The sequence below is a fragment of the Candidatus Soleaferrea massiliensis AP7 genome, from assembly GCF_000820765.1.
Classification (GTDB): Bacteria; Bacillota; Clostridia; order Oscillospirales; family Ruminococcaceae; genus Soleaferrea; species Soleaferrea massiliensis.
This window is the reverse complement of sequence record NZ_CCYH01000005.1, coordinates 1-57,671: the sequence shown is the minus strand read 5'-3', so window position 1 is coordinate 57,671 and position 57,671 is coordinate 1. Positions and strand designations below refer to the sequence as shown.

The 57,671-nt window shown below is 53.9% G+C and carries 44 protein-coding genes and 1 pseudogene (1 of these 45 running past the window's edge); 21 read left to right on the top strand and 24 right to left on the bottom strand.

The features are described from left to right. From BN348_RS01110 to hcp, 3 genes are all read right to left on the bottom strand, one after another. Positions 1-692, bottom strand: partial view of an alcohol dehydrogenase catalytic domain-containing protein gene (locus BN348_RS01110; RefSeq protein WP_040195661.1) — the 5' portion only. Its footprint begins 322 nt before the window's first position; 692 of the gene's 1,014 nt are visible here — the first part of the coding sequence; its start codon is at positions 690-692; its stop codon lies beyond the left edge, outside the window. Next, on the bottom strand, positions 689-1,396 hold the full coding sequence (locus tag BN348_RS01105; RefSeq protein WP_040195698.1) for an IspD/TarI family cytidylyltransferase: 708 nt from the start codon (positions 1,394-1,396) through the stop codon (positions 689-691). Before BN348_RS01105 ends, BN348_RS01110 begins: the two co-directional genes overlap by 4 nt. A gap of 1,069 nt (positions 1,397-2,465) precedes the next feature. Continuing rightward, positions 2,466-4,058 carry a hydroxylamine reductase gene (gene hcp, locus BN348_RS01095; RefSeq protein WP_040195658.1) on the bottom strand — a complete coding sequence of 531 codons (1,593 nt, stop codon included), beginning with the start codon at positions 4,056-4,058 and terminating at the stop codon, positions 2,466-2,468. Positions 4,059-4,186: 128 nt separating this feature from the next. On the opposite strand from hcp, the gene BN348_RS01090 reads away from it, so the two are divergent. From BN348_RS01090 to BN348_RS01075, 4 genes are all read left to right on the top strand, one after another. Next, entirely contained in the window at positions 4,187-4,864 is a 678-nt protein-coding gene (locus BN348_RS01090) for a Crp/Fnr family transcriptional regulator (protein ID WP_040195657.1), read from the top strand. A 205-nt stretch (positions 4,865-5,069) separates the two neighbouring features. After that, a complete protein-coding gene (locus tag BN348_RS01085) occupies positions 5,070-5,597 on the top strand; it encodes a cysteine hydrolase family protein (protein ID WP_040195656.1) in 528 nt (175 codons plus the stop codon). Positions 5,598-5,601: 4 nt separating this feature from the next. Next, positions 5,602-6,252, top strand: coding sequence for an NUDIX domain-containing protein (locus BN348_RS01080; protein WP_052446597.1), 651 nt, complete (start codon positions 5,602-5,604; stop codon positions 6,250-6,252). Positions 6,253-6,505: 253 nt separating this feature from the next. After that, positions 6,506-7,951 carry a nicotinate phosphoribosyltransferase gene (locus tag BN348_RS01075; protein ID WP_040195696.1) on the top strand — a complete coding sequence of 482 codons (1,446 nt, stop codon included), beginning with the start codon at positions 6,506-6,508 and terminating at the stop codon, positions 7,949-7,951. Positions 7,952-8,122: 171 nt separating this feature from the next. On the opposite strand, the gene BN348_RS01070 is transcribed toward BN348_RS01075, so the two are convergent. From BN348_RS01070 to BN348_RS01055, 4 genes are all read right to left on the bottom strand, one after another. Beyond that, the gene (locus BN348_RS01070) at positions 8,123-11,608 is read right to left on the bottom strand and encodes a glycoside hydrolase family 3 protein (RefSeq protein ID WP_052446596.1); all 3,486 of its coding nucleotides are present in this window, start codon (positions 11,606-11,608) and stop codon (positions 8,123-8,125) included. Positions 11,609-11,772: 164 nt separating this feature from the next. Further along, entirely contained in the window at positions 11,773-12,870 is a 1,098-nt protein-coding gene (locus BN348_RS01065) for a hypothetical protein (RefSeq protein WP_040195655.1), read from the bottom strand. Further along, positions 12,857-14,635, bottom strand: coding sequence for a sensor histidine kinase (locus tag BN348_RS01060; RefSeq protein WP_040195654.1), 1,779 nt, complete (start codon positions 14,633-14,635; stop codon positions 12,857-12,859). The genes BN348_RS01065 and BN348_RS01060 overlap by 14 nt, the downstream gene beginning before the upstream one ends. Next, entirely contained in the window at positions 14,632-16,161 is a 1,530-nt protein-coding gene (locus BN348_RS01055; protein WP_040195653.1) for a response regulator transcription factor, read from the bottom strand. Before BN348_RS01055 ends, BN348_RS01060 begins: the two co-directional genes overlap by 4 nt. Positions 16,162-16,686: 525 nt before the next feature. Between BN348_RS01055 and BN348_RS01050 the strand changes: the two genes are divergently transcribed. The 5 genes from BN348_RS01050 to BN348_RS01030 all read left to right on the top strand — a co-directional run bounded on the left by BN348_RS01050 (position 16,687) and on the right by BN348_RS01030 (position 23,413). Beyond that, positions 16,687-19,503 (top strand): glycosyl hydrolase family 28-related protein, encoded by a 2,817-nt coding sequence (locus tag BN348_RS01050; protein WP_040195652.1) that lies wholly within the window; start codon positions 16,687-16,689, stop codon positions 19,501-19,503. Positions 19,504-20,232: 729 nt separating this feature from the next. Beyond that, complete coding sequence (locus BN348_RS01045; RefSeq protein WP_197068249.1) at positions 20,233-20,661, top strand: DUF2871 domain-containing protein; 429 nt, start codon at positions 20,233-20,235, stop codon at positions 20,659-20,661. Between the two features lie 163 nt (positions 20,662-20,824). Then, complete coding sequence (locus BN348_RS01040) at positions 20,825-21,004, top strand: DUF6440 family protein (RefSeq protein ID WP_040195650.1); 180 nt, start codon at positions 20,825-20,827, stop codon at positions 21,002-21,004. Positions 21,005-21,375: 371 nt separating this feature from the next. Then, the gene (mgtE, locus tag BN348_RS01035) at positions 21,376-22,725 is read left to right on the top strand and encodes a magnesium transporter (protein ID WP_040195649.1); all 1,350 of its coding nucleotides are present in this window, start codon (positions 21,376-21,378) and stop codon (positions 22,723-22,725) included. Between the two features lie 91 nt (positions 22,726-22,816). After that, positions 22,817-23,413, top strand: coding sequence for a nitroreductase family protein (locus tag BN348_RS01030; RefSeq protein WP_040195648.1), 597 nt, complete (start codon positions 22,817-22,819; stop codon positions 23,411-23,413). A gap of 128 nt (positions 23,414-23,541) precedes the next feature. Here the strand turns inward: BN348_RS01030 and BN348_RS01025 are convergent, their stop codons facing one another. The 4 genes from BN348_RS01025 to BN348_RS01005 form a co-directional block, all read right to left on the bottom strand. Beyond that, the gene (locus BN348_RS01025) at positions 23,542-23,895 is read right to left on the bottom strand and encodes a hypothetical protein (protein ID WP_040195647.1); all 354 of its coding nucleotides are present in this window, start codon (positions 23,893-23,895) and stop codon (positions 23,542-23,544) included. Positions 23,896-24,820: 925 nt separating this feature from the next. After that, entirely contained in the window at positions 24,821-25,540 is a 720-nt protein-coding gene (locus BN348_RS01015; RefSeq protein ID WP_040195644.1) for an ABC transporter permease, read from the bottom strand. Next, the gene (locus BN348_RS01010; protein ID WP_040195642.1) at positions 25,537-26,352 is read right to left on the bottom strand and encodes an ABC transporter ATP-binding protein; all 816 of its coding nucleotides are present in this window, start codon (positions 26,350-26,352) and stop codon (positions 25,537-25,539) included. The genes BN348_RS01015 and BN348_RS01010 overlap by 4 nt, the downstream gene beginning before the upstream one ends. After that, complete coding sequence (locus BN348_RS01005) at positions 26,349-27,149, bottom strand: MerR family transcriptional regulator (RefSeq protein ID WP_040195641.1); 801 nt, start codon at positions 27,147-27,149, stop codon at positions 26,349-26,351. Before BN348_RS01005 ends, BN348_RS01010 begins: the two co-directional genes overlap by 4 nt. A 336-nt stretch (positions 27,150-27,485) precedes the next feature. On the opposite strand from BN348_RS01005, the gene BN348_RS01000 reads away from it, so the two are divergent. Both BN348_RS01000 and BN348_RS00995 read left to right on the top strand, forming a co-directional pair. Continuing rightward, positions 27,486-28,865, top strand: a complete 1,380-nt coding sequence (locus BN348_RS01000) for a glycine--tRNA ligase (protein WP_040195640.1) — start codon at positions 27,486-27,488, stop codon at positions 28,863-28,865. A gap of 677 nt (positions 28,866-29,542) precedes the next feature. Further along, a complete protein-coding gene (locus BN348_RS00995) occupies positions 29,543-34,528 on the top strand; it encodes a discoidin domain-containing protein (RefSeq protein WP_040195638.1) in 4,986 nt (1,661 codons plus the stop codon). A gap of 189 nt (positions 34,529-34,717) precedes the next feature. Here the strand turns inward: BN348_RS00995 and BN348_RS12800 are convergent, their stop codons facing one another. Then, complete coding sequence (locus BN348_RS12800) at positions 34,718-35,050, bottom strand: helix-turn-helix domain-containing protein (RefSeq protein ID WP_052446595.1); 333 nt, start codon at positions 35,048-35,050, stop codon at positions 34,718-34,720. Between the two features lie 565 nt (positions 35,051-35,615). Between BN348_RS12800 and BN348_RS00985 the strand changes: the two genes are divergently transcribed. The 3 genes and pseudogenes from BN348_RS00985 to BN348_RS14390 all read left to right on the top strand — a co-directional run bounded on the left by BN348_RS00985 (position 35,616) and on the right by BN348_RS14390 (position 40,963). Further along, entirely contained in the window at positions 35,616-36,212 is a 597-nt protein-coding gene (locus BN348_RS00985) for a TetR/AcrR family transcriptional regulator (RefSeq protein WP_040195637.1), read from the top strand. A 29-nt stretch (positions 36,213-36,241) separates the two neighbouring features. Beyond that, positions 36,242-38,299: pseudogene (locus BN348_RS14395) on the top strand (efflux RND transporter permease subunit); the annotation flags it as partial. 3 nt (positions 38,300-38,302) lie between these two features. Continuing rightward, on the top strand, positions 38,303-40,963 hold the full coding sequence (locus BN348_RS14390) for a coiled-coil domain-containing protein (RefSeq protein WP_420885247.1): 2,661 nt from the start codon (positions 38,303-38,305) through the stop codon (positions 40,961-40,963). A 466-nt stretch (positions 40,964-41,429) separates the two neighbouring features. Here the strand turns inward: BN348_RS14390 and BN348_RS00975 are convergent, their stop codons facing one another. Together BN348_RS00975 and BN348_RS00970 are read right to left on the bottom strand one after the other, a co-directional pair. After that, on the bottom strand, positions 41,430-43,403 hold the full coding sequence (locus tag BN348_RS00975; protein WP_040195636.1) for a SipW-dependent-type signal peptide-containing protein: 1,974 nt from the start codon (positions 43,401-43,403) through the stop codon (positions 41,430-41,432). Between the two features lie 531 nt (positions 43,404-43,934). Beyond that, complete coding sequence (locus BN348_RS00970; RefSeq protein WP_197068248.1) at positions 43,935-46,742, bottom strand: carbon-nitrogen hydrolase family protein; 2,808 nt, start codon at positions 46,740-46,742, stop codon at positions 43,935-43,937. 423 nt (positions 46,743-47,165) lie between these two features. Between BN348_RS00970 and BN348_RS00960 the strand changes: the two genes are divergently transcribed. Genes BN348_RS00960 through BN348_RS00945 form a run of 4 tightly spaced genes read left to right on the top strand, consistent with a single transcriptional unit; the run spans position 47,166 to position 50,041 of the window. Beyond that, positions 47,166-47,510 (top strand): sigma factor, encoded by a 345-nt coding sequence (locus tag BN348_RS00960; protein WP_040195691.1) that lies wholly within the window; start codon positions 47,166-47,168, stop codon positions 47,508-47,510. Continuing rightward, positions 47,483-48,142, top strand: a complete 660-nt coding sequence (locus BN348_RS14345) for a helix-turn-helix domain-containing protein (RefSeq protein WP_040195631.1) — start codon at positions 47,483-47,485, stop codon at positions 48,140-48,142. The genes BN348_RS00960 and BN348_RS14345 overlap by 28 nt, the downstream gene beginning before the upstream one ends. Positions 48,143-48,173: 31 nt before the next feature. Next, a complete protein-coding gene (locus tag BN348_RS00950) occupies positions 48,174-49,169 on the top strand; it encodes a ParA family protein (protein WP_040195630.1) in 996 nt (331 codons plus the stop codon). A 2-nt stretch (positions 49,170-49,171) separates the two neighbouring features. After that, positions 49,172-50,041, top strand: coding sequence for an SIR2 family protein (locus BN348_RS00945; RefSeq protein ID WP_040195629.1), 870 nt, complete (start codon positions 49,172-49,174; stop codon positions 50,039-50,041). A 44-nt stretch (positions 50,042-50,085) separates the two neighbouring features. On the opposite strand, the gene BN348_RS00940 is transcribed toward BN348_RS00945, so the two are convergent. The 10 genes from BN348_RS00940 to BN348_RS00900 all read right to left on the bottom strand — a co-directional run bounded on the left by BN348_RS00940 (position 50,086) and on the right by BN348_RS00900 (position 54,831). Next, entirely contained in the window at positions 50,086-50,685 is a 600-nt protein-coding gene (locus tag BN348_RS00940) for a Fic/DOC family protein (RefSeq protein WP_040195628.1), read from the bottom strand. Next, the gene (locus BN348_RS00935; protein ID WP_040195627.1) at positions 50,675-50,860 is read right to left on the bottom strand and encodes an antitoxin VbhA family protein; all 186 of its coding nucleotides are present in this window, start codon (positions 50,858-50,860) and stop codon (positions 50,675-50,677) included. The genes BN348_RS00940 and BN348_RS00935 overlap by 11 nt, the downstream gene beginning before the upstream one ends. A gap of 88 nt (positions 50,861-50,948) precedes the next feature. Next, entirely contained in the window at positions 50,949-51,122 is a 174-nt protein-coding gene (locus BN348_RS13745; RefSeq protein WP_156136360.1) for a hypothetical protein, read from the bottom strand. A 65-nt stretch (positions 51,123-51,187) separates the two neighbouring features. Then, positions 51,188-51,400: a hypothetical protein gene (locus BN348_RS00930; protein WP_040195626.1), complete on the bottom strand. Its 213-nt coding sequence runs from the start codon at positions 51,398-51,400 to the stop codon at positions 51,188-51,190. 113 nt (positions 51,401-51,513) lie between these two features. Then, entirely contained in the window at positions 51,514-51,804 is a 291-nt protein-coding gene (locus tag BN348_RS00925; RefSeq protein WP_040195624.1) for a hypothetical protein, read from the bottom strand. 12 nt (positions 51,805-51,816) lie between these two features. Beyond that, positions 51,817-52,683: a rolling circle replication-associated protein gene (locus BN348_RS00920; protein WP_040195623.1), complete on the bottom strand. Its 867-nt coding sequence runs from the start codon at positions 52,681-52,683 to the stop codon at positions 51,817-51,819. 378 nt (positions 52,684-53,061) lie between these two features. Continuing rightward, complete coding sequence (locus BN348_RS00915; protein WP_040195621.1) at positions 53,062-53,478, bottom strand: hypothetical protein; 417 nt, start codon at positions 53,476-53,478, stop codon at positions 53,062-53,064. Between the two features lie 254 nt (positions 53,479-53,732). Continuing rightward, the gene (locus BN348_RS00910) at positions 53,733-54,176 is read right to left on the bottom strand and encodes a hypothetical protein (protein ID WP_040195620.1); all 444 of its coding nucleotides are present in this window, start codon (positions 54,174-54,176) and stop codon (positions 53,733-53,735) included. Beyond that, positions 54,173-54,436, bottom strand: a complete 264-nt coding sequence (locus BN348_RS00905; RefSeq protein WP_040195619.1) for a hypothetical protein — start codon at positions 54,434-54,436, stop codon at positions 54,173-54,175. The genes BN348_RS00910 and BN348_RS00905 overlap by 4 nt, the downstream gene beginning before the upstream one ends. A 17-nt stretch (positions 54,437-54,453) precedes the next feature. Next, positions 54,454-54,831 carry a PH domain-containing protein gene (locus BN348_RS00900; RefSeq protein ID WP_040195617.1) on the bottom strand — a complete coding sequence of 126 codons (378 nt, stop codon included), beginning with the start codon at positions 54,829-54,831 and terminating at the stop codon, positions 54,454-54,456. Between the two features lie 132 nt (positions 54,832-54,963). On the opposite strand from BN348_RS00900, the gene BN348_RS12795 reads away from it, so the two are divergent. From BN348_RS12795 to BN348_RS00885, 3 genes are all read left to right on the top strand, one after another. Then, complete coding sequence (locus BN348_RS12795) at positions 54,964-55,311, top strand: helix-turn-helix domain-containing protein (protein WP_052446592.1); 348 nt, start codon at positions 54,964-54,966, stop codon at positions 55,309-55,311. 166 nt (positions 55,312-55,477) lie between these two features. Next, positions 55,478-57,259, top strand: a complete 1,782-nt coding sequence (locus BN348_RS00890; RefSeq protein ID WP_082020711.1) for a recombinase family protein — start codon at positions 55,478-55,480, stop codon at positions 57,257-57,259. After that, entirely contained in the window at positions 57,195-57,629 is a 435-nt protein-coding gene (locus tag BN348_RS00885) for a sigma-70 family RNA polymerase sigma factor (protein ID WP_320408655.1), read from the top strand. Before BN348_RS00890 ends, BN348_RS00885 begins: the two co-directional genes overlap by 65 nt. The last annotated feature ends 42 nt before the right edge of the window (positions 57,630-57,671 follow it).

Sequence of the window (57,671 nt, the reverse complement as noted above, 5' to 3'; positions counted from 1 at the left end):
TCGCCGCCCGCGCATTCAAACGCGTGGTCGCAGGAAAAGTCCTCCGGGATCGCCGTGGTGAGGTAGGTGCTGTCCACAAAGGTAAACATGGACAGCTTTTCCGGATTCAGTCCGACAACCGTAATTCTGCTTTGGGGATACATCTTTCTGAGCACCAGCGACACGACATATGCAAGGCTTCCGTCGCCCCAGATCGCAATGCTGTCGCGGTAAGCATGCGCGGCGGCGCCAAGCCGGAAAGCGGCGTGAACCGCAACGCTGACAAATTCGGTGATCGCGGCAATATAGCCGGGCGTACCTTCATAAGCCACCACCCGGTCGGGCGGCAGGATGACCAGTTCGCGCATAAATCCATCCCGGCCGCTCGATAAAAAGCCGCTTCCCACGGCATAGTTTTCATAGATGCCGGCCTTCTCCTCGCCCGGGATGTTCGGGATCATCACGACGCGCTGTCCCGGCTGGAAGGTTCCGGTCCTGTCATGGACGACGGTGCCGCAGCACTCGTGAATGAGCGCCATCGGCAGCTTCTTTGCCAGGCTTTTTGCATCGCGCAGCCCGCGGTAATATCTCTGGTCGGCATGGCAGATCGCCATATAGTCCGGCCTGATGATAACCCCTTTCTGCGCGTCTATCTGCTGATACTTGACAGAAAACACACTGGGGCTGACCAACTGATATATGGAAGTAATCACTTTTCTCCTCCAACCATAGCTTGTGCTATGCGATAGTCCTCGATCGTTGTTATCTTCATATTGGCAACATCACCCTGTACCAGCTTCACCTTGACGCCGCCGACCACACAGATTTTGCACGCGTCGGTCAGGATGGCCTTTTCATCCTCGGAAAGCTGGTTGTACAGCTTTTTAAGAATCGAAATGCGGAAGCTCTGCGGGGTCTGTCCCTGGTACATCAGCCGTCTTTCCGGGACGGTGGAAATATAATCGCCGTCTTCCGAGGTGATGATGGTGTCGGTCGCAGAGATGACCGTGTCGGTCGCACCGTATTCCAGCGCCGCGTCGATGTTCTCCTCAATCATGCGGATGCTGACATAGGGGCGCACCGAGTCGTGCGTCACAATGATGTTGTCCTCATTCTCTCCATATTCTTCTTCGATTGCGCCGATGATATTCATGATCGTACCGTTGCGGTCGGCGCCGCCCTCCACAATTTCGATGCGTTCGGGCTGTGAAATATACTTCTTCACGAGGTCCTTTGCGTGCAGCACCCAGTTCGCGTGCACGCCGATGTAGATCTTGTCAAATCTTGAACAGAGCAGGAACTTTTCCACAGTATGAATCAAAATCGGTTTGTCTCCGAGCGGCAGGAACTGCTTCGGCATATCCGCAATCTTCATTCTGCTTCCCACGCCGCCTGCCAAAATCGCTGCAAAAATCATGACGTTTCCTCCGTACATCCTTATATTTTACCTTTATTATATCCACTTCCCCGCCGTTCAGTCGCGGTTGCGGACACATGCCGCGGCCGGCCGACATTCGATTCGACAGCCGCCGAACAGGTCCAAACGGCACAAAATGATAAAGCTCCAAGCATTGGGGTGAAACGCAGCGCAGACATTCATTCACTTATCGTTCACAATACTTTTGCTTTATCATTTCTCAAAAGGCCGCCGGCCACCCATCTCCATCAGACTTTACAGCAGAAACGCCGCCATCCTTTTTAACAGCGCGCCCTGCTTATGAAAATCTGTCTTATCCATTATCCCTGTCAATACCGATTTTATCTTTTTACGGCGGCGGAGTGCTGTACAGACACTGCCAAACGCGTTTCTGCCGCATAGGAGCAGTCTGATTTCCGGATACCGCTGCACACGCTGAAACGCCGTACAAAGCGAAAAAAGGCCCTTGTCCGTCTTCAGAAGATATACAGAAAAAATGGACAAACAAGCCTGATCGCGATAAAACCGTATGTTTCTTTAAATTGTAACATGCAGTGACTGTTTTGTCAAACAATCGACCCGGAAAAGTGCATTTGTAAATATGAAAAATAAGTAAAAATATGTTGTTGTGCCCTTACAATGTTACGGGAATATGGAAAAACTATAGCTTTCACCGGCCTGTTATGCAGCACAACGCGGCAGTTTGCGCTTATCCGCCCCGTTGCATATTGTATAACCGGGTCAACAGGCTATCCATAAACATTAGATGGATATCAATCCAACCGGTTTATCGAGTTCCATATCAATTACAGAAAAAACGCTTCCACAGAACCCCGCCTCTTTTTCACGGCTTTGGATAAAGCCTGTTTTGGATAAAACCTGTGCATATCTCTTAGTCCTGCCTATGATCCATCTCAAATGAACGCGCAGACAGGTTAACAGACATGGAAAAGGAGCCGGCCTTAAGGCCGGCTCCTCAGTCTCAGTTGTATTCTTATCAGCAGAACAGCTGTTTCCCAGTTTCTTTATCCTTTTTCGCGGGGAACGGGACAAACCGGACAACCTCCGCTCAACGCAGCAGCACCTGCAAATCCTGTTCCGGCGTGGTGATTGGCGCGATGCCGTACTGTTCCACCAGAAACCGCAGCACCTTCGGCGAAAGGAAGGCCGGCAGCGACGGGCCGAGCCGGATGTTTTTGATGCCCAGATGCAGCAGCGTCAGCAGGATGCAGACCGCTTTCTGCTCGTACCAGGACAGCACCATCGAGAGCGGCAGCTCGTTCAACCCGCAGCCGAAGGCGTTCGCGAGGGCGGCCGCCACCTGAATCGCGCCGTAGGCGTCGTTGCATTGGCCCATGTCCATCAGGCGCGGCAGGCCGCCGATCTCGCCGAGCTCCAGGTCGTTGAAGCGGTATTTTCCGCAGGCCAGCGTCAGAATCACCGTATCGGGCGGCGACTGCTTCACGAATTCGGTGTAGTAGTTCCTTCCCGGCCTTGCGCCGTCGCAGCCCGCGACCAGGAAGAAATGCCGGATCTTGCCCGCTTTCACCGCATCGGCCACCTGTCCGGCGGCTGAAAGGATCGCCTTGTGTCCGAAGCCGGTGGTCACCTGCGCACCTCCGTTGATGCCGAAGAACGCGGTTCTCTCTTGGAATCCGCCCAGCTCCAGCGCCTTTTCAATGACCGGCGTGAAATCCTTATCCTCCCCGATGTGCACAATGCCGGGATAGGACACAACCTCGGTTGTAAATACGCGGTCGGCATAGCTCTCCTTCGGGGGCATCAGGCAGTTGGTCGTGAACAGAACCGGCGCCGGAAGCGATTCAAATTCCTTCTGCTGGTTCTGCCATGCCGTTCCAAAATTGCCCTTGAGATGGGGATACGCCCTGAGCTTCGGGTACGCATGGGCCGGCAGCATCTCCCCATGCGTGTAAATGTTGATCCCTTTGTCTTCGGTCTGCTGAAGCAGCAGCTGCAAATCCCGCAGGTCATGGCCCGACACCACGATAAACGGCCCTTCCTGGACAGCAAGCGGCACGGTAACCGGGGAGGGGTCGCCGTAGGTTTCGGTATTGGCTTTATCCAGCAACGCCATGCATTTGAGATTGACCGCTCCAAGCTTCATCACAACCGGCAGCAGCTCATCCATCCCCCAGTCCTCGCCGACCGCAAACATCCCTTCATAGAAGAAGGCGTTCACCGTCTCATCGGTGTAGCCCAGCACCATTGCATGGTAGGCATAGGCCGCCATGCCGCGCAGGCCGAACAGGATCAGCGACTTGAGAGAGCGGATATCCTCATCGGCATTCCAGAGGAATCCGAGGTCGTATTCGTCGTTCCGGCTGCATCTTGACATGCAGCCGCCGCACCGCGGAATCAGCCGGTCCCGCTCCAGGCGGACGGTTTCGGTCTGCTGTTTGACCGCTCCATCGCTGAAGCTGACATTGGTGAGGGTGGTAAACAGCCCTTCTATCATGGCGCGATGCGTACTCTCCGTCGGGATGCTGCCATCCACAGCCCGCGCGAGGGATACCAGCGCGCCGGTCAGTTCGTCCTGCAGCTTCGATGTGCCGGCGTCCTTCCCGCAGACGCCCGCCTTGCCTGTACATCCGTGACAGCCCGCTGTCTGTTCACACTGGAAACAAAACATTTCATTTGCCATATCGATCTTCCTCCTGCCATTCATAAAAGATTTTTCCTGTCAAACGGTATGATTTTCTTGACTCTATGGCATCATTGTAATACAATATTTGATACAAATCGGTTGTATAACCAACAGGAGATGGTTTTATGAAAGAATATTTGCCGGTCATCAGCAGTTCGCGGCTGTTCAGCGGCATCACGGAAACGGAGGCGCTGTCGATGCTGGAATGCCTGTCCGCGCGCACCGCATATTATGAAAAAAATGAACAGATACTGCGGTTCGGCGACGCGGTGGACACGGTCGGCATGGTGCTTTCCGGAAGCATCCATGTCAGCAAGGAGGATTTCTGGGGAAATCGAAACATCCTGACCGTGGCGGGGCCGGGGGAGCTGTTCGCCGAAACCTACGCCTGCGTTCCGGACGCCCTGCTCAGCGTCAGCGTGACGGCGGCCGTTCCGGCGGAGGTCCTATTTCTGGATGTGCGGCGGGTACTCACGACCTGCAGCTCCTCCTGCGTATTTCACGCAAGGCTGATACGAAACCTGCTGTCGGTTATGGCTGCCAAAAATCTGGCGATGAACGAAAAGATGACCCATATGTCCCGGCGCACGACGCGGGAAAAGCTGCTGTCCTACCTGTCCGCGCAGTCGCTGCGCCAGGGAAGTCCGGTGTTTGACATCCCGTACAACCGGCAGCAGCTTGCCGATTACCTCTCGGTTGACCGCAGCGCGATGTCCAATGAGCTGTGCAAGCTGCGGGACGAAGGGGTTTTAAGGTTTGAGCGGAATCACTTTACACTTCTGCGGCAGCTCGACGAGGTGTGATGAAGCCTGCTATAGGCGGGGATATCCAGCGTTGAAACCGCAGAAAATAATGCGCCGCATGAAACTTTTCCTGTAAAATGGAAATACTAAGCAGACTGTCCTTTATGGAAGACATCCGATATTCCTGTAAGGCCATCGGATCGATGGTACATACACCTGTTTGCTCCGCCATTTTGGCGGACTGGCTTTAGAAAGGAGACATCCCATGAAACGATGCCTGATTGTTGTGGATTATCAAAATGACTTTGTGACCGGGTCTCTCGGGTTTCCCGAAGCGGCCGCACTGGAGCCGCGAATCGCTCAGAAAATCCGGCAGTACCGCGCGGACGGCGGCGCGGTGCTCTTTACCTTTGACACACATAATGAGGATTATCTCAGCACACAGGAGGGACGGTATCTGCCGGTCGAGCACTGCATCCGCTCAACCGACGGACACCGGCTGTACGGCCAGATCGCCGATTTGATGCAGGAAGAAGACCCGTGCTTCTACAAGGATGTCTTCGGGTCCGGGGCGTTATATGAACATCTCAAAGCAACACCCTATGAAAGCATCGAGCTTGTGGGGGTTGTGTCGAACATCTGCGTGATCTCCAACGCGGTGCTCGCCAAGACCGCGCAGCCGCAGACGCCGGTGCAGGTGGATGCATCCTGCACCGCGGGCAGCGACCGGGCGCTGCACCAAGCGGCGCTGGATGTGATGGCCGGCATGCAGATTCAGGTCACAGGGAGGTAAAGACATGGTATTGCGGGATAAAAACGGACTGACTGAAAAGGAATTTCTTGAACGCTACCAGCCGGGCGATTATCCGCGCCCTTCGGTTACGGCGGACATCCTGGTCTTCGCGCTTGGCGAAACGCTGCCGCGGCTTCTGCTGATCCGGCGCGGCGGGCATCCGCACCTCGGAAGCTGGGCGCTGCCGGGAGGCTTCGCGAACCCGGATGAAAGCGTGGATGAAGCCGCCGCCCGGGAGCTTCTGGAGGAAACCCATATAACGGGGCTGCCGCTCGTTCAGCTCGGCATGTTCAGCGACCCGGGACGCGATCCGCGCACCTGGGTGATCACACAGGCGTACATCGCGGTAGTTGACCGGTCGAACATCCATCCGGCGGCGGACGACGACGCGGCGGACGCCCAATGGTTCTCCGTCGGCTGCCGGATGAAGGCGAACCGCGCCTTTCTGACACTGCGCAGTGACGGCACTGAGCTGTCGGCCACTCTATCGGTACACAGCTGTCAAACGCTCTGCGGATGGAAGCACGACATCAAGATTCTTGACTGCAGCGGGCTTGCGTTTGACCACGCGAAGATCATCCTGAGCGGCCTGCTGCGGTTACAGCAGGAATCATCGGAAACCCAAAACGGCCCGGTTCATTTAAAGGATGGTTGATTCGATCGTTAGAACCGCTCGTCCTGCACACAGGAAGGATGGCGTGGCAGTCTGAACTGATTGTCCACACACTGGAAGGACGGCGCGGCAGACAGAACCGTTCGCCCTACACAAGAAGGATGATGCGGCAGACAAAACTGTTCGTCCACACACAAGAAGGACGGCGTAGCAGTCTGAACCATTCATCCTACACAAGAAGGATGGTGTGGCAGACAGAACTGTTCACCTCACATACAGAAAGGATGTTCAAATGATGCAACGTGAAAATCTGTCGATGCTCTGCGACTTCTATGAATTGACCATGTGCAACGGATACTTTAAAAACGGTTTTTATAAACGCACCACCTACTTCGATGTGTTCTTCCGTTCGGTGCCGGACGGCGGTGGCTTTGCGATTTCCGCCGGACTCCAGCAGGTCATCGATTACATCGAACAGCTGCACTTTGATGAACAGGACATCGCCTATCTCCGTTCTAAAAAGCTGTTTGACGAGTCCTTTCTGGATTACTTAAGGCACTTCCGGTTTACGGGCGATATCTATGCCGTGCCGGAGGGCACGCCGGTATTCCCGAACGAGCCGGCGATGACCGTCCGTGCCACGGCCATTGAGGCGCAGATGATTGAAACCTTCGTTCTGCTGGCATTAAACCATCAGTCGCTGATCGCCACCAAGGCAAACCGGATCGTACGGGCGGCGCAGGGCCGGACGGTCCTGGAGTTCGGCGCGCGGCGCGCGCAGGGCGCGGACGGCGCGGTTGTCGGCGCGCGCGCGGCCTACATCGGCGGCTGTTCCGGCACCTCCTGCACGCTGACCGACGAGCTGTACGGTGTGCCGGCCGGCGGCACAATGGCGCATTCCTGGATTCAGATGTTCGATTCTGAATACGAAGCGTTCAAAACCTACTGCGAGCTGTACCCGCACAGTGTGACGCTGCTGGTCGACACCTACAACACCCTGAAAAGCGGTGTCCCGAATGCGATCCGCGCGTTCCGGGAGGTGCTCACGCCGCTGGGCATCACCGACTGCGCCATCCGCCTGGATTCCGGCGACATCTCCTATCTCTCCAAGAAGGCCCGCAGGATGCTCGATGAGGCGGGATTTCCCGGCTGCAGGATCGTCGCGTCCAACTCCCTGGACGAATACCTTGTCCGGGATCTGGTCCTGCAGGGCGCGCAGATTGACCTGTTCGGCGTCGGCGAGCGGCTCATCACCTCCAGGAGCGCGCCGGTGTTCGGCGGGGTCTACAAGCTTGTGGCCGTGGAACATGAAGACGGCGTCATCCTGCCGAAAATCAAGGTGAGCGACAACATCTCGAAGATCACCAATCCGCACTTCAAGAAGGTATACCGGCTGTTCGACCGGGAAAGCGGCAAAGCGCTGGCCGACGAGCTGTGCATCTACGACGAAACCATCCCGGAAGGCAAGCCGCACACCATCTTCGACCCGAACGCCACCTGGAAAACCAAAACGCTGACCGATTTTACCGTGAGGGAACTGCTGATTCCGGTTTTCCTGAACGGCAGGCGCGTCTATGACAGCCCGCAGATCGATCAAATCCGGACATACTGTCTGGAGCAGGTTGACCTGCTCTGGGACGAGGTGAAGCGGTTCGAGAACCCGCACACCTATTATGTCGACCTGTCCCGGCGGCTCTGGGAGGTTAAGCAGCGGCTTCTGGAGGAGAGCAAACACCAGTAAACGATGCTGTGGGATTTCCCCGTCCATCCGTTTTATCCTTCATCCGGATCCTCTATCATCCGGTATTTCCCCGGCAATCTTAAAGCCGCAGAAACCTTCCTCCCGCTAAAAGAAGAGAAAGCCCGAAGCGTAAACGCTTCGGGCTTTCTGATGTATTATGGAAAAGGAAGATTATCTAACGCGTTTTTTTCTGACCGTCAGAACGGTTACAGCACCCATTGCTACGAGCACAACCAAAACCATCAGCGGCAGGCTGTCGCCGGTGAACGGGGAATCCTTATCCGGGTTGCTGCCGCCGGAGGATGAACCCGGTTCGCTTGTGCCCGGTTCGGAGGTATCTCCGCCGGGGTTCTGGCTCTCGGCATCCTTGAGGCTTACCTTGAGGACGACATCCTCATCCGGCATGGTGAAGCTGTAAGCGCCTTCCGCTGCGCTGAGCACCTGTGTGCCCGCCTGAGCGGATACCACAGCGACCTGCTGGATTTCCTTGGCGCTGTCGCTGACAGAAACGGTGAAGTCCACCGTCTGGCCCGGCATAGCGGTCGTGCTGTCCAGATTGACCGATGCGCCTTCGTCCGCTTCGACGGTGATGGTTCTCCAGGTGAACGGCTCGCTTCTGGTGTTCATGTTGTACTGCGCAAGCTCGAACTGGCTGGAGTAAGGCACGAGCTGGATGTCTTCATCCTTGTAGAATGCGCGCATGGCAATCGACTGCTCGATGATCTTCAGATTGTTGATGGCGGATTTCTGCACATCACCCAGCGTGATGAAGTTTTCCGGGTAGGTGCCGCGGTAGGTGATCAGCTTGCCGTCCTCGCTGACCGATGCAAATTCAGTGGTCACAGGATCGGAGAAGGTGCCCGGTCCGCCCCAGCTGCTCTTGTAGGTGCGGTAGATCGGTTCGCCGTTGACCAGGATGCTTCCATCCTCGTCCACGCTGGCGGTGTATCCTTCGCCAAGCTGTGCGGCTGCTTCTTTATCGCCGTCGGCGGCAATGGTAAACTCGCCCCAGGATGCAACGGTCTGCGTCCAGGTTCCCATGATGGGTTCTTCCTTCAGCGCAACCTGTCCTCTTTCATCGAACTCCGGTGTCACATCTACAACACCGCCGACGATGTTGGTGGCGCGGGTCGGGCCGCCCGGCATGATCAGGTCGTTTCCGCCGTGCATCGAGATGGCCGGTGTGGAGGAACCGCCGTTCCAGTCGGTCATGATCAGTCCCTTAAAGCCCCATTCGCCTCTGGGAAGATCGGTGCACAGATCGTAATCGTCCGCGGCCGGTACGCCGTTGATCAGGTTGTAGGAGGTCATGATCGACATCGGCTGGGATGCCTTGACCGCAATTTCAAAGCCCTTGAGATAGATTTCACGCAGCACACGCTCGCTGACAATGGTGTCGACCGCGTTGCGGTTGGACTCCTGGTTGTTGGCGGCATAGTGCTTCAGGCAGGCGCCGACGCCCGGTACGGACTGCACGCCCATCGTGACTGCGGACGCCATAAAACCGGAGATGATCGGGTCCTCGGAATAGTACTCGAAGTTTCTGCCGCAAAGCGGGTCGCGGTGGATGTTGAGGCTCGGGCCGAGCACGATGGTGATGCCCATCTCTTCCAGCTCCGCCGCATACGCCTTGCCGACCTCGTACAGCAGCTCGACGTCCCAGGTCTGCGCGCGCAGAACCGATACCGGCCAGGCCGTACAGTACTGGTAATAGGTCTCCGCTTCGCCGGTGGTCACATTGGTCGCTTCATATTCCTGCTTGACGCGGATGCCGCCCGGTCCGTCTGCGACGACGATGGCCGGAAGTCCGTATTTGACGAAATATTTGTTGGTGGTTTCGCCGGCCGCGCCCGGAATGGTGTCGGAGTTCGAACCGACGATCGGCGCGTTCTCATTGGCGACACCCCAGCCGGAGCCGCAGTTGATGTCTGCAAGCTCTTCCAGCGACATCTGCGCGACGTATTCCTCCATCGAAACCTTGCCGTTGTAGACGTCCAGCAGCGTGGAGCCGGATTTGTCCGCAACCTGCACGATGTTTTCGTAATCCTGTGTCTTCTGCGCATTCGGGTCTGTGGTATAGGTGTTGACGGTTTCATCGTCATAAGCGGATGCGTTGTTCGGCGCGGCCGGGAAATCTGCGCTCTTGAGCGTAAATACCGGTGCGTCCGCGATTTCCTGTGCCTCGCCGGCATAGGTGTACGGGGTTTCGCCCTCTTTGGACCATTCAGTCAGGTTTTCCTCTTCGGGCAGATGCATCTGGTTGCTGAGGATTTCGGTCACAGTGTCCGCGTCCAGGCTGACGACACCCGCGACCTCGGTGTTCCGAGAGGAATTTCCGACGCGGATGACATAGTCGCCCTTGTCGAGCATATACGAGGCCTTCGCTTCGTTGTAGTAAGCCATATCCTTGGTGTTGTAGGAGATCGTCAGGATCTGGCTCTGTCCCGGTGCAAGCTCATCGGTCTTCTCAAAGCCCGCCAGCTCCTGATAGGCCTTCTCAGCCGCCGCGCTGTCCGGAGCGGAGTAGTAAACCTGCACGACCTCTTTGCCGGAATAGGTGTCGCCGGTGTTGGTCACCTCGACCTCGACCGTGACGCTGTCAATATCGGCGTCCACACTGCGCACCTTCATATCGAAGTCGGTGTAGGAAAGGCCGTAGCCGAATTCATACCGCGGCGTGATGCCGAAGGTGTCGAAGTAGCGGTATCCGACATAGATGCCCTCTTCATAGGTTTCCTTTTTGATATTGCCGTCGTTGTTTGCAAAGGTTTCGGAGGCCGGATAATCCGAATAGTTCTCGGCCCAGGTGGTGGTCAGCTTGCCGGACGGCGTCACCGCGCCGGTCACGACGTCATACAGCGCGTCGCCCGCTTCCTGTCCAGCCTGTCCCATCAGAAGAAGGGTGTCGAGCCCCTCGATCTCATCAAAGAACTTGGTGTCGATGGTGCCTCCGACGTTGAGCACTACGGCAACCTTGTCGAAGTTCTTTCCAACCAGTTCCAGGTTCTCGCGTTCCTGCTGGGAAAGCTCATAGTCGCCCACCTCGTACTGCACGCCGTTCACAGTGGCAGTCTTGGTGGTCTTGCTTCTGTCCGCGCCCTCGCCGGCGTTTCTCGCGATGACATAGATCGCCGTATCGGTCTTCTCAGCGGATTCCTTCACGAAGTCCTCGGTCAGCTGCATTTCCGGATAGGCGAAGGTCGCCATCGGGTTCGTTGCGGATTTCTGCAGTTCTTCGTCATAGCCGACCGCAAAGTTTTCCAGGAAATCGCCGGTCGTGACATCGTAGCCCTCCCGGACAAAGGTATCGTAGATGTTGACATGATAGCGCTCGCTCTGGTTGACCAGCGGGTCTCCGCCGCCGCTCAGTCCGCCGTTGAACGGGTCTCCCGAACCGGTTCCACCGCGCACGGTGCGGATTGCGCCGTTTCCGAACAGCGCGACCGGCTTGGACGAGCCCCCAATCGGAAGCACATTATCCGCGTTCTGCTCCAGCAGAACCATGCCCTGCGCCGCGACCCTTCTCGCAAGCGCGGCATTGTCTTTCTCGCGCTGGGACTGCGTCGGGTCGGTGGTCGCCGCATTCGCTGTAAGCGACATGCTCATGACCATGCTGGCCGACAACAGAACCGAAACGATTTTGTTTACCTTCTTCATTTAATCCTCTCCTTAATCCTAACATAGAAATTTCACATTTCACACAGAAATCCTGGAATTTCTCCATGCACTAGTTACATTATCACAATCTGCCGGATAAAAAAAGGTGCAAAATCAATCATTCGGTGCACTAAAACGCTCAATTAAATGGAGCCTTATCATTTTTATGATTTTTTAGACACAATTTTCTGCAAGTCATAGCTGTTCGCATACTCCCGCAGCCATTCCACGCCGACATCCAGGCTGTCAATAATGCCCTGCAGCTCCTCTTTGGAATACGGCATCTGCTCGATGCAGTACTGCTGGAACAGGTCGTATTCTTCAGCCGACCCGATCAGGATGTAGTCGCAGGTGAGCGCAAGCTTTTGTTCGGGCCGGAAGTCGGAATTTACATAATGGTAGGCGTATGCGAACGCCAGCCCGAGGATGTTGTGCTGTCCGCAGGCAACGGCGGCGGCGCTTCCGTTCTCCAAATCCTGCCGTGTGCTTTCCACGAGGTCAAAATAGGCCACTTTAAGCCGTTCGTTGCCGAAGATCTCCTGTATATCGGACAATGGGAGGTAAAAGGATTTTGTGGTCGTGATCAGCGCATCCGGCTGGAATCCCTGCGCCGCCATGCTCTGCAGCCCGCCGATCAGGTTGTAGGTTTTCAGCACAAACTCCAGCGACCGGCCATCCGACTTCAGCACAGTGTTCATAATGCTGTCGGCGCGCGTGGTATGCGTCACGGAGGTACTGACCGTATCCGGCAGCGAGGTCACGCCGATGCGCTCTGCTCCCGTCTCCAGCACCTTTTGGGTCATCCGTCTGGACGTCGACTGGTCGTCGTTGATGATGGAGCCCAGATAATACGGGCTGTCCCGGAACCGGTCGACAATGTCCGTGTCGGTCGGCAGGTCCAGAATCTGCAGCCAGTAGACCTGATATTCCTCGCAGACCGCGACGCTTTCCGGAATCGCTTCGGTGTTGGCGTTCAGGATGACGTCCACCCCCTGCTCGCAGAGCTGCCGGGTCGCCTCCACATGGCCTGTATTCTCGGAGGAAGCAAAGGTAAAGCGCACGTCGAACTGCTGCTCCAGGTAATCCGCATAGGCAAAAACCGCGTCGCTGAGCTGGTCGTTTCTTCCCCGCTCCCCGTAGAAGATGACGCCGATCGAGCACTCCTTCTCCGCGTCCTTCCTGTTTTCCCGCTGCTCTCCCGCACAGCCTGTCAGCGTCAGGATGAGCGCCAGCAGGGCCGCCGTCCATCTAAATCGTTTCATGCCGTTCCCTTCTCTCTCCCAGACGCAGCGTGATCTTCGTCCCAATCCCCGGGCTGCTGGCAGCCTGCAGGCTGTACGCATCCCCATACAGATAGGAAAGCCGCTGCCGGATGTTGCGGATGCCGATGTGCTTCCCTTTTTCTTCACCGGGGCCGACCTCCTCCTCAAAGTAGCGCCGCATCGCTTGAGGCGGCATGCCTGGCCCGTCGTCCGATACCTGGATGACAAGCTCGCTTCCATCCTTGTAGACAGCCAGCCGGACGGTTCCGCCCAGAATCCGCATCGTTTCATCCACATTCAGCAGTACGCCGTGGAACACCGCGTTTTCCACCAGCGGCTGCAGGATGTTCTTCGGAAGCTGCTCTGACAGCGCCGCGCTGTCCGCCTGTTTCTCAAAGCGGATGCTGTCCGAATACCGCACACGCTGGATCGTGAGATAGCTTTCCACCATCTCAATTTCCCTCTGCACCGTATCGAACACGTCGATTTTGCTGATGCGCAGCCGGTCCTGCAGGATATCGATCAGCGCCGTATTGACGCCGATGAGCCGCTCGTTTTCCCCCTGCTCGGCCAGATAGGTGATCACATTGAGGGTTTTATAGATAAAATGAGGATCCACCTGCGCCACCATCAGCGCATACTCCATCTGTTTTTCGGTGCGTTCATGTTCAATCTGCTCCCGGACATTGGCCTGAATCCGCTGCAGCATATAGTTGAACGAATCGGCCAACTCCTCCAGCTCGTCGCCGGTGTGCACCTCGACCTGCACATCCAGATTGTCCTCGGTCACATGGTTCATCTGCCCGGAGATGAGACGCAGCGGGCGCAGCCGCCGTGAAATCAGCAGCACCAGGCTCAGGATGAACGCCAGAACCATGACCAGCTGCATGATATAGAGAAAATAGAAGGTTGACTGGAAGTAGCCGATGATGTAGTCGTTCGGGACATGCAGCGCGAGCTTCCATCCGCCCAGCTGCGTATAGGCCACCATATCCACGCCGTGCCGGTTCCCGCTTTCCAGGATGCTCTTGACACCGGGCTGCTCCATCATGCCGCGCACGCGGGAAACGTCCATATTTGTGTCCTCGCCATTGTACCGCTTGAAGACCGGCATATTGTTGCGGCCGAACAGGATCAGGTCGAAGCCGTTTTCATAGAAGATGTCGAACGCGCCCTCAAAGACCGCGAACGGCACAACAAAGATCAAATCCCCCTTCATAGCCTTGTTCTGGTAAGGATAGACAAGACACACAAAGCCGCCGGGCTCGCCCTCCTCCGGGATAGCGCCGTCGTAGCCGACCAGCCCGGAAAAATGCCGGCTGTAGCCGTTCTGCCTGTAATCCTGGTACCAGTCGCTGTGCCGGATCCTCCCGGCGTTCAGCGCACAGCTGATGTCTCCGAAGCTGCGGCCGTTCTCCAGCATGATCATACAGCTCGAGACGTTCGGAAAGAAGTTCAGGTATCCGGTCATGGCCGTGCGTAGCTCTTCCCGCACGACGGCATCCTGCTCCCGCTCATCCTTCTGCAGCAGCTGATAAAGGTACTCGTCGCCGCCGATAAACCGGCTGTACATCTCGAGCTGTCCGATCGCCCGGTCGATGCGCTCCGTAGCCTGTTCGCTGATCTGGCGCACATTGCTGACCGCGTTTTCCTTCAGGACACCGTAGATGATCGGATAGATGATAAAGCTGATCAAAATGCTGAGGATCAGCCCCACCGCCAAGACCGCCCTGCACAGCTTCCCTGTGATGCTGTTGTATTTCACGTTTCCTGATTCCTCCACTTATATTCTTCCGGCGTGACGCCGTATTCTTTCTTGAATACCCGGCTGAGATACCGGCCGTTCAGATAGCCGACCTCCCGCGCGATGTCGTCGAGCTTCCGCCGCTTGCCCTGTGTCAGCAGCTGTCCCGCCCGCTGGAGCCGCACCTCGGTCAGGTACTGGTGCAGCGTTTTGCCGGTCTCCTGCTTGAACAGGGCGCGAAGCCGGGCCGGGCTTAACGACACGTGTTTGGCGATCCGGTCAATATCCGTCGAGCTGTCGGCGTAATGCTGGCAGATGAACCTCACGGCGCCCTCCACATCCGGTGAATACCGGCGGTCTTCCCTGGACCCGAGCAGATGATAATAGGCGCGGTAACGGTCCTTGAGGTAGACAGCCGCCGCCTGCGCCGTACAGATTTTGTTCAGCTCCGCTTCCTGAAACAGCCGGATCTCCGCATGATGCTCCGGATCGATGAGCCCCTGCGTCGCGCTGCACAGGTGGAAGAACAGCTGATGCGCGGCGTCCGAAAACGCCTTATAGCATTTTTGTTCGATCATCGGTCCAAGCACCTCATCCAGATACGCTTCCAGCAGATAGCTGTCGCGCTTTTCATCCATCCGCTGCAGAATTTCCGGCTGCAGCACCGCATCCGGCTTTCCGCCTTCCCGCAGGCAGGCAAAATCGAGGACCTGGTTTTGAGGCCAGAAGCAGCGCAGCTGCAGCCGCTCCCTGCCGGCCGAGCAGCGCATCCCGATTTCCGCGAGACGCTCCGTTTCAGCCACCTTCACCAGGTAAAGGGACTGTCCCCATGCCTTCTGCAGGGTTTCCAGCAGGTCCAGGCAGGCAAGATCCCAGCTTCCCGGCAGTCCGCCACGCGCATCGTTTTCCAGCAGGAGCAGGATTCCGTCATCCGGAATCGGCACAGCCATTGAGATGCTGTCTCCCAGCGTCTTCCTGACATCTTCGATGTCCATCCGCTTCGGGGCGGACAGCTCCCGGAAATAAGACAGGACAATGGGCAGGGGCCTCTCCGCGAACACAGCGGCAGCCGCATAGGTCCTGTCCTGCGGCAGAGAGGAATCCTTCCCATCCAGAAACCGCCGGAAGGCCTCCTCGGTTTTCTGGGATGCCGTCCGGCGCTTTTCCAGCGCAATCTCCTCCCGGACCTTACAGAGCTTTTCCCCGGTTTCTGCGCTCTTCAGCCGCTGCTTGAGCAGATAATCGCACACCTGCAGACGGTAGCCGGAGTAGGCGTATTCAAATTTCTCATAGCTCGACAGGAAGATGATCCTGGTCCGCGGGTCCTTTTCCCGGATCTTCTCCGCAAGCGCTATGCCGGTCATGCCGGGCATCTCGATGTCGGTGATCACCAGATCCGGCCGCAGCTTTTCATAGAGCTGATAGCCGAACAGCCCGTTGATTGCGGTCCCCACAATCTCCAGCCCAAGCGCGTCCCAATCCACGCTGCTTTTAAACTGATCCATCTCAATTTTATCGTCGTCCACCAATAAAACCGTTATCTTCATGACATCCTCCAACCTGACAATGCCCCCCAAACTTCCTTCGTTTGATATTCATCCGTGCTTTTGATGTGACTTTACATCATCTTATCATATTTGCCGCGGAATATCCACTGTGATCTTTTGGGCGTCGCCGGATTTTCATCCTGAAAACTTCCACTCCCTGCAGCTCGCCTGAGGTCACAGATCTTCCGCGGCGCAGCCGCCTGTACGGGCAGCCGATGAATCCGCTCCCTTTACCCGTGCGGGTATTTTCATTGTGTGTTCCAGTATTCTGGCTAAAAAATTTTCAGCGCCCCAAGAATGCTTTTTACGCCCCGTACCGTGCCGTTCCGCTTTGTTTTTTCGGTATACCGGACCTTTTTGGATTCGTGGGCTGCAAATGCTTCTGGAACCCTTCTTTAGACAAGTCCATAGTATGGACAAGAAGTGATGTTGTCCATATGGACAGCCGAAAGCCACGGACGTTCCAATCACGACACACAATACTCTGTAAATTTTAAAACAACATGATTGTAGGAGGATTCTATCATGGCTTTACAGTATTTTGACAATGTCGCCAGCATGCAGGCGGCAACTTTGGAAGCCGGAAGTACCGTTGTGACAAGAGGTTTTTACGCCGCGGACGACGGCGGCGGCGCCACGTATCTGATCGGCGCCTCGGGCACAGGCGACGGATATTTTTCATTTTCCACCGCAGGGGGACGCATCGCGCGGCTTCAGGTGGAGAACGACACGGTCAACATCCGCCAGATTGGCGCTAAGGGAGACGGCGTAACCGACGATACCGCCGTCATCAACAAGGCTACGCAGAGCGCATACAAGAGCGTCTACGCGCCGGCGGGAACCTATATCGTGACCCCGTATTACCGGAATGAAAGCGACCCGAATAAGGAGCTCAACAAAGCTGCCATCTGGCTTGCCCCTTACGGCCGGAACCTTTACGGCGAAGGACAGGAAAACACCATCTTTAAGGTGTCTGCCAACGCGGGACAGTATAAAACCGTCATCGGAAGCATCAGCTCCTATGTCGAGGGCATCACGATGCGCGATTTTACCATCGACCAGAACATCCAGAACAACCCGGTCATGCCGGTGGAGGGACCCAGCGGAAACGGCCTCAAGCTGTACTGCATCCTGCTGACGATGCACCTTTGCACCATCGAGCGTGTGACCTTCCGGCATCAGGGCTCCAACGCGATCTACGTCTCCAACGCGAGCAATCTGAGCGACGGATACCGCATTCAGAACTGTTATTTTGAGTTTGATATGAATCGTGCCGCCACGACAAAGAATTACGACAACAGCGCACTGTACTGTGTCGGAACGAATTTCTCGCTGTGCGACAACCGCATCACGACCCTGTTCGAGGTCGGTGAGACACTTCCCGGAGACGATTCCGTCATCCTCTGCGGCAGGGGCGGCATTGAGAACCACGGAAAGGGCGCCTTCATCTGCCGCAACAGCATCGACAAGTATCATTCCGGCATCAACTATACCGGCCGCGCGCCGGACCCGGACGCTTACGGAAATGTCAGCGGCAATATGATCACCAACGCCTGCATTGGCATCGCGTTCTATGGAAACGACCAGATCGAGCCGGTGGACGTCGGCGTCAAGGGCGTCAAATGCGAAAACAACGATATCCGTCTGATCTTTTCGTATCAGTATGATTTCCCGACCGGCATTCTGACGATGAACTCCCGCTGTTCCTTAAAGAACTGCAGCTTCATCGGCAACACGATTACCTTTGACCGGTCCACCTACGATGAGACGCGCAGCCCCGCCTTAAAGCTCTGCGGCGGTATTATGCTGCAGTCCTGGACGCTTCAGGACATCTATATCAAAGGCAACGTCATTGTCAACGCGCCGGGCATCGGCATTCTGGTCAACCGGCAGACCATCCGGAGCTGCAGCCTGCGCAACTTCTTTGTGGACGGCAATCAGCTGATCGACTGCGGCTGGTGCAGGAAGGCCTATCTTGTGAACGAGCAGGATGTCGTTGAGGACGCGCGGATCTGCCAGCTTCGCGCGGGCATCAAGCTTTGGCCGGAGAGAGCGGGCCGCAACGAGCTGTCCAACGTCTTCATCACAAACAACTGCATCATTGACACCAGTGAAGAGGGCCAGTGCATCCACTCGATCGACGTCCCAAAGGCGTTGGTGGACGATGGCAAGGTCTTTGTCCAGGACAACATCGAACAGAGTGTGAGCGGCGCTGGCTTCTACACGCCGGCCATGGATTCCATCAACGACCAGCCGTACGAACGCATCCCGGCGATAAAAGCGGTCGGGGCCTCGATTCCGGCAGGCAGCTATTATGCCGGACAGCTGCTGATCCAGCCCAGCGCGCAGACCGGCGTCAGCCATCTGGTGTGCACCGCGTCGGGCGTGTGGGGCAAGAGCCTTCCTGAGAATCTGACCGGCAGCATAGACCTCAATGTGAACAGCACGGTCATCACGCTGTCAAGCGCACAGCACGGCATCCAGAGCGGCGATACCATCGTCATCTCCAATGCCTCATCCGAACGGACCATCCCGGTTTTGGCGGTCAACGGAGCAACGCTGTACACCGAAGCGCTCGATCTGAACGGCATTGTTTCGGTTGCGTACGGCCCCCAGGCGGTCTTCTCCTCCTCGGGCAAGACGGCGGGCACCGTCGCGCTACCGGAAACAGGCCGCATCGACGCGGAGGTCATCATCGCCTACACCGCCGTTGGCAGCACCACGGGCGGAAACGGCGAGCTTGTCCACGCGAACGGCTCGTTAACCGTTGGAAACAGCAGCGTCGAACTGCCGGAGCTGCGCATGCAGGACACGGTGGAGGTGAATGCGCTGACCGGCAATGGCACCATCACGCATAACACCGAAGTCGCGGCGCTCAGTTCCATGAGTTGGTTTGAGAATACCAGCAAAAGTTCCAAAACTTCTCTGTTTGTCGCCGCAAATAATCCTCTGGAAAACGCCTTCCCACATGCGGATGACCAGTTTCCAGAAGACGTTGTGTCCGATTATTTCACGATCTGCAGGGTGCACGACATTTACCCCTATCCCGAAACCACTACAGTTGGCTTGACCGTCGGCAGAGCCAACGCGGTCCGCGTCCGGATCTCCAGACAGACCTTAATTGACGACGGCTATGCGGACACTTTGGATGGGTTTAAAAAATGGATAGAAGACAAGGATCTGAAGGTCGCCTATCTGACAACCCAGCCAACCACCGAAGCGTATCAGGCGAACAGTCTGCTTGCCAGCAGCAGCGGAACCGTCTCGCTGACCGGCGGCTACACCGCGGGCACATTGACGGCCTCTACGGTGCAGGCGCAGCTTTCGGCAAGCGCCGGCTGATATCGCAGCTCGGCCTCTATGCCGGCATCGCTGTATGCAGCAATGTCTGATTCAAAAAGGAAACCGTATACCTGCGGTCTTGCCGCAAACAAAGAACAGGCCCCGTCTGGGAGCCTGTTCTTTTCGGTATATGGCAACAGTAAATCCAAGGCGGCTTCAGCAGTTTACCTGTTTCTCTTTCTGCTGATGAGAATGACTGCACCTTGTCGGTCTTGCCGAAGGTTTCTAAGGAACGATTTTTGATGCAAATACCCTCTTCATGCTTTAAAAAGGTCGGGAATTCAGCGTCTTTGCCCCGTTCCTGATGACCGTCCGCGGCACCGGCCGCCAGTTCCCCTCCCGCAATTTGGTGTTTCCTATAATAGGTCCCTTCTTTTTCTCTGTTTTTATACTTTTGCGGCGACTCGGGATTTTCGCCTGTGGAAATCCCGATTTTATTTGGAAAATAGAGTCGAAGGCATATCCGTGATCTGTTCCATTTTCTGCAACGAAATGTTATAATAGAACGGTATCAACACAAATGTTTGATGTGTATTTTGTCAGGATGTGTGATATCCATGAGGAAAACAGAAAAAACGGTTCCGCCATCCTCTCAAGAAGGCGGACACTGCCCTATCGGAAGCATGGCGGCGCTCAGAACACAGCGCCGAATGATATCCTGCAGCTTTGAAGGGGCAGGCTGAAAAATCCAGCAGCCATACACATCAAAACCAGAAAGGCGGTATTATGATGAAAAAACTGCTCAACGTCTCGTTTGCCTATGCGGTACTGGCCATGTGCGGCGGGGTCTTTTACCGGGAGTTCACCAGGCTCCATGGATTTGAAGGGCAGACGACGCTTTCGTTTGTCCACACGCACCTGTTTTTGCTCGGCATGTTCTTCTTCCTTCTGTGCGTCCTGCTGGAACGGGCGTTTCGCCTTTCCGACCAGAAACACTTTGGCACGTTCTTTGTCATCTATAACCTCGGACTTATCGTGACGGCCGCGATGCTGGCGGTACGCGGCGTCTGCCAGGTCCTCGGCGCCGGGCTGACATCCGGAATGGACGCCGGCATCTCCGGAATCGCCGGATTTGGGCACATCCTGCTGGGTGTGGGAATCATCCTGTTCTTCGTGCTCCTGCGCCGCTGCGTCCTTAAAAGAAAGAAAACGGCTTGACCCGCGCGAACCATATGGGGAAAAATCGAGCCGCGGCATTCCATAGAAAGCCCGCGGGAAAGAGCCTGGAAGAACATACTGGCCATCACAGCTTCGACATGAGAAAACAGGGAGCATGACTGCCCCGCTTCCCTGTCCAAATAACTGTAAAGGGGATTATTTTATGGACAACAATCGATTTGAGCGCGTCTATGCACAGGGAATCACAAACATCACCGAAATCTGGGTGGACCGTGAAACCGGTGTCAACTACATGTTTCATTCATCCGGTTATGCCGGCGGCATGACACCGCTGCTTGACCGGGACGGCAAGGTGGTCGTTTCGGCCGTCACCGGCAAGTAGGCGCCGCCGGTTCGGACGCGGAGGAGACGATATTTTTTTTTCTTCTCACCCCATGAATTCCGGGATTTCACTTGCAATCGGGGCCGGAAGGTGTTATCCTCAGGATAAGGGATGACACCCATCTGCAACATCAATGAAAAAGGGGGAATACCAGGTGGACACATGCGATCGAAGTACGAGAATGGACAGCGATGATTTCACGCATACCAGCGCCTGCGCCGCACCGGTTTTCTCCGTGTACGATATCAGGTGAAGATGCCTGAAATCTCGCCAGCCGAAGGACGGGGGTCTGTACGCCCGCCGCCTTGGGCTGGCTTTGTCTGTTTGGAGACTTCCTTGCTGTAAATTCAGAGAACAGGAGGATGGAACCAATGGAACAGAACTGTAATTTTGAGCATTTGACAGCGCTTCTGGAGCAGAAGGATTACCGGGCACTGCGCATGCTGTTGGCCGAGGAGAATGAAGCGGACATCGCCGACTTCATTGAACGGCTCGGGCAGGAGGAAGCGGTCGTGATCTTCCGCACACTGCCCAAGGAGCTTGCCGCCGAGGTCTTTTCCAGGCTGCCCGGCGAAACCCAGCAGGTCATTGTGGAGGCCATCACCGACCAGGAGCTTTCGGTCATCGTCGAGGAGCTGTTTGTCGACGACGCCGTCGATATGCTCGAGGAGCTGCCCGCCAACGTCGTCAAGCGGGTGCTGCAGAACGCGCACCCGGAGACGCGCAAGCTGATCAACCAATTTTTGAACTACCCGGAGAATTCAGCCGGCAGCATCATGACCGCCGAATTCATCGACCTGCGCAAAAACATGACCGTCAGCGACGCGATCAAGCGCATCCGGCGCATCGGCGCGGACCGCGAATCGATCTATACCTGCTATGTCATCGACGACTTCCGTCTGCTGGAGGGGGTCGTGACGGTCAAAGAGCTGCTGCTCTCGCCGGACGACAGGGTCATCGATACGCTGATGGAACGCGACGTCATCACGGCGCAGACCACCGAAGACCGCGAAGAGGTCGTCCAGCGCATGATGAAATATGACTTTCTCTCCATGCCGGTGGTCGACCATGAAAACCGGCTGGTGGGCATCGTCACCGCCGACGACGTGATGGACGTCATTGAGGAGGAGGCCACCGAGGACTTCGAAAAGATGGCCGCCATGGCGCCGTCGGAAAAACCCTACCTGAAGACCAACCCGTTCGTACTGGCCCGCAAGCGGATTGTCTGGCTGCTGGTGCTGATGATCTCCGGCATGATCACCGGATCGATCCTCGGCAAATATGAGGCCGCCTTCGCGACGATGCCGCTGCTGGTCACCTTCATCCCGATGCTGACCGACACCGGCGGCAATGCCGGAAGCCAGAGCAGCACGCTGATCATCCGCGGTATGGCGGTTGGGGAGATCAGGCCTTCGGATTTCTTCCGCGTGCTGTGGAAGGAAATGCGGGTCAGCCTGATTGTCGGCGTGGTGCTGAGCGCCGTCAACTTTGTGCGGCTGGCCGTCACCTATCCGGGAAACGAGATGGTGGCGCTCACCGTGGCGTTCGCCCTGCTGGCGACCGTCGTCATGGCGAAAACCATCGGCGGCATCCTGCCAATGGCTGCCAAGCTGCTGAAGGCGGACCCGGCCATCATGGCCGCGCCGCTGATCACCACGATTGTAGACGCATTTTCGCTGATCATCTATTTCACCATCGCACAGTCTTTGCTGCAGCTATAGGGAAAGGCATCCATCCGTTTTTTCCAGCGGATATTCTTTTTCTGCATGAAATATCTTCGCAGCAGCTCAGTTTGATCAAAGGAGTTTATATATGGAATTATTTGATACCATCTGCGGCCGCCGCAGCATCCGCGCCTTCACCGACCGGGAGGTCCCTGAAGAAATGGTCCGCGCGGTCATAGAGGCCGGTATGCAGGCGCCCTCATCGAAAAACCGCCAGCCGTGGCACTTCACCATCGTGCGCGGCGCCTCCAAAGCAGGAATGCTCTCGCGCATGGAGCAGGGGATCCTGCGGGAACAGACCGGCGTCAGCCGGCTGCCCGGCAGCGCGCGGCATCTTGCCGGCGCAGAATACACCGCCGCGATCATGAAGCAGGCGCCGGTGACCATCTTCATCAGCAACCCGCTGGGACTGGACTTATCCGAGCCGCTTGATATGGAACAGCGGTTCTATGAAATGGCCAACCTGCAGTCGGTCGGCGCGGCCATACAGAATATGTCGCTGGCAGCCCACGCCCTGGGGATTGGAAGCCTGTGGATCTGCGACATCTACTTCGCGTATGAGGAGCTTCAGTCGTGGATCGGCGGACAGGGGCAGCTTGCGGCCGCCCTTTCGCTGGGATATCCGGACGAATCCCCCGGCAAGCGGCCCCGCAGAAAGCTGGAGGACATCGTGCGCTGGATATAGCCGTTTCTGAAAACGAAAGGCGAGCGGAGCTTCGGCAGATATATGCGCGCCTTCTCATCCGCAGCATATATTGGGATGCACATAGGGACTTCCATGCGGACGTAAGCTGAGCGCCGGCTGTTCACCCCTCAGATATCCGTTTCAAAGTTGTCGGTCAGCTTGCAGTGCAGGGTTGCCCCGGTTTTCATGCCCAGGCTGAAATAAATTTCTTCAACAACGAAGGAATATTCGTTCACATGGGTAATGATTTCGTCCGCTTCTTTTTTGCCGTATTTTTCAGTCAATCGATTTTCCAGTTTTGAATACGCATCGGCTTCTCTCTGGTTGAAGCTGTCATAGCTGATGGAGACCTTGTCACTGCCATCGCGGATAAAGCTGCCTATCATCTGCAGATTCAGCCGCCGCGTCATGGCCGACAGATAGCTTTCGGTATAGCCGCGCCGGATACGTTCTTCTTCCTTGTGTTTTTCAAATTCGTCCATTGTGCCGCTCCTTTCATCGAGTCAACAAATTGATTTTTTCTTTATCTAAATTTCCGTTCTCACAACGTCCGCCCGCGATTCCTATGCGGTCGGTCGGCTATGCGTTTTTGGATGTTTTCTGTATGTTCACCCCCTACAATGGAGAATTGTACCTTAAATAAAGCTGGAAATCAAACACAAAATGACTAGTGATTTTGTTTGAAAAATACTTATTTTGGAAGTTTACTCGAGCAGAAGTAATATTACTCTTGTTCGAGTAAATTGTTGCTTATTTGAGTAAAAGGATAGATGTAAATTTTTTATGAACCGCACAGCTTTACGATAGTATTTACCGACAAATAAGCCATAAAACGGATATAAAGATACGGTACCAGCCGAAGTATCGGGGTACCATAAAAACAACCTGTAACCGGGGAAGCGTCCGCTGCTAGCTATGCCCAACCACTCAGCCAAAAGCAAAACGCCGCCCGCAGGCGGCCGAAGGGAAAACGGGATATCAGAGGGGATTTTCAAGGGGGCCATCTGGCCTTGAGCGGCACTGTGCATGGCCCCCTTGAACGGCCTTTCTTGGTTACTTCTTTGGCCGGCAAAGAAGTAACTGCCACTTTGCCAAGGTGTTACTTGGTAAATACAGTAGAGCTACTGCGCTTCAGCGGAGCAACGACCACACAGCCAAGTGTCACTTGGTAAACATAAGCAAACCGCTGTGCCACAGCGAAGTAACGGCCACCTTGCCAAGGCATCTTGGCAAACCAAGTAAAACCGCTGTGCCACAGCAGAACCATGACCAGAATACCATCCAATTAAAAATCAGATCATTGCGAACGAAGGACCGGCATGGTGAAAACCATGCCGGTCCTTTTCAACGTAGGATATGCTCCGCGGTGCGGACAACATTCGGATCGGAGACTTTGCTTCAACCGGCTTATGCTTCCGATTTCAATTTATGTAACATGAGCCCGCACAGGAATACCGCAACCGCCAGAATCGCTGCCAAAGGCCACAAGCTGCCAAGGGAAAAGCCGCCCTTTGCCATCAAATCGTATCCCCATGCCGCGGGGAATAACTTTCCTATAACCTGAAGGAACCGGGGAAGCAGATCGGCGGAAAACATGATCCCCGACAACATGATGGACGGCAGGAATATGATCTGTGAGATCATGGTAAGCTTCGCCGGTCTTTTCACCATCAGCCCCAGCACGCATCCGATGCTCAGGGACACCGCGGTAAACAGGGCGAGCGAGCCAAAATAGGCAGGCAGGCTTACCGGGAGCGCCGCGTCGAAAGCAACCGGGGCAATGACGTAAATGATGGCGGACATCAGTAGCAGATGGATGAACGCGGACAAAAATACAGAAACCAGTCCAAGATACAGCGGCACTCCGTTGGCCCTGTATACCTTTTTCATATCGCTTCCGTATATCTCCGAAAGGGTGGGCGGCAGGCCGATTAGCGCCCCCATCGACACCCCCATTACGGTCATGGACTGTATCAGCGTGTCCTTAGCCTGCGGATTGATGGATGTGAAAATCCCGCCCATCACGGCAAAGAACAGCAGCGGGACAACATAACAGGTGATGAGCAGCGCCCTGCTTCGAATATCCAGCTTCCATTGCAGCGCCACGCCATATAAAAACGCGCTCATGCTTCATTCCCCCTCGCTATATCGATAAAATGCTGTTCCAGTGTCCCTCTGTCTACCTTGATGTCCAATACGGCGATGCCTTTTTGTTTGAAATCCCCCAGCAGGGTCAGCATGGTTTCCGCGATGTCGTCGGATTCATAACACGCATCGCCCGTCTCGGTCTTGATATGAATCGTGTAATGGCTGCCAACCTTCGCGGTGAGTTCTTCAACCGTGCCCAAAAACACAATCTTGCCGCCGTTCAGAATCGCTATGCGGTCGCACAGGGCTTCGACCTCCGCCATGTCGTGGCTGGCCAGCACAATGGTCTTCCCCTGCGCTTTCAGTCTGCGTATCTGGTCGTGGAGCGACACCCTGCCTTCAACATCCAGCCCGGCGGTCGGCTCGTCAAGGAACACGATGTCCGGATCACTGATCAAAGCCAGCGCCAAATGCAGGCGCCGCTTCTGCCCTGTGGACAGCTGGGCATACTGCTTTTTCCCCAGCTCGTCGATTCCAAGGGCGGCAAGCATGGTATGGTCAATCTCTGCATGGTTCCATTTCGCGAATAACCGCACGGCTTCCATCGGACGGATGTGTTCCGGGAGCGTCGCCGACTGCAGCTGGATGCCCATTCTGCCCTGCACCGCGACGCTGCCGCCATCGTACCTGCGCAGGCCCTCGATGCATTCGAGAGCGGTGGTTTTGCCCGCGCCGTTTACGCCGAGCAGCGCAAAGATCTCCCCTTTTCCCACATGGAAACGCAGGCCCTTCAGCACCGTATGGCCGCCGTAACATTTTTTCAGCCCGTCAACTTTGATGGCTTCGTTCATGTTGTTCCCTCCTCAAACGGATTGATTCCCAGCCTGGAAAGATAGACATCCAGGGCCGGTTCGATATATGTGATGGCAAGCAATTGTTTCTGCTTCCACTCATTGTCCACCCCAGCGAAGCTTCCAATCTCCATCAGCTTTGGCAGCAGGCTCATATCCCCGGAGGTAAACTCCATAATCATATCCCAGTAGGCCTTCGCAAGCGCCTGCCCCTTTTCACTCTCGGGCGGCACGCCCTCCCGCTGGAGCTTTACCGCCTCGTTCTGCAGATGATTGAACAAACCGATCATCGCATTGCCGCTTTCCTGATCGAACCGGCTGCGCATATGGTCCAGCGTTTGATCGTCGAAATGCTTGATCAGCCAGTAGAACTCATTTTTCATCTGCAGGTTGACGATGATGTCGGCGTACTTCTTGAAATCCACCGTTTGCATCTGCAGCACCTCCGCTTTCAGCGCTTCGATCGCCTGCAGGGATTCCGAAAGGGCATCCATCTTTGCGCGGATGGCGGCCGCCTGTTCTGTCAGCGCATTGGCGACATCGACGGGGGAATCCATGGGTATCAAACGGTTTTTAATCGTGTCCAGTGAAAAACCGAGGCTCTTCATGGACAGGATCTGATGCAGCTTGATCATATCCTTATCTGTATAGAGCCTGCGGCCGCCCTCGCTCTCCGCCGACGGCGAAAGCAGGCCCTCCCGGTCGTAGTACTGCAGGGTGCGGACGGTTATGCCCATCTTCTTCGCGACCTCCCCCACGGTCATATATCCCTGGGGGATCGCTCTGTTGTTCGACATTTCAATCACCTCTGTCTCTATTATACCTTATGACCTTACGTCACAAACAATACCTTTTCAAAAGATTTTTGTCCGTTTTTCACATGGGACGCCATCTGTCACGCAGAACACCACCAAGCGCCGAACCGCGGTGTGCTCCATGAAACGGGAATCATTCCCCGGGAAACACGGCGGCAGCCAGCTGTTTCGCCGTCCGGCGCCGACGGCAGGTATTTTTTCCTTGACTTCTTCCCCGTTTCGTTTTAAACTAGTAGTTATGTAGGCTCTTATAAAGATGCCGCCGCTTTTTCCCGTTTGATGGGAAACTTTGAAGATGATAACGGAGGTAATACAGCGATGATTTCGAATTCAGAGAAGACCATGGAGAAGATCGTCTCTTTATGCAAAGGAAGGGGCTTCGTCTATTCCGGTTCCGAAATCTACGGAGGTCTTGCGAATACCTGGGATTACGGCCCGCTGGGCGTGGAATTTAAAAACAATGTCAAGAAGGCATGGTGGAAGAAGTTTGTGCAGGAATCCCCGTACAACGTCGGCCTCGACTGCGCGATTCTGATGAACCCGCAGGTCTGGGTGGCGTCCGGCCATGTCGGCGGCTTTTCCGACCCGCTGATGGACTGCAAGGACTGCAAGACCCGCCACCGCGCCGACAAACTGATTGAGGATCAGTCCGACGCCGCGCCGAACGGATGGTCCAACGAGCAGATGATGGACTTCATCAAGGAAAACGGCATCAAATGCCCGGAATGCGGCAGCACGAACTTCACCGACATCCGCAAGTTCAACCTGATGTTTAAAACTTTCCAGGGCGTCACCGAGGACGCGAAGAATGAAATCTTCCTGCGTCCGGAAACCGCGCAGGGCATCTTTGTCAACTTCGCGAACGTCGCGCGTACGACCCGCAAAAAGCTGCCGTTCGGCGTCTGCCAGATCGGCAAGAGCTTCCGCAACGAAATCACGCCGGGCAACTTTACCTTCCGCACCCGTGAATTCGAGCAGATGGAGCTGGAATTCTTCTGCAAGCCGGGCGAGGATCTCACCTGGTTCACCTATTGGAAGGACGCCTGCAAAAACTGGCTGCTGAACTTGGGCATCCGGGAAGAAAACATCCGCCTGCGCGACCATGAGCAGGAGGAGCTTTCGCACTACTCCAACGCAACGACCGACATCGAGTTTCTGTTCCCGTTCGGCTGGGGCGAGCTGTGGGGCGTTGCGGACCGCACCGACTTCGACCTGACGCAGCACATCAACCAGTCCGGCAAGAGCCTGGAATACTTCGACACCGTCACAAACGAAAAATATATCCCGTATGTCATCGAGCCGTCGCTCGGCGCCGACCGCGTTGCGCTGGCCTTCCTGTGCGACGCCTACGACGAGGAGGTGCTCGATGAGAAGGACACCCGCGTCGTCATGCGCCTGCATCCGGCCCTCGCGCCGTTCAAGGCCTGCGTCCTGCCGCTCTCCAAAAAGCTTTCGGAGGAGGCCGGCGAGGTCTACCAGACGCTCGCGAAGCACTTCATGGTCGACTACGACGACGCCGGTTCGATCGGCAAGCGCTACCGCCGTCAGGATGAGATCGGCACGCCGTTCTGCATCACCTACGACTTCGAGTCCAAGGAGGACGGCTGTGTGACAGTCCGCGACCGCGATACGATGGAGCAGACCCGTCTGCCGATTGCAGAGCTGGTCAAATTCATCGAGGAGAAGATCGAATTTTAACACTTGACAAAACCATATATCAGGAGCCATACAGACCGGGAATACCGGCCTGTATGGCTCTTTTTTTGTGATGGAAACCCCATCAGCCATTCCGGCGGAGACACCCTGTCAGCTATCACTTCAAGCATTGTGCAAAAAGAATGACAATAAAAATCACACTGCGGCTGAAAAGAAGCCATCCGATGCGGCTTCAGCATCACCAACGTGTAACGTCTCTCTTGTCCAGTGCTTTCAGAACCAAACCGGCATCTGATCTTTTCAGGCTTTTGTGTTCCACCTCGTTCAACGGATCGCCGCGGTTCAAGTGTGATCCGCACCGTACGCACCAACGTCCGATAGCTCCATGGAAAAAACAAGCTTTCGCAGGCTGGTAACAGAGCCGGAAAAACTGCCTGCGTCCCACTGTCATGACCCCAAAACTTTTTCCCGTGCCCGCCAGCTCCTGTTCTGAAGTTTCCTATTCTCAATATCACCAAATCCGGAGCCCGTTATTTGTCTGATTGCATAAAAAACTTCGAACAAAAATGATTTTCTATTGTATTTTTTAATAAATTATTTATAATATACATAATAGATTAATATTCCAAGAAACAATCCGATGATATTCATAGAAAGGAGGCTTCACCGGTTCCTTGTACAGCAAACAATCGTTATAAAAAGAGAATGGAGGAACATTGATGAAAAAAAGATTCAAAAAAACATGCGCCATCTTTCTGACACTGGGGCTTCTGCTGCAGTCCGGCTTTGCCGGCGGTGTTTCCGCCGCGGACCCCGCTGAAACGCCCAAACGATTTGTAGAAGCGGAGGATGGCATCCTGCTGCCCAACGCCGCCGGACAATATGCCGAGATCGCCAGCAAAAGCGGCGCCTCCGGCGGAAAGAGCCTGGAGGTATTCCAGGACGGCAAGGGCGCGGAATACCGCAATATCGCGCAGTCCAACCGCATCACCATCTGTTATGCCAATACCAATAAGACCGGCGTGGTGGACGTCTATGTCGACGATGTAAAGCTCTCGTCTATCCCGTTTACCCCGACCGGTTCCTGGGGGCCGCCGTTCAACACCTTTGCGTCGGCGGATGTGTATATCCCGGAGGGCGCCACGGTCAAGCTCGTCAATCCCGGCACCGCCACCAACATCGACTACATCGAATTCACCAACGACCCATTGTACGACACCTGTCCCGCAGGCCATCTGCCCGCTGTGGATGCTCAGCTGGACGGCGCACAGGCCTGTGAAGACCTGATGGCCTATACCGGACGGGCCGTGACGCTTCCAAAGGACGGCGCGAGCATCACCTTTACCATTCCCGCGCTGGAGGAGCCCAGAAACATCGTGCATCTCCGTTACCGCGCGCAGGCGGACGCCGCCGGCACGATTTCGGTAAACGGCGGCGAGCCCTCGCCGGTTCATCTCTATGAGACAGCCGGCGGCATGTATGAGGACTACCGCAAGGACGTCGGTACCCTGCGGGAGGGCGACACGGTCACCCTGACTCTGACCGGGGATGAACCGGTCTGGATCGACACCGCAGCGCTTTCCCATCTGCAGTTCGACGCGGTTGAGCCTGTGGACGCCGGATCGGTTCCGGCAGCCGGGGACAGGCGCAGCGTCTCGATGAACGGCACCTGGGAATGCGTGAAAACGGATGACAAGCTCACCCGGATGCCGGAATTCTATGACAACCGCATCCCGGTGCCGGGACTGTGGGACCTTGCCCAGAACGATCTCGGCAGCTATGAGGGGGCCTCCCTCTGGTACCGCCGCAGCGTCCGTTTTGAAGAGATCCCTGAAAACGTCACGCTGAAGATCGGCAAGGCCGCTTATGGCCGGTACATCTATGTCAATGGCCGGCAGGTGGACTATTACACCTTCAACTACACCGCATCGGAAACCGATATCACGCCCTATCTGATCCCGCACGCCGAAAATGAGATCGTCATCCGCGTGCAGAACAAGAGCCAGCAGCACAGCGATCCGGCTTCAATCGGGCACACCGGCTACGACGGCGAGCGCCATAAATACTATCCGGGCGTCTACGACGACGTCAGCCTGATCTTCAACAGCGACCCGGTCATCTCGTCGCTGCAGAATTCCCCGGACCTGGAAAACGGCACGGTCCATATCCGCGCGTTTTTGAAGAACAGCTCCGCCGGCGCAGTCACCACACCGGTCACCGTGCAGATCTATGAGCTTGGCGTGGTGAAGGGCGGACGGGAACCGGACGCCCCCAAGCTGGTGGGCGAACAGACCATCGACGGCGTCACCGTCGGCGCAAACGGAGAACAGACGGCAGACTTCTCGGCCATCAGGCTCGACGGCTTTGACAGGTCGAAATACTGGTCTCCCGACAGCCCGTTCCTTTACCGCATCGTTGTGAAGACGTCGGGAGACACCTGTCAGGACCGGTTCGGCATGCGCACCTTCCATTTTGATGCCCAAACGCATCAGCCGATGCTCAACGGCGAGCCGCACTTCATCCGCGGCACCAACGTCTGCCTTTACCGATTCTTTGACGACCCGCTGCGCAGCGACCTCCCCTGGACGGAATCCTGGGTGCGGGAGCTTTACGACCAATTCCGGAATGTGAACTGGGAATCCTTCAGGACCCACGTCTGCTTCCTGCCGGAGAGATGGTATGAGATTGCAGACGAATACGGCTTCTTGATCTTCGATGAATATCCGTACTGGCAGCACTGCGACGGCTGCGAATGCACCACGGACGACCTGCTTCCCGAGGTAAAGAACTGGATGGTGGAACGCGGCATGCACGCCTCTGTGATCCAGTGGGATATCCAGAACGAATCCTATAACGGCGGCGTCACGACGCCGATTATCCGTGAACTGCGGTCCTACGACATCCAGGACCGGTCCTGGAACAACGGCTGGGTCGCCTATGACCAGGAGACCGATTCGGCGGAATGCCATCCGTATCTCTATTCCAACAACGAATTCAACCTTGGGTATCTGAACGTCATCGACCGCAAGCCGTGGACGCTTCCGGCCGGCAACCAGAACATCGCCATGATCATCAATGAAACCGGCTGGAACTGGCTGAACCGCGACGGCACGCCGACCCTTCTCGGCGATCCGTGGTACAGCAAGCACATGCCGGGTGCGACCGCAGAGGAGCGGCTGGGCTACTATGCTGAATCCCAGGCGCAGCTTGCGGAATTCTGGCGGCTGGGCGGCTTTGTCCAGGGCAATCTGCAGTTCACCGGCCTGAGCTATTCGGTGGAGGGCGGCGCCACCAGCGACGTCCTGCAGCCGGACATCACCCATCCGCAGATCAGCCCTTATCTGACCGATATGCTGCGCAGCGGCTTTGCGCCGCTGGGCATCGCGATCGACAACTTCGACGAGGAATGCTGGCACGGACAGCAGAAGACCTTCCCGGTCACGCTGATGAACGGCGTCAACACCGCTTTCGAAAACGTCAGCGTCGATGTCGTCCTCTATGTCGGGGAAAAAGAGCTGTCCAGACAGAACCTGCTGTTCGATGTGGACAGGATGGAAACCGTCTCTCAGGAATGCACCGTCATGATCCCGGAACAGACCGACAGCGAACAGCTGCGGCTGGTGGCACGGTATACCGACCAGAACGGCGAGGAAATTTTCAGCCAGCGCAAGCTCGCCGTCAACCACAGCGAGCACGGCATCGCGCTCGGCAAAAAGGTCACCGCCAGCTCGATGAAACAGGAGAGCTGGTACCAGAAGCATTATCCACAGAATGTCGTGGACGGATCGAATTCCACCTATTGGGAAGCGAACAGCAGCGACGCCGCGCCCTGGATCACCATCGATCTGGGCGAACCGATGGACCTGTCCAAGGTGAAGCTCAACTGGACCGACCACTATGCCAAACGCTACGCGCTGGAGGCATCTGACGACGGCATCAACTTCCGTCTGCTGCAAAACGGAACGGCGTCCGCCGCGGGCGATCAGCTCATCGACATCGAATCCTCCGGCCGGTATGTCCGGGTGCGCGTTCTGGAACCGGGCGGTTCCGCGCCCGGACTCAATGAGTTCGATGTCTGGGGCGTTCCGGCAGATTACGGCATCGCGTTCGGCAAGGCGGTCTCCGCCAGCAGCGAGCAGGATGGCTGTCCCGCCGCTTCGGCCAACGACCGGGACGACACAACTCGCTGGGCCTCCGATCCCGCCGGCGGCACGCGTCCCTGGATCATGCTCGACATGGGCGACACCTTCCGCTTCTCCGCTGTAAAGCTGAACTGGGCGGCGCCTGCAGGGCGGTATGAGATTCAGGTCTCCGACGATGCAAAATCCTTCACCTCGATTTATCAGGGCACCGCTCAGGATGCGGGCGAACAGCGGTTTGAGGTGAGTGGCCTCGGCCGGTACATCCGGATGCGCTGTCTGGAGCCGGGCGGTCAGTGCTGCTCTCTCTGGGAGTTCGATGTCTGGGGCGAATCCGCCGTCCAGCTGCTCTCGCAGAACCAGCCGGTCTATGTCAGCTCCTGGCAGGACCAGACGGTCAACAATCATCCGCCCGCACACGTCAACGACGGCAGCGAAGCCACCCGCTGGTCCTCGGAAACCGATGGCGTGGACCTGCAGCCCTGGGTCACGATCGATCTCGGAGAATCGGCCAGAATCAGCCAGATCCGGCTGAACTGGGAGGCGGCCTATGCCAAGCAGTACCAGCTTCTGATCTCCGACGACAATGAGAATTTTACTCCCATCTATACAGGCGGCACTTCCGGCGCCGGTGAACAGATCATCCCGGTTTCGGCCAAGGGCCGGTATGTGCGGATGCACTGTCTGGAGAAGGGCACCATCTACGGCTGCTCCCTGTGGGAATTCCAGGTCTTCGGATACTCCACCCTGCCGGCCGGCGAGGGCGTCGCTTACGGCAAGCCCATCACCGCGAGCAGCGTGCAGGACGGCAACCCGGTCAGCGGCGCAAACGACCGGAATGAAAATACCCGCTGGGGCTCCGACACCAGCGAACCGCAGTCCTGGATCACGCTGGATATGGGCGAGCGGATGGACTTCTCCGCCATGAGCCTGAACTGGGAGGCGGCCTACGCCAAACGCTACGACATCCAGGTTTCGGATGACAACGAGCATTTCAAAACCATTTACGAGGGCAAAGCGTCCGGCGCCGGGCTGCAGCGGTTTGAGATTGCAGGCACCGGCCGGTACATCCGCGTGCAGTGCCTGGAAAAGGGCTCTCCCTACGGCTATTCCCTGTGGGAAATCGATGTGTGGGGCAAACCGGCCGCCAAGCTGGTGCCGACAGACGAATCCCTTTCCATCGATGCGGGCGTCCTGCGCGGCGTTCTTCCCTCGACCAGCGCCGACGCGCTCAGAGAGATGTTTGAACCGGCGGACGGCACAGAGATCATTGTTTCCCGCGGCGGACAGCCGCTGAGCGGCTCGGATGTCGTCGGCACCGGCTGCGTCATCCGGCTTGTGAAGGACGGTCTGACCCTTGACGAAGCGCGGATTCTGATTCTGGGCGACGTCAGCGGGGACGGTCTTCTCAGCGTGACCGACCTCATTTCGATCAAGCGGGCGATTCTGGGCCATGCGGGCGCTGATTTCCCGGCCGAAGCGGCCGACGTCAATCGCGACGGTAAGATCAACATCTTTGACCTGCTCGCGCTCAAGCTCGCCATCCTGAATGCAGAGCATCTGTAAAACATAAGCCCGTATGCCTGACCGCCTGTCATAAATCCGCACTTATGTCTGGCCGCCTGTTATCGATCTGCATTCACAGCAGATGAAACCGGGCGGTCAGACCGGATATTACAAAGGATGCCGCACAGCCGTCGATGACTGTGCGGCATCCTTTCTTTACAATGTTCCATTCATGTCCCACAGCGTCTTCTATTTGCCTTTATAGAGCATTCCCATTAAAAATCCGATGGCGCGTTTCTGTCTGGCGGCAGAGAGCTTTCGGAAGACTGAGAGCAGTTCCAGCTCCTCTTCGGATAAATCTTTTTGCAAGAAGCGTTCCATTGAAAGGGAAATATGGGTTCGATCCAGCAGATAATCGGCTGATACATCCAATTCATCACAGAGCTTCAGCAGAGTGCCGATGCTGGGATTTGACCGGCCGCTTTCATAGGCGCTGATTGTTTCCTGCGCCACACCGATTCTCATAGCCAGCGCAAGCTGATTTAAATGTATCGATTCCCGAAACTTCTGCAAATTTTCCATACTCCAACTCCTGCCGCCTTCCCCTTCATGTAATTGCTGAGAAACTTTTGTGTTTTTTCTCTTTCTAAAAAAATCCTTTGTTGCTTTAAAAAGCGTGTTCAGCTTCTTAAACGGGTTTACCTTTGTCCATAAACATTCTGCTGATACTCTGGAAATGTATACCCATCAGTCTGTCCCTCCAGTATTTTTCTCTACGGTTTCTCACATAGCTGTTCCGTTCTATCAATAAGATTCTATCACATCAGCTACTTTTATCTATAGACGTATACATGATCTAATGTACACATTATCTCTTGCACAAATGCGGTATTCCCACCATGATCCGGGATAGAAAAAAGCAAACCCGCACTTTCATCAACCTCTGCAAAGATGAAACGTCCTTGCGCTTCCGGACAATCCTGCGTTCTGTACAAAAACGGCGGAAATCATGGGATGGATATTCAGCAGAATCACAAAAATGACCATTCGTCAATTTTATATATTGACGAATGGTCATTTTTGTAGTATGCTATCCCTCGGAAAGAAAAAAAGTGACCAACGGTCATAATTATAGGAGGTGAATCGGATGTTGATGGGCAAGGTGGACGCCAAAAAAAGAGAGAAGAAAAACAAGCTTGAAACCGCGGCCTACGAACTCTTTACAAGCAATGGATTCAACGAGACCTCGATCGATCAGATCGCCAAAAAGGCGGATGTCGCAAAGGGAACCTTCTATCTTTATTTCAAAGACAAATCCGATCTGATCAACCATGTCATCTTCAAGCGGAGCGTCACGCTGATTCGGGAATCGCTGCAGCGGGCCAAGGCACAACAGGTGGATGACCACATCGACCGCGTGATTTTTCTGGTCAGCGATATCATCGAGCACCTGCGGGAAAACCGGATGCTGCTCAAGGTCATCAGCAAAAACCTGTCCTGGAGCCTGCTTGGGCATGCGCTGAAGGAAGATGAGGACCCGGAAATCACCGCTCTGATGAACGAATATGTCGCAGAGCTTACCCGGCACGGATTTGCCGAACAGGAAGCGCGCCAGCTGATCTTTATTGTCATTGAGCTGGTCAGCACCGTCTGCTATTCCTCGATCATCATGAACGAGCCGGATGACATCGACACTTTGAAGCCGATGCTGTTCAGCACTATCCGCAGAATGCTGACCAAATAACCTACCAATCAATCTGGAGATGAAACCAAATGAACAAAATGGCTAAGCTTATCGTCAAGAAACGCGTGCTGATTCTGATTCTTGCCATCCTGCTGCTGATTCCGTCCGCGATCGGCTATTTCAGCACCTTTGTCAACTACGACATCCTCTCCTACCTGCCCGAAGAGGTGGATTCCATGAAGGGGCAGTCGTATCTCGAAAACGACTTCCATCTGGGTTCCTCCGCCATGCTGGTGGTCGACGACATGGAAGCCAAGCAGGTGCAGAAGCTCAAACAGGAGATTGAAGGGGTTCAGGGGGTCGAAAAGGTTCTCTGGGTGGACGACGTCATGGACATCACCGTTCCGCCCGAGCTTCTGCCGGACGACTTCAAAAACTTCTTCTACAGCGACACCGGCACGATGCTGCTGATCAACTTTTCAGACACCACGGCGTCCAAGAGCACCTTCGACGCAATTGACCAGATCAAGCAGATCACAACGAAGAACTGCTTCATGGGCGGGCTTGCCGCCATCGTGCAGGATACCAAGAATCTGGCGGACCAGGAAATTCCAATCTACATCGCCGCTGCGGTGATTCTGGCCATCGTCGTGCTGGCGCTCGGTCTGGAATCGACCGTCGCGCCGTTTATCTTTATCTTGGGCATCGCGTTCCCGATCATCTACAACTTCGGCAGCAACGTCTTTCTCGGGCAGGTTTCGTATATCACGCAGGCGCTTGCGGCCATCCTGCAGCTGGGCGTCACGATGGACTTCTCGATCTTCCTGCTGCACCGGTACATAGAGGAAAAGGAGAAGCATGAAAGCCGCGAGGATGCCATGGCCGCCGCCATCCACGCGACCTTTGCTTCGATCACCGGCAGCTCGATGACCACCATCGCGGGCTTCCTCGCACTGTGCACGATGAGCCTGACGCTTGGAAAGGACATCGGCATCGTCATGGCGAAGGGCGTGCTGCTCGGCGTCATCTGTACGCTGACCATCCTGCCGGCGCTGATCATGTTCTTCGACAAGCCGATTCAGCGGTTCCGCCACAAGACGCTGTTCCGCGAGGCGAAGCGGCTGCCCGGCTTCATCGCAAAGCATTACAAGAGCATATTGGTCTGCTTTGTGATCCTCTTCATCCCGTTCGCGTACGGCCAGGCCAACACCAGCGTCTACTATGCGCTGGATGAGACCCTTCCGAAGGATCTCCCCTCGATCGTCGGCACCAACAAGCTCAAAGAGGATTTCAACATGACCTCCACCCACTTCATCCTGGTCAGTGACCAGCTGGAGAACTATCAGATTAAGGAGATCTCCGACAAGATCGAGCAGGTCGACGGCATCGACACGGTCATCTCCTATGAAAAATATATCGGCGGACGCATCCCGGGAGATGCCGAGCCCGAAGCCATCAAGGAGATCTTACAGAACGGCGGCAAGAAGATGATTGTCGCAAACTCGCTGTACAAGGCGGCCAGCGATGAGGAGAACAGCCAGATCGACGAGCTCAACACGATCATCAAGTCCTATGACCCGGATGCGGTCATTGCGGGCGAAGGCGCGCTGACCAAGGATTTGATCGACGTCGCGGACGTCGACTTCGCCAACGTCAACACCGCCTCGATCATCGCCATCTTCGTGATCATCGCGATCTGCTTCAAGTCCATCTCGATCCCGGTTCTGCTGGTGCTGGCGATTGAATTTGCGATCAGCATCAACATGGGCATCCCGTTCTTCACCGGCACGACGCTGCCGTTCATTGCCGGCATCGTCATCGGCACCATCCAGCTTGGCGCGACGGTCGACTACGCGATCCTGATGACCAACCGGTTCAAGGAAGAGCTGCGGGGCGGCCACACCGTCAAGGAAGCCGCGCAGATCGCCGTGCAGAAGTGCTCGGTCTCGATCATCACCAGCGGCTTCACCTTCTTCGCGGCCAACATCGGCGTCGCCATCATCTCGAAGCTGGATCTGATCAAGAGCCTGTGCTCGCTGCTCGCCCGCGGCGCGCTGGTCAGTATGATCACCATTCTGGTCGTGCTGCCCGCGATTTTGATCCTGTTCAGCCGTGTGATTGAAAAAACCTCGATCGGCTGGCCCAAACCCATGAAACCAAACAGCACCCCAGCACCCGGCGGGATGCCGCATTCTGCAAAGGAGAGAAGCTTTATGAAACGTTCCGGCTTAAAAGCCCTTTCAATATTCACCGCGACCGCCATCTGCATGTCGGTCACGCTTGTACCGATGGCCTTTGCCAAAGAGACCGGCGGCTATGAGAAGGATGAAACGGTCTACCTGATGCTGAACGCGGACGGCTCTGTCCGCGTTCAGATCGTCAGCAGCTGGCTGCACAACGACCACGGCATCGGCAGCTACACCGAACAGACCAGTATGAAGGATGTCAAGAACGTCAAGTCCGACGAAGCGCCAACCCTCAGCGGCAACAAGCTGACCTGGAAGCTCGACGGAAACGATGTCTATTATGAGGGCACGACCGACAAGACCCCGCCGGTCTCGATGAAGATCAGCTACAAGCTCGACGGGAAAAAAATCGAGCCGCAGGCGCTTGCGGGCAAGGACGGCAGGGTGGAAATCACGGTGTCCTTCCAAAACCACGTCAAACAGACCAAGACCATCGACGGAAAAAAGCGCGATATCTACACACCGTTCATCGTCGCGGCGGTCTGTGACCTGCCGACCGACCACTTTCAAAATGTCAAGGTTTCCAGCGGCAAGGTGCTCTCCGAGGGCAACAACCAGGTCATCACGATGATCAGCGCGCCAGGCCTTCGGGAATCGCTTGGCTCCGGCATCGACGCGGTCGAGGAGCTGACCGGCTTCGAGCTGCGGGACAGCTTCACGATCACCGCCGAAGCGTCCGCGTTTGAGATGGAACCGATCATGGGCGGCATCCTGACCGATCTTCCGCTCGACTCGCTCAAGGAGATCAGCAGCGCCGGCCAGCTGACCGACGCGCTGACCTCGATGAAGGACGCGACCGGCCAGCTGACCGACGGCACCAAGGCGCTTTCCGACGCACTGCGCACCTACAGCGGCAAGATGGATGAACTGCTCTCCAGTGTCGGGATTCTTGATTCCGGCGCGCTGGCGCTGGACGACGGCATCAGCACCCTCGCCGGCGGCGCAGGACAGCTGCTCGGCGGCATCGGCACGCTTCAGAGCGGCGTTCAGGCGCTGCACACCGGTATCGGTTCGCTGAGCGGCGGCGCGGGACAGCTCACGCTGGGCGCTCAGAAGCTGCGGCTCGGCAGCGCGGACCTCAAAACCGGAGCCGAAGGGCTGACGGGCGGCATCACCGGCCTTTACAGCGGGCTGAGCGAGCTGGACAGCGGCGCGAAGGACCTCCAAAGCGGCGCCAGACAGGTGGACGACGGCGCGAAGAGCCTTGCGGGCGGCATTGGCAAGCTGAACACCGGCGCGAAGGATCTGAACACCGGTTCCAGGGATCTCTATACCGGGCTGGCACAGCTGAACACCGGCGCCAAAGACCTCAAGGACGGCATCGAGGCTTACACCAAGGCCATCGGGGACGCGCTGGGCGGCATCCAGCAGAAGCTTCCGGAAATCGAGAACAGTATGAACGCCTTCGGTCAGGATATGACCGGTTCCCTGACCGACATCCAGACCGACCTGGAGCAAAGCTCCTCAGAGATGCAGGGCATCATGGCCCAGATTGCGGCGCTGGAAACACAGATCGACACCATGCGCCAGACACTCGGCGAAGATGCGGTGAAGCCGCTGCAGGACACTGTGAACACGCTGAAGCAGCAGCTTGCCGGCCACGCATCCACCCTGCAGGCGACCGGCGGCGATGTGCAGAAGCTCGCGGGAACCGCTCAGAACTTCCAGAAAGATTTCGGCAAGACTTATGAGGAACTCAAACAGAAGCTGGCACCGCTCTCTGAACAGCTCCCGGCACAGTCCCAGAAGCTGCTGAACGGCGCCAAACAGGTGTCAGGCGGCGTGAGCGGCCTGCTGGACGGCGCGAAGAAGCTGTCTGCCGGTACCTCCAGCCTCTATCAGGGCACCGAGGACGCACAGAAGGGCGCGGGCACGCTCCAAAACGGCACTGCGCAGGTGTACAGCGGCGCGCAGGGCCTTGCCGCCGGCAGTGCTCAGGCACTGTCGGGAGCCGCGCAGCTGCAGGCCGGCAGCCGGAAGGTCGCCGGCGGGGCCAGTGACCTGAACGTCGGTGCAAACGAGCTGTTCGGCGGCCTGAGTACCCTGTCAGACGGTGTCGGCCAGATTTCCGGCGGCGCGGATTCCCTGCTTGCAGGCGTGCGGACCTTCTCCGAAAAAAGCGCTCCGCTGTCCGCCGGCATCGATCAGCTGCTGAGCGGCGCGCATTCGCTGAAAGCCGGCACCGCCGCGCTGACAAGCGGCGTATCCCAGCTGGATGCGGCTTCCGGCACGCTTTCCGAAAAGAGCGGAGAACTGGATGACGGCATGCAGACCTTTAAGAAACAGGCGGTCGACCAGCTGGACGAAAAGGTTGCTCCGAAACTCGACGATCTCAACGATATTCTGGCCGTCAAAGATGAGCTCATCAACGCTGGAGAAAGCTACACGAGCTTCGCAGGAGCGGCGGACGGCTGCGAAAGCACCGTCAAGTTCATCATCAAGGCGGATGGCATCAAACCCGCACAGCAGGTTTCCGCCGATGTCCCTGAGCAAACACAGCCGCAGAATGAGAACTTCTGGGATAAGATTGTGAACTTCTTCAAAGGCCTCTTCGGCATCGAATAAAATCCCCTACCTCCCCTACCCTTTTAAGCGGATGGCATCCAGAGCCATCCGCTTCTTTTTTGAATAAGGAAAACAGGCTGCTTTAGCAGCAGCCTGTGAAAACGCTGCGGTTGGTAAACCTTTCAATGAGCCTTCAGGCTCAGTATAAAACTCTTATAGGGTTTGTTCACGTCATCCGTTGTCATGGGTGGTTGTGTCTTGTAATCATGTATCTCGTTGCCCTGTACCGGTTTTTAATCGCGTTTTTGGGATGCCGCATCATAACCCTGTTCTTACTCCAGGGGGGCCAGGCTGTTTCTCACGGCCCTTCCTGCTATTTTCTTCACAGCAAAAAAGGAACCGGATCAATCCGGTTCCTTTTTCATGATTTTTATGTTTGATGATTTCATATATTTTTATACACCATGTATATACTTGATAACTTTCAACAAACAATCCCACTCAAACCGCGTGCTTCTGAATCTTCTCAGTTGAGCGGCTGATCGTTAAATCTTGCAACAAATTGCGCCGTAGTTGCATTTCCCTTGTCATCGTCGGGAGCCTTGAGAGTCCCGCTGTTCGTGCTGTCTGTGATCGTGCAGGCTTTTCCATAAAGCCATGCGCCCAAGCCGCCCGCGTAAGCGACCTTGCTTTCAATCGCGCCGTAATTGTGGCAATTCGTTACAATCACTTCCTGAACCTGCTCTCCGCCGCTGGTCGTAATGGAGCCCCAGATTCCGCCCGCATGCCATTTGTTTGCGGTGACATCCGCCCGGTTGACGCAGTTGATGAATTTGATTTCGGAACCGTTCGGTCCCCAGCCCTGTCCAAGAATACCGCCCGCCACCATGCCAATACTGTTTCCGACATCCTTGTTCGCCTGAATGGTACCGCTGACCACCTCGATATTTTCAAAGGTCAGCGGCGCACAGCCGTCGCCCGCAACCGCTGAGATCGCATAACGTCCCTGCAGATCGCAGTTGACAATTTTGATATTCTTAATAACTGCGTTCTCTGCATAACCGAACAGCGCGATGCCGCGGGTATAGCTGTCCGTAGCGTAGGAACGCAGGTTCTTAACCGTATGTCCTTTGCCGTCGAACGTGCCCGTAAAAGCTTCGTCCCCGCCGATCGGCGTCCACTGTTTACTGTTCAGGTTGATATCTCTGTTCAATTCTACGGTTATCGCGGCTGTCAAACGGCCCGCATTCACTTCCTGTGCAATCCAAGCCAGTTCAGCCGCTGTATTGATTGAATAGACGTTCTCCGAAGGCGTAACCGGCGTAACAGAAACGCCGTCCCATGCCGACGCGTCGACAATCGGGCCGGTTCCTCCGGTGTTCTCCGGCTGTACATCCAGAACTTCAACAGTATTCTCAGAATCATTCACCAAGGTTTCAATGGTACCCAGATTTTGAATCGTCCTTGTGGTGGCGTTGTTCTGGTCAATCACCATTTCCTTTACCACAGCACCTGCCGCGATTTTGACGTTGCCGCCCTTGATCACAATGGCGCTGTCCGTTGTGCCGGCAAAGTTAAGCGTATTGCCTGCAACGGTGGCTGTGATCTGAACGCCGGAAAACGTACCGCCAACATTTGCAGAACCGTTCGGGACGCTGTACACAAGCCTGCCGTCTGTCATCCGGCCGCCTGTGAGGTCCGTTGTGCCGAAAGCGGCCGCATTCTCAAAAGCAAACGTATATCCATTCAGATCGATGGCGTAACCGTTCAGGTCGACGTTGCAGTAACCAAGGCTTACATCCCTGGTCAGCGCGATGTCCTTCATCAGAACAAAGGTCGGCGCGACCTCATCTTCACCGATGACGAAATCCGCATCGCTCCTTACTTCTTTGATATCCGGCGCCGTGGTCTGGGTCGCCGATACAATGATGTCCGCGCTGAAGGCCCCGTTCATATACGAATTCCCTGCGCTCTCGTTCATACCATAATCCAAACGGTAAACGTTTACGGCGTTCCCCGCCGCCATGTTCGCGTTTGCGGCACTTTTGTCGTTTGAAAGCAGTGCCATCGCCTGTCTGTCCCCCGCCAGCGTATCGGCATCTCCCACGGCATCGACCGGCGTCAACGTGTACCAGAGCGCATCCTGCAGGCCTTCATCCATTGTTGAAAAACTCACCTGATACTTCAGTGCGAGACTTCCCCGGTTGTAGATGGCGATATACTTTGTATTGGTTTGTCCCGGTTCCCAATTCTTATCGTCGATAAGTGAAGGCGTCGCGGGATTGGAAAAGTCCCCGTCGGTACCAATGGCTTTACCTTCCTTGTCAAAGCCATAAACGCCGATCTGGAGATTTCCCGCCTGAATGCGGTTTCCTTTGTTTGAGACGGTGTCGCTGAACCACGCGAGCGTGGTGCCAATCAGCATGGCGAGACAAAGTATCACGCTCAGCCCGCATGCCCACAATGACCGTTTTGTACTGCTGCTTTCCTTTTTTGCCATTGTAACTCCTCCTACCTGTTTTTCGGCCGGCCGCTAACGGTCTGCCGTGTTGAATGGGAATATTGATTGCCACAGTACGACGTTTTTAGAGACATTTTTGCGGAATTGTTTTCAAACACGTCATATGCTGGACATTTATATAGTATCATATACCAGATGTGATGTCAATGATATCCATGAATTTTCATAGCAATCGCAGATATTTCTTTCTGTGATGAGGACATCTGTTCCGGTTCAAAGAATCTTCATCTCGCAGCATGACCTTTTTTCGTTTTTAATCCGCTCAACTCCCCCGCATACAAATGCTCTTACCTTCACCTGTGTCTGGTCGCTATAGTTCAGCCTTGCCGCTTCGTTGTCAGCCTCCATGCCGCCCGGCGATACAGACCGCACTTCCATCCAGTAAGTTCTCCCCAACCCCAAACGACTCAGAAAACGGCGCGGGACGCATTCCAGGATGCATTCCGCGCCGTTGTTATAGATATATTTATATACCGCGTCAAAGCAGTGTTCCCATGTGCAAAAGCGCGCCTATCCGTCGTGCCGGCGGCGTCTTCTCAGTACTGTGACCGTGACGGCCGCGCCTGTGAAGAGCAGCACCGCAATCGCTACCGGCGCCATGTCGCCGGTGTTCACCAGACCGGAGCCGGTGTTCCGGGAGGAAGAACCGCCTGCGTCCGATCCCGCGGAGGCGCTCGCCATGCTGCTGGAGCCGCCGGACGGATCTTCGGAGCCTGTCGGCTGCGAAGGCTCCGGTTCAGACAGGACCTGCTCGTCCTCCTTCTGGTAGGACACGACCAGAAGCTCGGACAGCTTGTCTGTCGGGATGGTCAGCAGGCCGTCCGCCGCCGTGAACGCTTCGCCGTCCATATATGCCATGACCAGATCGGCTTCCCCGGCCGGAACTGAGATATCCAGCATGCTGAACGAGGGCGCATACGCTCCGGTGTAATCGACATCCACTGCGCCGTCCGCCGTGTTGTTTTCATCGGTCTTGAGCACTTGCGTCGTGATGACCGATGAAAGATCCATGGTGTAGATGCACGCATCCTTCGGCGTGTAGCCCTCGATCGCCGGCGTCTCGGACGCGCTGTCCTTTGTCACGGACAGCTTTGCGGTCTCGGAGAGTCTTCCGCTGACGGATACGCCGCTTGCCTGATCGAGCAGGGTGCTGTCGGCGACGCTGTAGCCGTAGGTCTCATAGAACAGCGCGGAATACCACCGATAGTAAAGGTCCGGCCGGTAATCATACGCATTCTCGTTGTAAAATTTTTCGAGCGTCGCCTGGGACAGATCGAAATCCGCCGGATAGTAGGTGTCAAAGGTGTCCGCCGTGTAGTTGAGATATGGACTCCTGCCGTCGCCGTCCACATCCAGATATGGGCCGAGCTCCGCGTCATAATCGATGATCGCCGCGCTGTCCGCGCTGTTGCCCCAGACCCTTGTTCCGGTCGGCGAGGACTTGTCCAGCGCCATGCTGACGCTCGAACCTGGAAAGACACAGGCCCTGCCGTTCAGCAGGCTCGTGTACCAGCCGGCGTCCTCGTCATAGCTGTTGATCAGGTTGTACAGATCGGCATTTCCGCTGTAAAGCCAGCTGCTGGTGATGTCGTCCGCGGTATATCCGGCCTCGGCCAGCTTGTCCTTCAGCGTGCCGGTCAGCTTCGGTCCGTCGTAGCCGACCAGGTTGGAGGTCATCATGAAGCTGTCGTCCCGCAGCATGAAGCTTTCCAGCCGGTTTTGATAGGACAGCTGCCAGCCGCCGTTCTCGACGGCCGTGTTGTTGGCCGCGCCTGCCGTGCAGTTGATCACAATGCGGCAGCCCATTTCGGAATAGGTTCTCTGCAGCTCCTGATAGTTGTAGATGTCCGCGCAGATCGCCACGCCGACATAGCCGAACGGCGTTTCGAAGATGCCGTCGTTTTCGGTGCCATACGCGGACCAGTTCGGCTCCGGGAAGGCCAGATTGACCTTGCGGTAGGACTGGATGTGGTCCGGACCCAGAATCGCGACCGAGTTCCAATAGGTGTCCGGATCGATCTCATCCTGCTCCGGCAGACCGATCAGCACATACATGCCGTAGGACTCCGCGAGCTGCTGGAGTTCCCTGATCACCTTGCTGGGATGATCGCCGCGCACCACCTGCGCCAGAACGTGCTGCATGTAGTCGCCGCAGTAAAGCGCCTTTTCCTCCGCGGAGTAATCCTCCGGGAAGACGACCGCATAGCCGGTCAGCGCCATCTCCGGAAAGACCAGCAGCTCGACGCCGTCCTCATACGCGGACTGCATGAGCGCCTTGATCTTCGCCACATTCGCATCCAGGTCTCCCCAGACCGGCTTGAAGTTGACTGACGCAACCCTTGCCGTATCCTTGTAGGGACTGTCCGCGCCGTAATCCGGCAGGTCATAATCGGTCAGCCTGCCGTACCAGTTGGCCAGCAGATTCAGCCGGCGGCCGCTCATACCGTTTGCCGTGTCGCGGGCGCTTTTCGGGATACTCGCGGATACGATGCCCGCTTCGACAGTCTTCGCCGGCGCGGACTGGCTGTCGTTTCCGCCCGCTATCCAGCCGTTCTGATAGCCGGTGCAGACGTGGCTCTCACCGAAATAGATCCTATTTCCATCGTTGGTGAACAGGTTCGCCACGGCGACCGGCCGGGAATACATCCGCAGGAAGGCATAGGTCGAGGTGTACAGGTCATACTGAGCTTGTGTCAGACCATTCGCTTCAAATGGGTCGTATCCGTATGACTGGCCGACCAGAATCATCCTGCAGGCCGCGCCATAATAATACTTGCCAAGTTCCGCGACGTCCGCGAACTCATTTCCCAGCGCCAACCCAAAGCTGCCGTATTCGGTGGACAGCACATACGGCTCTTCTCCGGCGCTGAAGCCCTCCGCCGCCTCTTCATCGGTCAGATGGATCTTTTTATAGGTATCGACATCGCCGTCCGGATCACAGATGACCATGGCCGAGTAGTACCGCTCATCCTCCGAGATAACGGCGCCGAACAGAACATACAGGTCGTTGATATCTGCCACAGCGGCAATTTCCTGCACACCCGCATCAGACCTCACATCCACGGCATCCTGCGGGCTGCTGGTCAGCGTATATTCCGGGAACAGGACGATGTCATTCCCGGCATCAATGGCCTGTGCGATGTCCTCCTTCATCAATGCCAGATTCTGCGCCTGCTGATCCTCGCCGGTCAACATCGCCGCAAAGTTGACCGCCGCAATGTCAAACTCCGGCTGCTCGGCGCTGACCTGCGTCGTCAGCCATGCGGAACACACCATACTGACCGTCAGCACAGCAGATATGATCTTTTTTCCCTTCACCATTCCTCATCCTTTCTAAGCTTGTTTGGATTTTCGGATAAAAAAAGAATGGAGCCGAATCCGCCTGGGATTCAGCTCCATTGCTTTGGCTACATGATAGCACCATCCGGGAAGAAATGTCAAGCTTTTTCAGGATAATTGTCAGAATTTTATCAATCACATCCATACAACAGATCTGATGTTTAAAAACTTTGGCCATTCTGCAGCAAAGCATTTGCCGCACATCGTCACAGGACGAGTTCTGCTATCATAAAATGACTCAAGGAGCATCAATTCTGCCTTGTCCTGCTTTCGCGCCTGGAAAAAGGACAGGATTTTTCGAAGAATCTGCAGAAATATGAGGTCTAATGGGATATGCCGTACGCATAAACTTGAAAGTGACGGTTTTCGAAACTACGATATAATGAAGGGTGTGATTTGGTTGTGTTAGAACTTATCCGGCTGGTATGGGGAAATCTGCTGTACTTTGCATTACATATTTCCGGATCCAACTCGTTCCCCAAGCCGCTGACGGCCAAGGAGGAGCAGGAATGCCTGCAGCTGATCAAACAGGGCGATGAACAGGCCAAAAATAAATTGATTGAGCACAATCTGCGTTTGGTTGCACATATTGTCAAAAAATATTATGCGGCCGTCAAAGAACAGGATGACCTGATTTCGATCGGCACCATCGGGCTGATCAAGGCGGTCTCCACCTTCAACGCCGACAAGGGCACCCGTTTCGCAACATATGCTTCCAGATGTATCGAAAACGCAACCCCCACCTAGCGGCCTTTTCGGACGAAAAAGACGTGGAATGCGCTCCTTTTTCGACCGGCTGGCAAGTCTGGCGTGAAATCGGTAAAAACATGTGGCTCATGGCGAGGCGGAGCAAGGGCGGATTTGTGTTCGCTCCGCTGTATGTCCACAGCTTTCGCTTCCTCCGGCCCCATAAGCTGACCGAGGCGGAGAAGTTCAATATCCAGTACCCCGACCCGTCCATGATTACCAATGTGGCGGACAAGCTGCGGTATTATCGGTATAAAAAATCCCTGCGTCAGCGTGATGTGGCTGATTACGCAGGGATAAACAAGAGCACCTATATTCATTATGAGAATCCGGAGCATGACTGCTATCCGATTGACAAGCTCAGCCGGATTGCGGAACTGCTGGAAGTCGATATAACCGACCTGTTGGACGAGTACAACCGATTTCTGTATGAGGGGCAGGGTCAGCAGATACGGGCTATTCGTAAGGGGATGGGACTGACGCAAAATGAATTTGGCAGATGTATGGGGGTGCATGGCGGCACGGTGAAGAAGTGGGAGGGAGACCAAACTATTTTGTCAAGAGCTTCATGGGAAATAGTTAAACAATTATTTCTCATATGGGTTGAAAACTCCTACACATTAGGAGTATAATATAAAAAAATGATATGAGCGGTGATTAATTTTGAAAGCAATAGCTATGTTTAATAATAAAGGTGGCGTAGGTAAAACTACATTGGTTTGTAATCTATCAGCTTATTTAGCAAAGGAGCTAAATAAAAAAGTTTTATTGATTGATGCCGACCCGCAATGTAATTCATCGACTTATCTGCTTAGTGAAAAGGATTTTTATGATGCCTATTATGAATGTGACGCATTCACGATAGCTGATTTATTGTTACCCCTTTCTAGGGGAGAAGGATTTACACAAGCGATAAATATTAATAGCAATTCTGATTTCGGTGTAGATTTATTAATTGGCAGTCCCCGTTTAGCAATGATGGAAGACTTGCTCGCATCAGACTGGAGTGATGTTTCTGGTGGTCGGGCCAGAGGCACAAGAACTACTCTCGTATTTAGCGAAGCTATATCGAGATTTAATAACTATGACTACATATTTTTTGACATGGGTCCATCACTAGGAGCAATTAATCGAGCAATACTTTTGGCTTGTGATTACTTTATTACGCCCATGTCTCCAGACATTTTTAGTCTTCTAGCTCTTGAAAATATAGGGACAAGTATTATCAAGTGGGAAGAAGAATTCAACAATGGAGTCATAAAATTAAAAAAATCAGACCCTACATCTATCGAAAATTTAAAAGAAGAATTTAATATTCGCTTTTTGGGATACGTTACTCAACAATATACAAGTAAAACCGTCGAAGGTCAAAAAATTCCAGTTAAAGCGTATGAAAATATTATTGATGATATCCCTACTGCTGTAAAAAAACATATAGTAGAACCAATAAATAAAGGCTGTTCTATTCAGAACTATTCTTTAGGATTTATACCGACTTTTAATAGTGTTATTCCTATGTCACAGAGTGCACATAAACCAATTTTTTCTTTATCCTCTAGAGATGGTGTGGTTGGCTCACATTTTTCAAAAGTAGCTGAATTTAAAAGAATAATGCAAAGCGTCGCGGAGAGGACACTCCATAACATTGAGGTGTTATAAGGATGATTCAATGGCCGGATGATTTAATAATGGATATTGCTCGGAGAACATGTGTTTTATACATTGGTGCCGGTATTTCAGCAAATTCTGAAGCTCCAGATGGCAGCAAGCCACCCACATGGAAAGAGTTTTTATCCAAAGCATTAAAAAACGTTAAAAAAGATAAAGATTTTATACAACAGTTGCTTGATGAGAACGACATGCTTACGGCGTGTGAAATTATTATGGAAAAGTTAGGAACACATGAATTTCATAATATTGCGCATGATTGTTTTAGACGACCCGGGTATAAACCTGCTGAGATTCATGAAGTAATTTATAATTTGGACTCAAGACTGGTTATATCCCCAAATGTAGATAAAATATATGAACAATATGCCCAGACCACATCATCTTCAACGGTGGTAATAAAAAAATATTCTGAGTACGATACTCCTAATTTTATTAGATCACAGGATAGAATTATCTTAAAAGCTCACGGTTCGATTGATACTCCACATGAGATGATATTCTCTAAGCATCAGTATAATGAAGCAAGGTATAAATATAGCAGCTTCTACAAATTATTGGACTCGTTAGCGTTGACTCATACATATATTTTTATTGGATGTGGCCTTAATGACCCTGATATTAAATTAACTCTTGAAAATTATAACTTTTGTTTTCCAGGGTGTCGCCCCCACTATTTCATCACCTCAAAACAAAGTATTAATGAATGTATTAGTAAAAGTTTGCTCCAAAATTGTAATGTACAAGTACTATCCTATGATAATGATGATAGAACGCATAGAGACTTGCTTCTATCGCTACATGAATTAGTCAAAAAAGTTGAACAAGCCAGAGAGCAACTTTCAGGTACCCAAAATTGGTAGAAAAAATGGACGATTGGCATGCAAGTGCCGACCGTCCATTTTCTTTAAGCTTCATTTTCTCTCATTGCCAGTCTAAAAATCCGCTCCACGTAATCCGTGACTCCATTGGCCGCATGGATGGTGGCAATCATCAGTTCATCCATATCCACATTGCTGAAGTCGATGGTATACCCGGCATGACGAATCAGCTGCATGAGGAAGACTCGCTGTGTCCGGCCGTTACCCTCCCGGAATGGATGAAGCAGATTGGTGTCGCAGTAAAACTCCGTGATATTCTTCACAAACGTGTCAAAGTCATCCTGCCGGAAATAGTCGGCCTCCGCCAGCCGGGCAAAGATGGCGTTCCCGATCTGCTCAATTTCATCTGCCGGTACAAACTGCGTTCCCTTTTTCGACAGGTTGACGGTGCGGATTTGTCCCGCCCAATCATACAGGTCGTCGAACAGGAACTTGTGGATAGCCTTGTAGTGGGTAAAGTCAAAGTTTCCCTCTATCGGCTCCTGCTCCAACAGGCTGATGTTGGCAAGGGTCAAGGCGGACTCCGTTTCCGCCAGTTCCACCTCGTCCCGAATATCCATTTTATTGATAAAGCAGGTGGTACCTTCGTAACAGCTATCGGAGGACGCCTCTATCTCATACGACATGGCGCTGCTCCCGTGCCGACTTCCTGACAAGCCGGATATACTCCGCTTTGGTGATTTCCTTGTTGAGCAATCTTCGGCACCATTCCTTGTGCTGAGCCGTCACGGTAAAGCCCTCCATTTCCACGGAGGCGGCGGCGTTGGCTATGGCCTGTTTCGTAGATACAGCACGATTCATGTTTATCACCTCGTATCTATAGTTTATCATGAATTGGGCGAATATACAAGAAAAATCCGGTGAGCAAAACGCCCACCGGACTCATTATTTAGCGCGTTTTGGCACCCTCTTGAACGGCCTCAATCAGCTTGATTTTCTGCTCTTTTGGACAGGTCAGCTTCTCTATATAGCTGCCGACCGCCTCAGCATGTACCATCGCTACCCGCTTCTGCAATTCCGCGAGAGCCTGTTCAGTCGTTGGATAATGAACAATGATATTCAATCAGTCGGCACCCTCCCCTGCAAATTAGATGTTATCAGCATATGCGGCAAAGATTGTCCGGTATGCTAATCTATTTCAGGGGAGCAAGCGCCCAACAGTTCCGTGGCTCTCTCAATTTGTTTGGTCGCGTCGTAGAGGCAATTCCAAATTTCCGTCGTCATATTTCCGGTGGATTCCAGCCGGTAGTCCAAATCGGCAATCGACCTTTTGATTCTCTCCGCATCCTGTACCGGCGTCCGCTTCTTGCCCTCCGACAGAACCTTTACGATTTTCACCATTTCAATCCCTCCCAACCGTGCTTTTGTTTTCAGACACCGATTCAGGCGTAAACTTCTGCTTTTCTGCGAGCTGCTTAAATAGTGGACATATATCTTCATATCCGTTTGTCTCCTTAATCGTTATAAACTGAAAGCGGGACAGCCTCTCCGCCCCCTGGGATGAACATGAAATTTCGAGCACATTCCATATGGTGCTGTACATGCTCCAGAGATGAGAGCGCTTTTATGTGAGCGTATCCTACGTCAAGAGGACGGCACCAAGGGCAGACGTCCAAATCACTTTCCAGCAATGCAATGAAACAGTTGTTCAACTCCTCCACGTCATCATACAATTGTTGTATTCTTTTGCTAAGTTGCCATTGTTCATATTGGAGTTGGAGCAATTCGCTTTTTTCTGTTTTCATCTGACATCCGTCCTATCTTTTCAAATTATAGTGTTCATAAGTAATCGCGTTGAGCTCGGTCTCGCCCCCGTCGTCATTTTGGATAATTCGAATTGTCCGACTGAAACAGGGGGACTGTGACTTCACCAGCCGTTGTACCTCTCGGTACGGCATGGCGACAGCCGTTGGACGAACAATCCCGGAGGAACAGCGATACAATTTCATATGGAGAGGATAGAACCGCAGCCTGGCTCCTTTTATAATGAGCTTGGATGGTCGGTCAGCCTGCAAATCCTCAAGTACGTCAACATCTTTGAGGCGGGCCATGAAATACACGCCGATATTGTCATACCCGGCGAAACTTTTAATCCAGGTGAAGCCATGTCCCCATAAACGGGTCAGCTCCGCATGGGGGATGAAAAGCCTCCTTGCCTGCATGTCTTTTATCAGCACATGAAAGTGCCAACTGCCTCGGTGCTGTGGCTCCGTGACTGCGATGTACTCACAATGGGGGTAACGATAGGATAATTTCTGCCAAAACCTCTTGAAGTCGGCATACAAGGGCTGAGGATCTGTAACCTGCTCCCGATAGGTCAGGACGACATGGCATTCCGATGGCAATCCAAAGAAATTGGCGTTGATAATCCGCCGAAGTCTTTCAAAGGACGGAAGCATAGAATTTTGACGACTGGATTGTTTCGACGTATGGTAATCGCATAGTTCTCCGGTGTCCAAGTCGATGTAGTGACCCTTATCAAATTTGCGGTAACGGGTCAGATTGCGGGGCTGCTTGTCCATCGTTTCCACTTCGATGATGTGTCCGGTGATGAAAACCTTGGACATGGCGTTTTCATCAAGGTGTTTGCCGGGGGATTTCGCTAGGGTAATCCTCTCTTTCATAGAGTGAGCCTCCTGAGCATGAATTTCCCACTGCAGGAGAAGATAACAGATGCCATCAAACCGTAAATGTTTGTAAGCAGATACATCATTATCTTCAGCTTATAAGTAGGTTATATTAGACACGTCTCACGGCCCCTTCTGACTCCCGTTTTTTGAATATTTATTTTAGTTTAGATAAAAACTTTTTCGGCTGATGTACCGGCAAGAATCAAGTAAAAGAAAAAGGAGACCCCATTAGGAGTCTCCTGACAAAAATAAACCCTCTCACAAAGCAATGCAGCCGTTTTCACCCGTTGGCCGGAAAAGGGGGCAGTTCACGCTGTAGGACGTGAGGGGGGCAAAAGAAAGCGCGGAGGAATACCCCCGCGCTATGACAAATTATTTACTATATAAATTCATGATGATTTCTATTATGTCCGGGTTTAATTCTTCATAAAAAGTATTGTTGTAAACATTATATCGCATTTCCTCTTCGGACAGTGGGTGAAGAATTTCTTTAAAAGATTCGGGCTTTTCTAACCATTTAACATTGATAGCTTTTTTGTTTTCACCTAAAAGCGGAGGTTGACTGTACGCTGTACTCGTTACTGTTCCAACCGCTTTTATATGTAAAACTTTACCTTTTATAACGAACGATTTGACATAAATAATGTCTCCGATTTGCACCTGATTCATCATGGCATAGAGCCCAGGAGCTTCTTCCTCTTCCCAACCAATGGCAACTGCATGTTTTTTACCAAATTCATCCAGCATTGGTTTGTCACCCCAAGTAGCGCCAATTCCCCAAATTCGCATGATTGCACCTCCCCAAATTCATTTTTATTATTTTACCATATATTTCTTGACGTGTAAACGAAATTTCAGAAAAGCAATTGCCGTATCCCTTCTACAAAGCGCATATAAGTCGTTCTGCGACCCCTCCAGCCGTTTCACCACTTTTCCCGCAACCGGGGGCAGCCTAAATTACAGAGCCTTACAGAGCGTTCTGGACGCAATGAACGCAAAAGGGTAGAACGACCATTCAATCGCTCCAACCCTTATCTTACTCATTAAATATATTCTGCAAAAAATAAAGGAACCACCTCATCCATGTTTTGCTTTTCTCCGTTTTGCCCAATAAAATAAAGAGCAATATGGTCTAATTCTTCTATGTATAGAAAATAAAATTTTACTTCATAATATTCGCCGCCGTTTTGAGCTGTAACGGAATAAATAACGCTTACCGAATCGTTATCTTTCTCATTTTCACTACTATCTAATTTCCACTCAGCTTCATAAGATTCCATGTTTTCTTTAAGTACATTCTCCATAACATCGCTCAACTTATTCCCCTTAAAATCAAGCTGCGTAATATTGCTGTTATTGGGAGAATAAGTTACCTTAATCTGCGTGGCATTTTTGACAGCTGCTATAGCTGTATCCTCTTTTGTACCGCACGCGGCTAATGATATGGCAAGTACAGCAATCATAAGGAAACTCAAAAACTTCTTCATTGGTTATTCCCCTTCTTTTTCTGTATCAGACCGATTACCAGTAATACAATGGCTACAACCAGAAAAACACCGCAGGCGATTATCATGATATTGGGCAGCATACGAAGGAAATCTTCGCTGGACGTATCGCCATAGGCCTTTGCTACCCCGTATGAAGCTCCACTTGGCAGGTTGAAAGAAGCAATTGTCCCAACTACAAAACAAACAACCGCCAGAATGCCGCTGATAGCGGTACCTAAAAACCATTTTGATTTTTTCATGTAAAATACCCCCTGCACTATTTGTTGATATGAGAATTTATGTATGAAAGCATATCATCACGAGGCTTCTTTTTACTGGAAAAGCCGAATCCATTCAATGCAAATTTGAATTCCTCACCAGTGCGCGTAACGACGTTTAATCCCGCTCCAGCTATCGATTTTTCCACACTCGCATTGGTGATTTCAGATAATGGAATGCCGTTGAAATCTTTCATAGTCAGAGATAATAGGCCAAATGCAGCAGCATTCATGACGCCTTTCTTTTCAAATAATATCCGTTGATTTGTCAAAACTAAATATCCGGACGGATGTGGATATCCCTTGAGAAAAGTTGCCATGTGTGACATGATGAATTCTTCACTCGGCATAAGGGGCGACTTCATTTTATAACTCATAATTAATACCTTCTTTTTGCTAAAATATTACCTTTTTATTCTACAACGACTTTCTCGTTTTGTCAACTATTATTTAGTTATATCGAGCGAGAATCTCGTTTTTCATTTACAATTAAACGGGTGATGAAAAACATGATTTTTAACGAGATTTTACGTGTTTTAATAGATGAACATGGATTAACGCAAAAACGATTAGCACAGGATTTGCATATACCCGTATCCACATTGGGCGGATATGTGCAGGGTACAAGCGAACCGGATTTTGAAACCCTCAAAATGTTAGCAGGATATTTCAACGTATCAGCCGACTATCTGTTAAATATTCAGACCGGGCAGGCGGAAACCCGCCAGGAAAATGAACTGTTACGGATATTTCGTTCCCTGCCGATGGATCAACAGGAGCTATATCTTGAGCAAGGCAAAACAATGATAAGACTGAATAGCAAAAAGAGCGCCGAATCCTTGAAATCGACTTCATAAACAAGCGGCGGCTTTGATAAGCAAAACGCCCACCTTTGATAAAGCATCAAGGGTGGGTCTTTTCATGCAAAAATATGATTTGACATTTGCCCAAATATAAGGCATAATTTAGGTATAGTCCGTAATGTGATAAAACAATATGATATAAATTTAAGGAGGTAAAAGAATGGAGGATTTACAAGTCAGGCTGATAAACGACCCGCGCAAGTTTGCGGTGTATACCCGCAAATCCAAATTCACGGGCAAGGGCGAAAGTATCGACAACCAGTTTGAAACATGCAAGGAGTATATTAAATACCATTATCCCGACACCAAAGACGAGGATATACTGGAATTTCTGGACGAGGGCTATTCCGGGGGCAACACCAACCGTCCCCATTTTAGGGAACTCATGAATAGCATTAAGAAGAACGAAATCAAGGCGGTCGTGGTCTACCGCTTAGACCGTATCAGCCGTAACGTGGCGGACTTTGCCAAGATGTATCAGGAATTTGCCTTGATGAACGTAGCCTTTATTTCCACCAGCGAGAGGTACGACACCTCGACCTCAATGGGCAGGGCTATGCTGAATATCGCCACGGTGTTCGCGCAGTTGGAACGGGAGACCACGGCGGAGCGTATCCGCGACAACATGCACGAGCTGGCAAAGACAGGCCGCTGGCTGGGCGGTACAACGCCGACCGGCTACAAGAGCCAAGAGGTAACGTATGACAAGGGAGACGGCAAAACACGCAAGTTGCACAAGTTAGCGACCGTACCGGAAGAGGCTGAACTGGTGAGGATGATATTCCGACTGTTCCTCGAAATGGATTCCCTCACCAAAGTGGAAACCTATCTCTTACAGCACCATATCACCACTAAGAACGACAAGGATTACACCCGTTTCTCGATTAAGAACATTCTGCAAAATCCGGTATACATGCGGGCGGACGCGGACGCATGGGACTACTTTGAAGAATTGGGTATCGAATTGTACGCGGAACAAGCCGACTTCAACGGAAAGAACGGGGTTATCGCCTACAACAAGACCAATCAAAAGGCGAGTAAGGCGCATGAGATACGGGACGTGGAAGAATGGATTATCGCCGTGGGCAAGCATCACGGTCTGATAAGCGGCGCGGATTGGATAAAAACCCAGCAGCTATTGGCGAACAACGCCTCAAAATCCTACCGCAAGCCACGGAGCAATGTGGCGCTCCTGTCCGGCCTGCTGTTCTGCGGGAAGTGCGGCGGCTTCATGCGGCCCAAGCTGACCTCGCGGAAGAACGCGGCCGGAGAACGGATTTACACCTACATGTGCGAAACCAAGGAAAAGAGCCGCCGTAAGAACTGCGATATGAAAACCATCAACGGGAATACGCTGGACAAGGCGATTATCGAGGAAATCAAAAAGCTGTCTGCGAACAGCTCCGATTTTATTCAAGGATTGGAGCGTACCAAGCTGGAAATCCAAACGCATGGGCAGGAAATTGACCGGCAGCTCGAGGGGCTGAGAAAAACGCTGGGGGATAATCAAAAAGAGATTACCTCATTGGTGAATGTAATGGCGAGGTCGGAGGGCACGGCGGCATACGACCACATTCTAAACCAAATCAACGAGCTGGACGCCAAGAGCAAGAAAGCCGAACAGCGTATCGAGGAACTGGTATCCCTCAGCAAGAAAGACGCCTATTCCGATGAAGAGTTTGACATGCTCCGGCAAATGCTCCAGTCATTCGGTGATACAGTTGACAATATGAGCGTGGAACAAAAGAGGGCGGCGCTCCGTGTCTTTATCGAACGGGTGGAATGGGACGGCCAGGACATGCATGTCTACCTGTTCGGCTCCCGTGAGGTGGAGGTTGACCTGTCCGGAGTGAAAGGCGATAAGGACGAAGAACCCAGTGATACAGCCGATTCCAGTGACTCTATGTGGGTGGAGGGTGGAGAGCCGCTGCGAGGGGGTTGAGAATGAAATTTTAATGCATTTCAGAAACCAAAAGAAGCAGGCACAGGATGTCTTCATCAATGACCCGATTGACACCGATAAAGATGGAAACGCGCTGACCTTCCTGGATATCGTAGCCGACGACGGGGACATCATAGACGACATTGAACTCAAGCTGAAATCGGAACAGCTTTACAAATACATCACGCAGTCGCTGCAGCCGAGGGAACAGACTATTCTGAAGATGCGCTATGGACTCTATGGGACCCGTCCGCTGACCCAGCGGGAAATCGCCAAAAAGCTGGATATCTCCCGCTCCTATGTCAGCCGGATTGAAAAAAAGGCTGTTTCCCAGCTCCGCAAAAAATTCGACAAGGATCAAAACATTTAACCAGCGATAAAAAAGTCCCATATCATATTCAGATAAAAAAAT

Coding starts and splice junctions, on each gene's coding strand:
- BN348_RS00940 (WP_040195628.1), bottom strand. CDS start 50,685: ATGTCGTATGAGATAGAGGCGTCCTCCGATAGCTGTTACGAAGGTACC.
- BN348_RS01055 (WP_040195653.1), bottom strand. CDS start 16,161: ATGAAGATAACGGTTTTATTGGTGGACGACGATAAAATTGAGATGGAT.
- BN348_RS00995 (WP_040195638.1), top strand. CDS start 29,543: ATGAAAAAAAGATTCAAAAAAACATGCGCCATCTTTCTGACACTGGGG.
- BN348_RS01085 (WP_040195656.1), top strand. CDS start 5,070: ATGAAACGATGCCTGATTGTTGTGGATTATCAAAATGACTTTGTGACC.
- BN348_RS00915 (WP_040195621.1), bottom strand. CDS start 53,478: ATGCGAATTTGGGGAATTGGCGCTACTTGGGGTGACAAACCAATGCTG.
- BN348_RS00920 (WP_040195623.1), bottom strand. CDS start 52,683: ATGAAAGAGAGGATTACCCTAGCGAAATCCCCCGGCAAACACCTTGAT.
- BN348_RS14345 (WP_040195631.1), top strand. CDS start 47,483: ATGTATCGAAAACGCAACCCCCACCTAGCGGCCTTTTCGGACGAAAAA.
- BN348_RS00975 (WP_040195636.1), bottom strand. CDS start 43,403: ATGGCAAAAAAGGAAAGCAGCAGTACAAAACGGTCATTGTGGGCATGC.
- BN348_RS00925 (WP_040195624.1), bottom strand. CDS start 51,804: ATGAAAACAGAAAAAAGCGAATTGCTCCAACTCCAATATGAACAATGG.
- BN348_RS01065 (WP_040195655.1), bottom strand. CDS start 12,870: ATGAAACGATTTAGATGGACGGCGGCCCTGCTGGCGCTCATCCTGACG.
- BN348_RS01045 (WP_197068249.1), top strand. CDS start 20,233: ATGAAAAAACTGCTCAACGTCTCGTTTGCCTATGCGGTACTGGCCATG.
- BN348_RS00985 (WP_040195637.1), top strand. CDS start 35,616: ATGTTGATGGGCAAGGTGGACGCCAAAAAAAGAGAGAAGAAAAACAAG.
- BN348_RS00890 (WP_082020711.1), top strand. CDS start 55,478: ATGGAGGATTTACAAGTCAGGCTGATAAACGACCCGCGCAAGTTTGCG.
- BN348_RS12795 (WP_052446592.1), top strand. CDS start 54,964: ATGATTTTTAACGAGATTTTACGTGTTTTAATAGATGAACATGGATTA.
- BN348_RS00935 (WP_040195627.1), bottom strand. CDS start 50,860: ATGAATCGTGCTGTATCTACGAAACAGGCCATAGCCAACGCCGCCGCC.
- BN348_RS14390 (WP_420885247.1), top strand. CDS start 38,303: ATGAAACCAAACAGCACCCCAGCACCCGGCGGGATGCCGCATTCTGCA.
- BN348_RS01010 (WP_040195642.1), bottom strand. CDS start 26,352: ATGAACGAAGCCATCAAAGTTGACGGGCTGAAAAAATGTTACGGCGGC.
- BN348_RS01050 (WP_040195652.1), top strand. CDS start 16,687: ATGGCTTTACAGTATTTTGACAATGTCGCCAGCATGCAGGCGGCAACT.
- BN348_RS01105 (WP_040195698.1), bottom strand. CDS start 1,396: ATGATTTTTGCAGCGATTTTGGCAGGCGGCGTGGGAAGCAGAATGAAG.
- BN348_RS12800 (WP_052446595.1), bottom strand. CDS start 35,050: ATGGAAAATTTGCAGAAGTTTCGGGAATCGATACATTTAAATCAGCTT.
- BN348_RS01015 (WP_040195644.1), bottom strand. CDS start 25,540: ATGAGCGCGTTTTTATATGGCGTGGCGCTGCAATGGAAGCTGGATATT.
- hcp (WP_040195658.1), bottom strand. CDS start 4,058: ATGGCAAATGAAATGTTTTGTTTCCAGTGTGAACAGACAGCGGGCTGT.
- BN348_RS01070 (WP_052446596.1), bottom strand. CDS start 11,608: ATGAAGAAGGTAAACAAAATCGTTTCGGTTCTGTTGTCGGCCAGCATG.
- BN348_RS00910 (WP_040195620.1), bottom strand. CDS start 54,176: ATGAAGAAGTTTTTGAGTTTCCTTATGATTGCTGTACTTGCCATATCA.
- BN348_RS01080 (WP_052446597.1), top strand. CDS start 5,602: ATGGTATTGCGGGATAAAAACGGACTGACTGAAAAGGAATTTCTTGAA.
- BN348_RS01030 (WP_040195648.1), top strand. CDS start 22,817: ATGGAATTATTTGATACCATCTGCGGCCGCCGCAGCATCCGCGCCTTC.
- BN348_RS00930 (WP_040195626.1), bottom strand. CDS start 51,400: ATGGTGAAAATCGTAAAGGTTCTGTCGGAGGGCAAGAAGCGGACGCCG.
- BN348_RS01000 (WP_040195640.1), top strand. CDS start 27,486: ATGATTTCGAATTCAGAGAAGACCATGGAGAAGATCGTCTCTTTATGC.
- BN348_RS01040 (WP_040195650.1), top strand. CDS start 20,825: ATGGACAACAATCGATTTGAGCGCGTCTATGCACAGGGAATCACAAAC.
- BN348_RS00900 (WP_040195617.1), bottom strand. CDS start 54,831: ATGAGTTATAAAATGAAGTCGCCCCTTATGCCGAGTGAAGAATTCATC.
- BN348_RS00905 (WP_040195619.1), bottom strand. CDS start 54,436: ATGAAAAAATCAAAATGGTTTTTAGGTACCGCTATCAGCGGCATTCTG.
- BN348_RS01025 (WP_040195647.1), bottom strand. CDS start 23,895: ATGGACGAATTTGAAAAACACAAGGAAGAAGAACGTATCCGGCGCGGC.
- BN348_RS00945 (WP_040195629.1), top strand. CDS start 49,172: ATGATTCAATGGCCGGATGATTTAATAATGGATATTGCTCGGAGAACA.
- BN348_RS01090 (WP_040195657.1), top strand. CDS start 4,187: ATGAAAGAATATTTGCCGGTCATCAGCAGTTCGCGGCTGTTCAGCGGC.
- BN348_RS01075 (WP_040195696.1), top strand. CDS start 6,506: ATGCAACGTGAAAATCTGTCGATGCTCTGCGACTTCTATGAATTGACC.
- BN348_RS01005 (WP_040195641.1), bottom strand. CDS start 27,149: ATGTCGAACAACAGAGCGATCCCCCAGGGATATATGACCGTGGGGGAG.
- mgtE (WP_040195649.1), top strand. CDS start 21,376: ATGGAACAGAACTGTAATTTTGAGCATTTGACAGCGCTTCTGGAGCAG.